59 protein-coding genes and 1 tRNA gene (2 of these 60 cut by a window edge) are annotated in these 57,671 nt (G+C 48.2%); 12 read left to right on the top strand and 48 right to left on the bottom strand.

The genetic code is table 11. From position 1 onward, the window contains the following. The 7 genes from CVV44_19370 to CVV44_19340 all read right to left on the bottom strand — a co-directional run. Window positions 1-767, bottom strand: the 5' portion of a protein-coding gene (locus CVV44_19370; GenBank protein PKL35694.1) for a spermidine synthase. Its footprint begins 760 nt before the window's first position; only the first 767 of its 1,527 coding nucleotides appear in the window; the start codon lies at window positions 765-767; its stop codon lies beyond the left edge, outside the window. Continuing rightward, window positions 767-1,045, bottom strand: coding sequence for a DUF350 domain-containing protein (locus CVV44_19365; protein PKL35693.1), 279 nt, complete (start codon window positions 1,043-1,045; stop codon window positions 767-769). The genes CVV44_19370 and CVV44_19365 overlap by 1 nt, the downstream gene beginning before the upstream one ends. Before the next feature lie 60 nt (window positions 1,046-1,105). Beyond that, window positions 1,106-1,300: a hypothetical protein gene (locus tag CVV44_19360; GenBank protein PKL35692.1), complete on the bottom strand. Its 195-nt coding sequence runs from the start codon at window positions 1,298-1,300 to the stop codon at window positions 1,106-1,108. Window positions 1,301-1,351: 51 nt separating this feature from the next. Beyond that, window positions 1,352-2,749 carry a hypothetical protein gene (locus CVV44_19355; GenBank protein ID PKL35691.1) on the bottom strand — a complete coding sequence of 466 codons (1,398 nt, stop codon included), beginning with the start codon at window positions 2,747-2,749 and terminating at the stop codon, window positions 1,352-1,354. A gap of 69 nt (window positions 2,750-2,818) precedes the next feature. Further along, complete coding sequence (locus CVV44_19350; protein ID PKL35690.1) at window positions 2,819-3,424, bottom strand: hypothetical protein; 606 nt, start codon at window positions 3,422-3,424, stop codon at window positions 2,819-2,821. A 10-nt stretch (window positions 3,425-3,434) separates the two neighbouring features. Beyond that, complete coding sequence (locus tag CVV44_19345) at window positions 3,435-4,562, bottom strand: antifreeze protein type I (protein PKL35689.1); 1,128 nt, start codon at window positions 4,560-4,562, stop codon at window positions 3,435-3,437. Then, window positions 4,563-5,090 (bottom strand): hypothetical protein, encoded by a 528-nt coding sequence (locus tag CVV44_19340; protein PKL35688.1) that lies wholly within the window; start codon window positions 5,088-5,090, stop codon window positions 4,563-4,565. A 243-nt stretch (window positions 5,091-5,333) separates the two neighbouring features. Between CVV44_19340 and CVV44_19335 the strand changes: the two genes are divergently transcribed. Further along, a complete protein-coding gene (locus CVV44_19335) occupies window positions 5,334-6,053 on the top strand; it encodes a hypothetical protein (protein ID PKL35687.1) in 720 nt (239 codons plus the stop codon). A 13-nt stretch (window positions 6,054-6,066) separates the two neighbouring features. Here CVV44_19335 and CVV44_19330 read toward each other — a convergent pair whose 3' ends face one another. Continuing rightward, window positions 6,067-6,402, bottom strand: a complete 336-nt coding sequence (locus CVV44_19330; GenBank protein ID PKL35686.1) for a hypothetical protein — start codon at window positions 6,400-6,402, stop codon at window positions 6,067-6,069. Between the two features lie 187 nt (window positions 6,403-6,589). Here CVV44_19330 and CVV44_19325 point away from each other — a divergent pair, with 187 nt between their 5' ends. Then, window positions 6,590-6,952, top strand: coding sequence for a cell division protein (locus CVV44_19325; GenBank protein PKL35685.1), 363 nt, complete (start codon window positions 6,590-6,592; stop codon window positions 6,950-6,952). 11 nt (window positions 6,953-6,963) lie between these two features. Beyond that, window positions 6,964-7,656, top strand: a complete 693-nt coding sequence (locus tag CVV44_19320) for a hypothetical protein (protein PKL35684.1) — start codon at window positions 6,964-6,966, stop codon at window positions 7,654-7,656. Between the two features lie 76 nt (window positions 7,657-7,732). Here the strand turns inward: CVV44_19320 and CVV44_19315 are convergent, their stop codons facing one another. The 23 genes from CVV44_19315 to CVV44_19205 form a co-directional block, all read right to left on the bottom strand. Continuing rightward, on the bottom strand, window positions 7,733-8,680 hold the full coding sequence (locus CVV44_19315) for an electron transfer flavoprotein subunit alpha (protein PKL35683.1): 948 nt from the start codon (window positions 8,678-8,680) through the stop codon (window positions 7,733-7,735). A gap of 13 nt (window positions 8,681-8,693) precedes the next feature. Next, complete coding sequence (locus CVV44_19310; protein ID PKL35682.1) at window positions 8,694-9,464, bottom strand: electron transfer flavoprotein subunit beta; 771 nt, start codon at window positions 9,462-9,464, stop codon at window positions 8,694-8,696. A gap of 171 nt (window positions 9,465-9,635) precedes the next feature. Further along, window positions 9,636-11,333, bottom strand: a complete 1,698-nt coding sequence (locus CVV44_19305; GenBank protein PKL35681.1) for a proline--tRNA ligase — start codon at window positions 11,331-11,333, stop codon at window positions 9,636-9,638. Window positions 11,334-11,607: 274 nt separating this feature from the next. Further along, the gene (proB, locus tag CVV44_19300; GenBank protein PKL35680.1) at window positions 11,608-12,714 is read right to left on the bottom strand and encodes a glutamate 5-kinase; all 1,107 of its coding nucleotides are present in this window, start codon (window positions 12,712-12,714) and stop codon (window positions 11,608-11,610) included. Beyond that, complete coding sequence (locus CVV44_19295) at window positions 12,692-13,696, bottom strand: GTPase ObgE (protein PKL35679.1); 1,005 nt, start codon at window positions 13,694-13,696, stop codon at window positions 12,692-12,694. Before CVV44_19295 ends, proB begins: the two co-directional genes overlap by 23 nt. A gap of 89 nt (window positions 13,697-13,785) precedes the next feature. Beyond that, window positions 13,786-14,046: a 50S ribosomal protein L27 gene (locus tag CVV44_19290; protein ID PKL35678.1), complete on the bottom strand. Its 261-nt coding sequence runs from the start codon at window positions 14,044-14,046 to the stop codon at window positions 13,786-13,788. A 30-nt stretch (window positions 14,047-14,076) separates the two neighbouring features. Next, complete coding sequence (locus CVV44_19285) at window positions 14,077-14,373, bottom strand: hypothetical protein (protein ID PKL35677.1); 297 nt, start codon at window positions 14,371-14,373, stop codon at window positions 14,077-14,079. Between the two features lie 80 nt (window positions 14,374-14,453). After that, window positions 14,454-14,768, bottom strand: coding sequence for a 50S ribosomal protein L21 (gene rplU / locus CVV44_19280; protein PKL35676.1), 315 nt, complete (start codon window positions 14,766-14,768; stop codon window positions 14,454-14,456). 45 nt (window positions 14,769-14,813) lie between these two features. Next, window positions 14,814-14,887 (bottom strand) — tRNA-Met (locus tag CVV44_19275). A 109-nt stretch (window positions 14,888-14,996) separates the two neighbouring features. Next, window positions 14,997-16,037 (bottom strand): sensor domain-containing diguanylate cyclase, encoded by a 1,041-nt coding sequence (locus tag CVV44_19270; GenBank protein PKL35675.1) that lies wholly within the window; start codon window positions 16,035-16,037, stop codon window positions 14,997-14,999. A 62-nt stretch (window positions 16,038-16,099) separates the two neighbouring features. Then, window positions 16,100-16,819: a 1-(5-phosphoribosyl)-5-[(5-phosphoribosylamino)methylideneamino]imidazole-4-carboxamide isomerase gene (gene hisA, locus CVV44_19265; GenBank protein ID PKL35674.1), complete on the bottom strand. Its 720-nt coding sequence runs from the start codon at window positions 16,817-16,819 to the stop codon at window positions 16,100-16,102. Then, entirely contained in the window at window positions 16,813-17,421 is a 609-nt protein-coding gene (locus CVV44_19260) for an imidazole glycerol phosphate synthase subunit HisH (protein PKL35673.1), read from the bottom strand. The genes hisA and CVV44_19260 overlap by 7 nt, the downstream gene beginning before the upstream one ends. After that, entirely contained in the window at window positions 17,421-18,011 is a 591-nt protein-coding gene (locus CVV44_19255; GenBank protein ID PKL35672.1) for an imidazoleglycerol-phosphate dehydratase HisB, read from the bottom strand. The genes CVV44_19260 and CVV44_19255 overlap by 1 nt, the downstream gene beginning before the upstream one ends. A 272-nt stretch (window positions 18,012-18,283) precedes the next feature. Next, on the bottom strand, window positions 18,284-21,193 hold the full coding sequence (locus CVV44_19250) for a hypothetical protein (protein ID PKL35671.1): 2,910 nt from the start codon (window positions 21,191-21,193) through the stop codon (window positions 18,284-18,286). 253 nt (window positions 21,194-21,446) lie between these two features. Further along, window positions 21,447-22,082, bottom strand: coding sequence for a hypothetical protein (locus CVV44_19245; protein ID PKL35670.1), 636 nt, complete (start codon window positions 22,080-22,082; stop codon window positions 21,447-21,449). After that, a complete protein-coding gene (locus CVV44_19240; GenBank protein PKL35669.1) occupies window positions 22,070-22,648 on the bottom strand; it encodes a hypothetical protein in 579 nt (192 codons plus the stop codon). The genes CVV44_19245 and CVV44_19240 overlap by 13 nt, the downstream gene beginning before the upstream one ends. Next, window positions 22,638-23,072, bottom strand: coding sequence for a hypothetical protein (locus tag CVV44_19235; protein ID PKL35668.1), 435 nt, complete (start codon window positions 23,070-23,072; stop codon window positions 22,638-22,640). The genes CVV44_19240 and CVV44_19235 overlap by 11 nt, the downstream gene beginning before the upstream one ends. After that, window positions 23,065-24,357, bottom strand: coding sequence for a phosphopyruvate hydratase (locus CVV44_19230; GenBank protein PKL35667.1), 1,293 nt, complete (start codon window positions 24,355-24,357; stop codon window positions 23,065-23,067). Before CVV44_19230 ends, CVV44_19235 begins: the two co-directional genes overlap by 8 nt. Before the next feature lie 178 nt (window positions 24,358-24,535). After that, complete coding sequence (locus CVV44_19225) at window positions 24,536-24,796, bottom strand: hypothetical protein (GenBank protein PKL35666.1); 261 nt, start codon at window positions 24,794-24,796, stop codon at window positions 24,536-24,538. Between the two features lie 150 nt (window positions 24,797-24,946). Further along, window positions 24,947-25,309, bottom strand: a complete 363-nt coding sequence (gene rsfS / locus CVV44_19220) for a ribosome silencing factor (protein PKL35665.1) — start codon at window positions 25,307-25,309, stop codon at window positions 24,947-24,949. After that, window positions 25,306-26,409: a hypothetical protein gene (locus tag CVV44_19215; protein PKL35664.1), complete on the bottom strand. Its 1,104-nt coding sequence runs from the start codon at window positions 26,407-26,409 to the stop codon at window positions 25,306-25,308. The genes rsfS and CVV44_19215 overlap by 4 nt, the downstream gene beginning before the upstream one ends. A gap of 42 nt (window positions 26,410-26,451) precedes the next feature. Beyond that, the gene (locus CVV44_19210; protein PKL35663.1) at window positions 26,452-27,702 is read right to left on the bottom strand and encodes a glutamate-5-semialdehyde dehydrogenase; all 1,251 of its coding nucleotides are present in this window, start codon (window positions 27,700-27,702) and stop codon (window positions 26,452-26,454) included. A 93-nt stretch (window positions 27,703-27,795) separates the two neighbouring features. Continuing rightward, the gene (locus tag CVV44_19205; GenBank protein PKL35662.1) at window positions 27,796-28,299 is read right to left on the bottom strand and encodes a hypothetical protein; all 504 of its coding nucleotides are present in this window, start codon (window positions 28,297-28,299) and stop codon (window positions 27,796-27,798) included. Between the two features lie 254 nt (window positions 28,300-28,553). On the opposite strand from CVV44_19205, the gene CVV44_19200 reads away from it, so the two are divergent. From CVV44_19200 to CVV44_19185, 4 genes are all read left to right on the top strand, one after another. Then, complete coding sequence (locus CVV44_19200; protein PKL35661.1) at window positions 28,554-29,990, top strand: Asp-tRNA(Asn)/Glu-tRNA(Gln) amidotransferase GatCAB subunit B; 1,437 nt, start codon at window positions 28,554-28,556, stop codon at window positions 29,988-29,990. A 13-nt stretch (window positions 29,991-30,003) separates the two neighbouring features. Then, window positions 30,004-30,882, top strand: a complete 879-nt coding sequence (locus CVV44_19195) for a phosphoribosylaminoimidazolesuccinocarboxamide synthase (GenBank protein ID PKL35660.1) — start codon at window positions 30,004-30,006, stop codon at window positions 30,880-30,882. Between the two features lie 163 nt (window positions 30,883-31,045). After that, window positions 31,046-31,489 carry a flagellar export chaperone FliS gene (gene fliS, locus CVV44_19190; GenBank protein PKL35659.1) on the top strand — a complete coding sequence of 148 codons (444 nt, stop codon included), beginning with the start codon at window positions 31,046-31,048 and terminating at the stop codon, window positions 31,487-31,489. Next, complete coding sequence (locus tag CVV44_19185; GenBank protein PKL35658.1) at window positions 31,479-31,946, top strand: hypothetical protein; 468 nt, start codon at window positions 31,479-31,481, stop codon at window positions 31,944-31,946. The genes fliS and CVV44_19185 overlap by 11 nt, the downstream gene beginning before the upstream one ends. Here CVV44_19185 and CVV44_19180 read toward each other — a convergent pair. The 3 genes from CVV44_19180 to CVV44_19170 form a co-directional block, all read right to left on the bottom strand. Continuing rightward, window positions 31,941-32,852, bottom strand: coding sequence for a hypothetical protein (locus CVV44_19180; GenBank protein ID PKL35657.1), 912 nt, complete (start codon window positions 32,850-32,852; stop codon window positions 31,941-31,943). The genes CVV44_19185 and CVV44_19180 overlap by 6 nt on opposite strands. 95 nt (window positions 32,853-32,947) lie before the next feature. Then, window positions 32,948-34,063 (bottom strand): peptide chain release factor 2, encoded by a 1,116-nt coding sequence (locus CVV44_19175; GenBank protein PKL35656.1) that lies wholly within the window; start codon window positions 34,061-34,063, stop codon window positions 32,948-32,950. 125 nt (window positions 34,064-34,188) lie between these two features. Continuing rightward, window positions 34,189-35,310, bottom strand: a complete 1,122-nt coding sequence (locus CVV44_19170) for a DNA photolyase (protein ID PKL35655.1) — start codon at window positions 35,308-35,310, stop codon at window positions 34,189-34,191. Window positions 35,311-35,492: 182 nt separating this feature from the next. On the opposite strand from CVV44_19170, the gene CVV44_19165 reads away from it, so the two are divergent. Further along, complete coding sequence (locus CVV44_19165; GenBank protein PKL35654.1) at window positions 35,493-35,840, top strand: histidine triad nucleotide-binding protein; 348 nt, start codon at window positions 35,493-35,495, stop codon at window positions 35,838-35,840. Between the two features lie 10 nt (window positions 35,841-35,850). Here the strand turns inward: CVV44_19165 and CVV44_19160 are convergent, their stop codons facing one another. From CVV44_19160 to CVV44_19095, 14 genes are read right to left on the bottom strand one after another with little or no spacing between them, the layout of a single operon-like run. Further along, window positions 35,851-37,137: a hypothetical protein gene (locus CVV44_19160; protein ID PKL35653.1), complete on the bottom strand. Its 1,287-nt coding sequence runs from the start codon at window positions 37,135-37,137 to the stop codon at window positions 35,851-35,853. Beyond that, window positions 37,109-38,380 carry a hypothetical protein gene (locus tag CVV44_19155; GenBank protein ID PKL35652.1) on the bottom strand — a complete coding sequence of 424 codons (1,272 nt, stop codon included), beginning with the start codon at window positions 38,378-38,380 and terminating at the stop codon, window positions 37,109-37,111. The genes CVV44_19160 and CVV44_19155 overlap by 29 nt, the downstream gene beginning before the upstream one ends. 9 nt (window positions 38,381-38,389) lie before the next feature. Beyond that, window positions 38,390-38,809, bottom strand: coding sequence for a transcriptional regulator (locus CVV44_19150; protein PKL35651.1), 420 nt, complete (start codon window positions 38,807-38,809; stop codon window positions 38,390-38,392). A 25-nt stretch (window positions 38,810-38,834) separates the two neighbouring features. Further along, on the bottom strand, window positions 38,835-39,680 hold the full coding sequence (locus CVV44_19145) for a hypothetical protein (protein ID PKL35650.1): 846 nt from the start codon (window positions 39,678-39,680) through the stop codon (window positions 38,835-38,837). A 23-nt stretch (window positions 39,681-39,703) separates the two neighbouring features. Beyond that, window positions 39,704-41,983, bottom strand: a complete 2,280-nt coding sequence (locus tag CVV44_19140) for a hypothetical protein (protein PKL35649.1) — start codon at window positions 41,981-41,983, stop codon at window positions 39,704-39,706. Between the two features lie 26 nt (window positions 41,984-42,009). Continuing rightward, the gene (gene rlmN, locus CVV44_19135; GenBank protein PKL35648.1) at window positions 42,010-43,101 is read right to left on the bottom strand and encodes a 23S rRNA (adenine(2503)-C(2))-methyltransferase RlmN; all 1,092 of its coding nucleotides are present in this window, start codon (window positions 43,099-43,101) and stop codon (window positions 42,010-42,012) included. Then, the gene (locus CVV44_19130; protein PKL35647.1) at window positions 43,082-45,307 is read right to left on the bottom strand and encodes a hypothetical protein; all 2,226 of its coding nucleotides are present in this window, start codon (window positions 45,305-45,307) and stop codon (window positions 43,082-43,084) included. The genes rlmN and CVV44_19130 overlap by 20 nt, the downstream gene beginning before the upstream one ends. A gap of 43 nt (window positions 45,308-45,350) precedes the next feature. Then, window positions 45,351-46,538: a hypothetical protein gene (locus CVV44_19125; protein ID PKL35646.1), complete on the bottom strand. Its 1,188-nt coding sequence runs from the start codon at window positions 46,536-46,538 to the stop codon at window positions 45,351-45,353. A gap of 16 nt (window positions 46,539-46,554) precedes the next feature. Next, window positions 46,555-47,208, bottom strand: a complete 654-nt coding sequence (locus CVV44_19120; protein ID PKL35645.1) for a serine/threonine protein phosphatase — start codon at window positions 47,206-47,208, stop codon at window positions 46,555-46,557. Between the two features lie 25 nt (window positions 47,209-47,233). After that, window positions 47,234-48,337 carry a hypothetical protein gene (locus CVV44_19115; GenBank protein PKL35644.1) on the bottom strand — a complete coding sequence of 368 codons (1,104 nt, stop codon included), beginning with the start codon at window positions 48,335-48,337 and terminating at the stop codon, window positions 47,234-47,236. A gap of 36 nt (window positions 48,338-48,373) precedes the next feature. After that, a complete protein-coding gene (locus CVV44_19110; GenBank protein ID PKL35643.1) occupies window positions 48,374-49,279 on the bottom strand; it encodes a hypothetical protein in 906 nt (301 codons plus the stop codon). A 46-nt stretch (window positions 49,280-49,325) separates the two neighbouring features. After that, window positions 49,326-50,303, bottom strand: coding sequence for a peptide ABC transporter permease (locus tag CVV44_19105; protein PKL35642.1), 978 nt, complete (start codon window positions 50,301-50,303; stop codon window positions 49,326-49,328). Continuing rightward, a complete protein-coding gene (locus CVV44_19100; GenBank protein ID PKL35641.1) occupies window positions 50,300-51,301 on the bottom strand; it encodes a diguanylate cyclase in 1,002 nt (333 codons plus the stop codon). Before CVV44_19100 ends, CVV44_19105 begins: the two co-directional genes overlap by 4 nt. After that, entirely contained in the window at window positions 51,298-52,917 is a 1,620-nt protein-coding gene (locus CVV44_19095) for a hypothetical protein (protein PKL35640.1), read from the bottom strand. Before CVV44_19095 ends, CVV44_19100 begins: the two co-directional genes overlap by 4 nt. A 379-nt stretch (window positions 52,918-53,296) precedes the next feature. Here CVV44_19095 and CVV44_19090 point away from each other — a divergent pair, with 379 nt between their 5' ends. From CVV44_19090 to CVV44_19075, 4 genes are all read left to right on the top strand, one after another. Then, window positions 53,297-53,734 carry a hypothetical protein gene (locus CVV44_19090; protein PKL35639.1) on the top strand — a complete coding sequence of 146 codons (438 nt, stop codon included), beginning with the start codon at window positions 53,297-53,299 and terminating at the stop codon, window positions 53,732-53,734. A 66-nt stretch (window positions 53,735-53,800) separates the two neighbouring features. After that, a complete protein-coding gene (locus CVV44_19085; protein ID PKL35638.1) occupies window positions 53,801-54,706 on the top strand; it encodes a class I SAM-dependent methyltransferase in 906 nt (301 codons plus the stop codon). 275 nt (window positions 54,707-54,981) lie between these two features. Continuing rightward, on the top strand, window positions 54,982-57,120 hold the full coding sequence (locus CVV44_19080) for a hypothetical protein (protein PKL35637.1): 2,139 nt from the start codon (window positions 54,982-54,984) through the stop codon (window positions 57,118-57,120). Between the two features lie 515 nt (window positions 57,121-57,635). Beyond that, a protein-coding gene (locus CVV44_19075; protein PKL35636.1) for a hypothetical protein crosses the window boundary here: on the top strand, window positions 57,636-57,671 show its 5' portion. 1,311 nt of this gene lie beyond the right edge of the window; 36 of the gene's 1,347 nt are visible here — the first part of the coding sequence; the start codon lies at window positions 57,636-57,638; its stop codon lies beyond the right edge, outside the window.

Here is a 57,671-nt window from a genome sequence, read left to right as displayed (position 1 = left end):
AGGTAAAGCCTGAAATCGTCGCCGTTCCGGGTCAGCACTATCTCCTGGTACGTGGACCTCCGTGAGAATACGATATCATCATAGTAAAGCCTTTTCTCCAGAATATCGGTCACGACACCCGACTGAAGCACCAGCACCGTCAGGATACCAACGACAACGAGAGGATAAATATAATCGATGCGCCGTTTCCCGGAATATTTAATCCGCGTGACAATAATCACGGCCACCGCCGCATTGGCTATACCGATGACCAGGGACGTCATGATCCTCCCCAGGAAGGGAAAGAGAACCAGGGGGAAAAGCAGCGATCCGGCAAGGCCGCCCATATAGTCCAGGGTGAGCACGTTGGAAAGAACATCCTTAAGAGAGCCGTAGCCGCGGAGAATCCTCGTCAGCAGTGGAATCTCCAGGCCCACGAGCATCCCGATGAAAGAAAGCAGAAAGACATGGAGAAGATAAAAGGACGGCGAAAAGCTGAACAGGTAATTGAGTATGATGACCGAGACGCCGCCCACGAGTCCCAGGGTCACCTCTATCCATATGAAGTTCCTCAGGATATTCTTCAGCACGTACCGTGAAAGCCAGGAACCCAGCCCCATGGAACTGAGAAAGACACCGATGGTGATGGAATACTGCTGCACCGGGTTCCCCAGCAGATAAGTCGCCAGTGAACCCAGAACCAGTTCATACGTTATGCCGCAGAGAGAAAGGACAAAGATCGAGAAAAGAAGGATCCTCTGCTGTGAAAGGGAAAAATTGTCTTTCACTACTTATCGGTCTTCATTTCAACCTGCGCCGGCGCCTTTTTCACCGGGTTGGAGCCCGACGGCGTTGCAATAACGGACGCAATGATAATGGAAATCCCAATGATGACGGAACCGATAATAAGCCCCAGGGCGATATTCTGATCATCCTCAATTTCCTTCTTGATTGAAAAGGGAGAGAAAAGTGTTATAAGCAGAAAGCCGATCCCCATTATTATAAGCCCGATAAAAGAATACACCACCGTATCGAGAATGCCGTAAAGATATTGTCCCCATTCCATTAATACTATCCTCCTGATTTAATATGATTGCTCTGCAAAAAATTCTTGCCGGTGGACCAACTACTTCCCGCCGCCGCGAAAACTTCCGGAACCCATGCGCGTTCCGTAGTAGCCGCTCCCCATCCGCAGGGATTTGCGCTGCTCACGGTGTTTGGAAATATAGTATTTTCCTGCCCTGGGATATCCCACATAAAAATGCGACAGGGCAAATCCCCCCGACAAGAGCACCAATGCCAAAGCTACACTTTTTATCATCACCCCTACCCCTTTCCGGACTATATAACCGGTTTAACAAATAATCAAATATCAATCACTTCCCACCTCGAAAGGAAGCGCATTGTAAGTGGCGGCCTTCGACCTGTTCAGCATGAAAAGAATAAAAAATATCACAAAAAGAATTATAAAATACCGAACACTCCCGGCGCTGCTCAGGGCGATCTTTACCGAATCGACATTCCGGGCATTCTTGCTGTAAAGCTCCAGATAGGCAAAATACCTCCCTGCCTCATCGAGAACAAAGCTCGACGATGCGGACAGGTCGTTTTCATGCCAGCGGCCATCGCTGTCGTATCCTTCCTCGTCCCAGAAATCCCCGTTTACGACATAGGATTCCACGGGCTCCTTCTGAGCGTCTATCTCCGTGAGCATCTCCTTCAGTTCATTAAAATCGGTCATATTATCCGTGACCTGGTTGAGCCGGTCTTCCTGTATAAGCATGAGCCTGAAGGATTCCCATTCCTGGCTGAGGGGCTGCACCGCCTCGTCGATGGATACGCTGAATTCATAGAGCCTGTCGGGTTCGGGGATCTCAAAGGGGCCGTACAATACCTGGCTGAAATAATTTGCCCCGCCCTCATCCTGCATGTAGACATTGGTGGAAATCACTTTTGTCATGGCCATTATATTCTCTATGGCGCTGCCAGATGAGCACTTGTAAAGAGCCATCACCAGGGACACCAGCATGACTGCCAGATACACCCGGGATTTCCACGTGAATTCTTTTCTTTTCTTTATGGTGGCGTCATACATTTCTTTATACTGATCGCCGCCAAAGGCATCGATTATCTGTTTATAGGGAATGCGTTCACCCTTGGTAATCGAAACCTCTTCATCGGATTGTTCTATGGTATAATTGCAGCCGTCTTTTTTAAAATCGTAAAGAGTGACGGCCTCGCCGATTTCCGGACTCCAGGGCAGTTCACCCTCGGCGTAAACGATCCTCCCGATATAGGCCTCGCTCTTCGATATTTTTTTTCCTTCAAACTCGATGCTGCTGCCGCTGCTCTCGAGATCGATCGTTTCGGGGATATATTCCTCATAGGAGTGGACGTCGCCGTCTTCTTCAACAAAATAATGGTAGGCCCCCTCGGCAGTGATGGCTAGCCACTCGTCCCAGGTATCCAGTTCATACTCATCCTCATCCTGGTACCTGAGTCGGCCGATTATCTCGTATTCCACGCCGTTCAGTGTCCCCTTGAGGCCCAGTTTAAAAACCGACTTGTCCTTGTCGGTGATGAAGCTATCGGCAAAATATGCGTAATATTCCTGGGTGTGCTGATCGTATTCCCTGCCGCAGGAAAGACACCTGGCGATGGGTATCTGCTCCTCGTCCTCATCATCGCCTTCGACGCGATAGCTTTTAACTATATCTCCGCCGCAATCATGGCATTTCAAGGCTTTCAGTTTTTCCTGTTCATCGCCCATGATCAACCTCTATCCCTATTCATATTCAGCATAACAGCTAAAAACATTCCGATAGCCGCAGCCGGTACATCACGCACCAACAACGATATCCCTTTTCAACAACGGCCTTCCGGTGAAAAGCTCCACTTCATTTTCAGAATATTCTATGGATACCTTTTTCCCTTCTCCCACACCGTCGATAAAGGTAACCTCCGTTCCCGGTTCAACATAGTAATAGAGCTCACCCTCACCGCCTTCTACAAAGGCCTTGCCGATTTCCTTCACCATGATCTTTTTACCGGCCACGTTGATATTCTGCCCGGCACGCAGGGTAGCCACATCGGGGATATCGGCGGCATCGTACATTTCGCTGAAAAGAGTGAAGGCTCCTTCATCCTCGGTGAGCCAGGCCGTTTCGCCGTCGTGTTCTATAAACCATTCGTTATAGCGGCCCCAGTCACCCTTGTACTGCATCCTGCCCAGGGCAGAAAAGGGCTTTCCCAGGATGGTTCCGCTGCATCCTACGGAAAGGATCGAAGGGAAATCAGCCAGTTTCGGGAATTTGCCCGATTCGCTGAGACTCCCTTCTCCTTCTATCTTCAGGTGAGTGCCGCAGTAGTTGCATACCAGGACCTTGCTGAACCTGTTGTTGATTTCCACGGGAGCCCCGCATGACGTGCAATTGAGTGATGCCATGCCTGTACTCCTATTCCTGTTTTGATCCGCATTCGGGACAGAATTTCGCCCCGGGCTTGAGCTTCGCCCCGCACTTCACGCATGCCGCTTCCATCGTATTGGCGCCGCACGAGGGACAGAACTTGGCATCGGCCGGCATCTTCGCCTTGCATGCCGGGCAGGCCTTTTCAACTACCATGGGTTTGCCGCACGATGCACAGAATTTGGCACCGGCTGTATTGGGTGTATTGCAGGCCGGACATGCCACCTGTCCCTGCTGTCCCTGGGTCTGCTGTGCGCCTCCCATGGTCTGGTTCATCATCTGTCCCATCTGGTTTCCCATGCCGAAACCCATTCCCGCTCCCATCATGCCTCCGGCCATTCCCTCATTGGAAGCGGCTTTTTCCATGGTATCGAAGGTACGTTTCGTCTTGTAATCTTCACCCATAATATTGATCTCGGCCTTGTCAGACAAGGCCTTTTTCAGCCGTATTACATTCTCGTCATCGTCGGGGATATTGATGGATTCCAAGGCGAAGCGGACCAGCTCCACGCCGAAGCTGTTAAAATCCTCGACGATCTTCGCTTTTCCCGCTGTTCCGATTTCATCATAATATGCCACGATGTCAAATATCATCACGTTCTGCTTTATCATAAACTCGGCGATGAGGTCCTGCAGCTTGGGCAGGATGATCTGATCCCGCAGGGCCGTGCCGATAGCGTCGGTGTTGAAGGCCTGCCAGGTACCGATAGCCATGATCAGGAACGGCTTGATATCCCTGATCCTTATGGAATAATTGCCGAAGGCCCGGACCGGAATCGGCACATTGAATTTCCGGTCCATGATCTGCATTGCCTGCTTTGTTCCCCACTTCAGGTTAGGAATTTCGGTTTTATTGATGAAGTATATCTCGGCCGGGAAAGGGGTCTTTCCGCCAAAGGGCAGATTTATAAGCTTCTCCAGGATGGGGATATTTCCGGTCTTTAGCGTGTGTCGTCCCGGCCCGAAGGAATCCAGGGCTTGCCCTTCCTTGAAAAGAATTGCCTCCTGGTTCTCCATGACAATGAGCTGGGCGCCCAGGGATATGGCCCCTTCCTGGAAACGGAAAATGACTTCATCCTTTTTATTCTTCCACTCAACAACATCTATCAACGCCATTTATATTACCTCCATTATTACGTCTTTGCGGTCATCAAGGGCCTTGTCAAAATCCCTGATCATATTTTTAATTTCTCCGTATTTCTTTTTCAGTTCATCATCGGCGAGCGATTCCAGGGAACCGGCAATTCCGCCAACTGCGGCCAGGCGGTCCACGAGCCGCCAGTCGTACTCCAGGAGCCTGTTCATGTCATCGGGGCCAAGCTTGATCCTGCTGAGCGACGCCGTGGAGCCATAATCGGCGTGAAGACATTTTTTATAGACTTTCTCAATGAGCAGTGTCAGCGGCTCCAGGTCAGCCAGAATTGCCGTCCTCTTCTCACGAAACATTTCGGCTGAATGACTTTCAAGCTCATCTTTAAGCTTTTTCAACTGGCCTGCGCTGTATTCCCGTACAATCCTGTCGGCATTGTACATTTCAGTTTTTTCTACATAGCCTTCGTATCCCGGCAGCTGACGGGTGATCCTGTCCACCAGGTCCCTGTTGGCCGAAATTCTCTCCTTGAGCTTGTCCAGATCGGGTTTCATGTCTGTTTTCTCCCTTATTTATGATAGTTGTATCAATCGTAAATGCATTTGGTCCTGCATCTCTGTAAAGTTTTAGTGAAGGTACAGCACGTACAATCCGCCGGTCAAACAGACTGTTATTTTATACCTCACGCAAAATAAAAAGTCAAGATAATAACTCAAAATTATCTCCCTCAATGCGTTAATAGTTTTTAAAATGGCATATGATATACCTTCCAGTCATACTTGACATTTCTAATAAAAATGCTATTCTATACGTATGTGAGGATTAACCGAAGCAATTATACTATTAGGTCCATCAGGAGAGTTTTAGTTATGAAAAAAATATCGATTTTTCTTTTGCTCTTATTGGTTTCTTTTTCTTTTGCCTGCACAAAAAGGAGCAGGATTGAGGCGTTGATCAATGCCTATTCCGGCAGGGTCACCGTAAATAAAATTCCAGTCATGGGAAGCGGCATTCCCGTAATATTCGGAGACCGTGTGGAGACGGGAGATAAATCCTTCTGTACTATTCTTGTGGGGGATAAAAATATCTTCCGCCTGGGGGCCAATTCATCGCTGGTTTTCAATATATCACAGGAAAAAAACATATTGCTGCTGGAGAAAGGCTGGTTCAGCGGAGTGACCCGCAAGGCATTTACCCGGCAGGCCCGATATCTTATTCAAAGCCCGACGATTACAGCCAGCATCCGCGGCACATCATACTGCGCAAAAGTTGAGGATACGGCCAATACCTATTTCTGCGTCTGCAACGGATCAATTGATCTCGCCGACTCCCTGACCGGGAACGGGGAAACCGTTTCGGCTTCCCACCATACGGCACGCCGATTCACCAGAGACAGAAAAGGGAAAATCACCGTTGACCGGAATCCCGGCATGCATTACCACGATGATGCGGGAGTGGAATCCCTGGCAGGAGTTATCAACGAAAAGATCGACTGGACTGCACCCGACGGAAAATAATCCCACGGAAATTTCACTCGTTCCCGTCTTCGCCCTGTTCGATAGCCGTATGGATCTGCAGAAGCAGGCCCATATAGGCATCGCGGGTCCCGATGAACTGCATCAGCAATTCGGAATCCCGGACCTCTTTTTTCAATTCGTTCATCCTCTCCTCTTCATATGTTTCTATAATGTCGCCATTCTTCCGGCGCACCTGCAGTTCTTCGGCATATGAAGTGTATGATTCCAGCGTACGCACGGCATCTTCATTTTTATCAAGCTTCAGGAGCATCCTCTGGAAGTTTTTATACACTTCAGTATCCTGAATCATGATTCCCAGTTCATTGGCTGTTTTTAAAATATCATCCACTCTCCCCTCCCGATTGAAAAAGCATCGTGTCGATCAGTTTACCTGCTCCCCGTATCCGAATCAAGAACATATTTAAAAATGTTTATTCCTTCGAGGCAGAATCCCTTTTTGTTTGACATATGGCGACAACAATTCTATTGTATACGGAAACCGGTTATATCCGGGAAAGAATCTGACGGAGAAAGAAATGGCTGATATAAAAGAAAAAGAGATAGTAGAGGACGAAAATAAAATAGATACGGTTATTGCCGATGACATTCATTTCCGGGGCAGCCTGAAATTCAAGAATTCCCTGAAAATCAAGGGAATCTTTGAGGGAAAAATCGAGACGGACGGGCACCTCATCGTGGGAAGAGAAGCAACGGTCAGTGCCGATATAAACGCCAGGATTGTTTCCGTGAGCGGTATCGTCAATGGCAAAATACGGGCCTCCCAGAAAGTGGAACTCTTTAAAAAGAGCAGAAGCGGCTGCGATATGATCGCCCCCGATCTGTCCATTGAGAGCGGATCTGTATTCAATGGAACTATAATTATGGAAGAAAAACAATAACAGGATACACCATGAAACGTACCCTGAAAGGAATCTTTGCATTATTTATCGTCTGCTATTTTTCCACATCTGTTTTTGCCTCAAAAATCCCCATCGGCCCTGACCTGGCCTTTGGCCTGGGCGGTTCCTTCGGTGTATACAACGCTCTTGCCGTAAAAGGCGATGGTATGAAGTATCATCCCGACTTCGGATACCAGGGCGGCCTCATCATGGAGAAAATGTTCTCCAACCGGTACGGCATCCACACCGGTTTTTGGTTTACCTATGGAACCATCTCCTTTGACATGACTGACACCAGCGGAACCATACCCGATGCGGCCTTCGACTTCATGTCCGTATCCGTACCGGCATTGTTTATTTTTTCATTCAATGCAAAAAAGGTGTCACTGAACCTCCTGTCGGGCTTCACCCTCAACCATTTTATCTATTCCCATATGCGGTATACCGATTCCACAAACGTGGATCACTCCTCCGATGTACTGCACTACCTCAACTATGTCAACGTTGCCGTAACAGCCGGTTTTAACATTAAATTTCACGTTTCCCAGTTCAGTGATTTTTTTATCGGTATTCTCGGTGATTTCAACTGCCTCGAAATGCTGCGGGATACACATGGCGATGATATGAGCTATGTCTACAGCGGAAGGGTCATCTCAGGAGTCATGTTCCGCACCGATATCTTCCCCATGATGAAAAGAAAATAAGCCTGCTTACAGAACAATAAAAAAAGCCGCCCCGGATTATTCCAGGACGGCTTTTATATTTTCAGTCTGAATTTTCTTACAGTTTATCCATCATGGCAGGGATAACCTCGAAAAGATCTCCCACGATACCATAGGTGGCCAGGTTGAAAATAGGAGCTTCAGGGTCTTTATTGATAGCAACTATACACTGAGATCCTTTCATACCGGCTACGTGTTGGATGGCGCCCGAGATACCTGCTGCGATGTACAGGTCCGGAGCAACAACTTTACCTGACTGACCGACCTGACGGGCGGCTTCTGTCCAACCCGAGTCAACAACGGGACGTGATGCAGCATATTCGCCGCCCAGTTTCTTTGCCAGGGGAATGATGACGTCCTTGTATTTATCTCCGTCTTTGCAGCCGCGGCCGCCGGCAACTATGATTTTTGCCTGGGAGATATCTACAGAACCGGCCATGGTGGCCACGATTTCTTTAACCGTTGTTCTTACACCGCTGATTGAGGCTGAAACTGCAGTAACAGATCCTGCTCCGCCTGCAGCTTCCATATCATATGCGCCTTTTTCGAAGGTAAAAACAAATTTATCGGTTTTAACTTTCTTAACTTCCTGGATTTTGCCGTTGAATACGTTACGGGTTACAATGACCGCTCCGCCTTCACCCTTGACATTGACACAGTTGGAAATGATGGCACCGTCGATGGCCATGGCAACTTTCGCTGCGAAGTCAACACCGTCATAGCTCTGGGCTATGAGAAATCCTTTCACATCCTGGGCCGCAACGGCCTTTGCTGCCTGAACATATGCGTCAGACGTATATTTTTCCAGAGCCCCATCGGTCACTGAAAGAACTTCAGGAATATATTTTGCCACTTCCTGCGCAATACTGTCATCTTTACCGAAAACCGCAGCCGCGGCCGTGCATCCGAGTTCGGAGGCGAGTTGTTTCGCCGCTTTGCACAATTCCAGCGTGCTGTCGGCTAATTTACCACTTCTATGCTCTGCAATAACTACTATTTTAGCCATATCAAATACCCCCTTATATCACCTTAGCTACGTTTTTCAGTTTGTCAACGAGAGTTGCCGCTGCAGTTGCAGGATCACCCGTGAGGATTTCAGCCTTGTGCTCGGAAACAGGAAAGTACATTTTAACAAACTCTGTTTTTGCCGAGGCACTCACGCCAAGGTCGCCGCCTGATTTAGCATCCAGTCTTTTCTTCTTGGCTTTCATGATTCCAGGAAGGGTCGGATATCGGGGCTCATTGATACCTGATTGAATTGAAAGAACAGCCGGAGCGGAAAGACCGATTACTTCATTCAGTCCACCTTCGAGCTCACGGTTAACTGTCATGTCGGTTCCCTCCATGACCAGTTTAACTACGTTAGTAACACTGGGCTGGTTCAGCATTTCGGAAATCATAACACCGGTAACAGCTGACTGATCATCTTCGGCCTGAACACCGGTAAGAACCAGATCAACACCGCCAATGCTTTCAATTGCTTTTGTCAGAGCTGATGCAATGACAAAATTGTCGCCTTCGAAAACCGCCGGGTCGTTGATATGAATTCCCCAGTCAGCTCCCATAGCAAAGGCCTGTCTGATGTCTTTTGCAGCCCTTTCAGGACCAGCAGTGACGATAATAACTTCTCCACCAGCTTTTTCTCTTAACTGAAGAGCAGCTTCAACAGCATAGTTGTCAAAATCATTGATTTTGAACGCTATTTGTGACTCGTCAACTTTGCTGTCGTCAATGATCTTGAATTTTGATTCCATATCTGGAACCTGTTTCAGACAAACAACAATCTTCATCGTTATACTCCCTTACGTTTAGTTTTTATAAACAATTACAATGAGTCCTTATACAATTCTTATAAGCGATAAATAAATGTCAATATTAATCGACTTCTATCTGTAATTTTTTAGACAAACAAATTTATAGTATAAGAGAGTTCACCGGGTTTTCTTTGCACTATTCTCCTCTTAAATCAGCGTTTTTATCTTCTCCACGAGGGTATTGGATTTGATTTTTTCCAGATCTTTTGAAGTCCTGAGTTTGATTTCTATATCCCCGTCCTGAAAAAAGCTTTTTCCCACGGTAATACGAACAGGAATACCCATGAGATCAGCGTCGGCGAATTTGAAACCCGGACTTGCCTTCCGGTCATCGTAAAGCACATCGATGCCGTTGTCCAGGAGGAGCGAATAAATCTCCTCCACCCGGTTAATCTCATCGTCATTTTTGGCCAGGCCCACGAGGTGAACATCAAAGGGGCTTATGGACTGCGGCCAGACTATCCCCCTCTCATCATAATGCTGTTCAACAACGGCTGCCATGGTCCTGTTTACACCGATACCGTAACAGCCCATGATGGGCATCACAGCTTTTCCCGATTCGTCCAGGACCGATACATCCATGGATTTTGTATACTTGTATCCAAGCTTGAATATGTGACCTACCTCGATGCCCTTTTTTACATACATGGCCGCACTGCATCGCGGACAGGCATCGCCCGCAACGGCCGAGGTTATATCAAAGGCCTCTTTAATCTGCAGATCCCTTCCCGGGTTGACGCCGGCAAAATGTTTATCACGGGCATTGGCGCCGGTTATACCGTTTGAAATATCCTTCACGGCGATATCATAAACCGTGCGGACCTTCGGTCCTTTCACCGGTCCGGCAAATCCCACGGGTGCTCCCGTCACTTCCTCCACGACAGTGTCCGGGGCCAGTTCCAGTTCAGCGGCTCCCAGGACATTTTTCAGTTTATGCTCATTTATTTCCCGGTCGCCGGGAACCACGGCCATGATTGGCTTGCCGTCGGCAAGATAGATAATGCTTTTCATAAATATGCCCGCCGAGGCCTTGAAGAAGTCCACCAGCTCATCGATGGTGCGCACCGCCGGTGTATCAACAATCTTCAGCTCCTGCAATTCCCCTGCGGAACCGGCCGTTTCTTTCCTTTTATACTCAGCCTTTTCCTGGTTCGCACGGTATCCACAGCTGTCACAGAGAAGCAGGTATTCCTCGCCTACCTCCGAAGCCACCATGAACTCCTCGGAGTTGCTTCCCCCCATGGAGCCCGTATCGGCCTCAACGGGGATGGTATCCAGGCCGCAGCGCTCGAATATTTTCCTGTATGCCTGGCGCATGGACTGGTATGATTTCTCCAGCCCCTCGTCGTTCAGGTCAAAGGAATAGGCGTCCTTCATGATGAATTCCTTGCTGCGTATGACGCCGAAGCGGGGACGTATCTCGTCGCGGAACTTGGTATTGATCTGGTACACAGTGACGGGAAGGTCACGGTATGACGATATGATTGAATTTACCACGCTGGTGAAGGCCTCTTCGTGCGTGGGAGCAAGTGCGTATTCCATGCCGTTGCGGTCCTTTATGCGAAACATCTCGGGCCCCATGGTATCCCATCGCCCCGACTGCTTCCAGAGATCGGCACTGGTCATTTCGGGCATAAGGAATTCCAGGGCGCCGGTGCGGTCCATCTCCTCACGGACGATGTTCATGATTTTTCGTAAAACGCGGAACCCCATGGGCAGATAGACATACATGCCGGCCGATTCCTTGCGGATGAGCCCGGCGCGCATCATAAGCCGATGGCTCGTGACCACGGCATCGGAGGGGTCCTCTTTCAGGGTGGGGACCATATATCGTGACAGTTTCATAGTGACTCCTTTTCTGAGATAATCAAATCACTTGTAAAGGGGCACTTTTTTGTGTCAATTCATTTTATCAAGTAATATAGCGAAGAAAAAATCAACCACAGGGGCACAGAGACACGATGGTTCTATGGTCCCCCGGCGGAGAAATCTGCCGCTTTTTATAAATGAAATTCCGCCGCCCCCGAAGGGGGCTTAAAAAAAAGGATCTGATACTTTAACCCCTGCCAGGGGTGGCAAGGGCAGTTAATATATGGCTGGAATTCTTTTGCCGGGGTAATCAAAATATTATCATATCATCGCGGTTGATGACTTCTTCGAAGTAGGTACTTCCCAGGATTTCCCGGATATGCCTTGTATTCTTTCCCTTTATGCGGTCCAGTTCTCCACTGTTATAGTTCACGATACCTTTACCCACAACAGCGCCGTTTTTGTCGGCGAGATCAACGGCCATTCCCATATCAAAGGTTCCGTCCACAGTGAGTATTCCCGAGGCCAGGAGGGACTTTTTCTTGTTCACCAGGGCGTCCACAGCCCCGTCATCCAATACCAGCGTTCCCCGGGCCTTGCGCAGGGCCACCCATTTCTTCCTGCTGGAAAGACGCTTCTCGTTGCCGATGAAAATGGTGCCGATATTTTCACCCTTCATTATTCTCTGTACGGCCTTCTCCTCACAGCCGTTGGCGATGATCATCTTCTCACCAAAATGAATGATCATCTCGGCGGCCCGTATCTTGGTCATCATCCCGCCCGTGCCGTCAGCGGACCCCGACCCACCGGCGCGCTCCAGTATCTCCGGGGTGATCTTCCTGATTTCCTCAACGGGTTTCGCATCCGCCAGGTCCCAGAAGAAACCGTCCACGTCAGACAGGAGAACCAGGAGATCGGCATCGATCAGGCTCGCCACATGGGCCGAGAGCGTATCATTATCGCCGAACTTTATTTCCTTGACCACGACCGTATCATTTTCGTTTACAATGGGGATAACATCGAGTTCCAGCAGGGCCTCCATGGTATGCCGGGCGTTGAGGAAACGCCGTCGGTGTTTCACATCATCCTCGGTGAGGAGTATCTGCCCCACGTTGTATCCCTTTTTTATGAAATGTTTGCGGTATTCGTTTATGAGGATGACCTGCCCCACGGCTGCCATGGCCTGTTTTTCCGGAATGCTGAGGGTTTCGCGCTTTTTATTGATCTGGCCGGCACCGGCCGTTATGGCTCCCGAAGAAACTATGATCACCTGGTAGCCCTGTTTTTTCACTGCGGCGATATCACTGACAAAGCGGGATATCTTATCACCGGAGATTTTCCCCCCTTCGGTGAGAGAGGATGTGCCGATTTTCACTACAATACGGCGGACGTTTTTAATCAGTTCCCTGCGTGGCATTGTATTCTTCCATCAGACCATCAAGAATTTTTAAAAGAGTATCGATATTCTCCCCTTCCAGAGATGAAATGGGGATCACTATTTCCGGCTCCAGCTCGCTGATTTTTTCAGCGAGTTCAGTTTCATCGATAAGATCTATTTTGGTGAGCAGAATATAGGCGGGCCGTTCAAGGAGATTTTCATTGTAAGTCTTCAGTTCGGCCTTCAGCAATTCCAGGTTGTATTTGAGGTTTTCTCCCGTGCAGTCAATGAGATACAGCAGGGCCCGAACCCGGTCAATGTGCTGCAGAAATGACAGTCCCAGTCCGTGCCCCATGTGCGCGCCTTCGATTATACCGGGAATATCGGCAATACTGTACACTATATCTCCCCGTTCCACGATCCCCAGGTTGGGGATCAGGGTGGTGAAGGGGTAATCGCCAATTTTCGGTTTTGCGTTAGTCAACACCGAGAGAAGCGTGGACTTTCCCGCATTGGGCAGACCGATGAGACCGATGTCGGCGATGAGCTTGAGATTGAGGTGAAGCGTCACCTCTTCGCCGGGCATTCCCGGCTGCGACATACGCGGTGTCTGGTGTGTCGATGATTTAAAAAACGCGTTTCCCTTGCCGCCGATGCCTCCCTCAGCCACCATGCAGATATCCCCGTCATTGACCAGGTCTATGATCTCTTCATCGGTTTCTGCATTGATAACCTGTGTTCCCGGCGGTACGGAGATGGTCAGATTTTCTCCGTCGGCACCGTGCCTGTTCTGGCTCGAGCCCTGGTGCCCCCTCTGCGCCTGGTACAATTTGTTTTTAAAAAAATGTGAAAGGTTGTAATACCGGCGGTCCGCCTGGATATACACGCAACCGCCCTTCCCGCCGTCGCCGCCGTCAGGCCCGCCCTTGGGAGCGTACTTCTCCCGCCGGAAGGAAAGCGCTCCCGCTCCGCCGTCGCCGGCTTTCACATGTATTTCAATTGTATCGGTAAACCTGGGCATATATCATTGTCCATAAATAACAAATCGCGTACAGAAGTATCCATACGCGATCCGCGGTATATTATTACGAGTTGTATTCAAAAATAAGACTACTGAGCAACGGGATAGATGGAAACCATTTTCCTTTTTTTATCATATCGCTCAAAAGTCACAACACCGTCAATTTTCGCAAAAAGTGTATCGTCACCGCCGCGGCCCACGTTGTTGCCGGGATGAATTTTCGTCCCGCGCTGCCGTACCAGGATGGTACCGCCGGTGACAACCTGCCCGCCGTATCTTTTAACGCCCAGTCTCTTGGATTGGGAGTCGCGTCCGTTTCTTGTTGATCCGCCGCCTTTCTTGTGTGCCATTTTCTTCTCCTTCCTTATATCAGACTATTATCATATTTCGTTGGATTCAAAAATCACAGTCAGTGCTTCATCGGCCGTTCTCTTGATTTCGAGAATTCCAATGATAAAAAAATTGAGCATGGTAAAAAGTATTTCCAGTTTTTCCGGCAGGGATTCTCCAAGTTCAATCTCTGTCCGGAGAAATCCTTCCCGCTGATCCACTTTCTGGGGAATTCCCGCTATTCTGCTTATACCGATTACCAGGGTCCCTGCCAGGACAGACACCGCCGCGCACACAGGATCATTTCCCTTTACTCCCGCGCCTGCGTGTCCTTCTACCTGGACCATTACCTTTTTCCGACTGTCATCCTCCAGTACTACTCGATCATCATATGCTATATTTGATAACGTAATCCGTATCAAACTATTCAGCTCACCACCAGATCTTTGATCTTCAACTGAGAATAATTTTGTCGATGTCCCAGAGTCCGTGTATAATTTTTTCTCTTCTTGAATTTTACTCCGCGGACTTTTTTACTTTTGATATTCTTGATGAACTGAACCTTCACCTTGACACCCGCGAGATAGGGCTGGCCGACTTGTACATCATCGCCATTGGCAAAAAGAATAACTTTATCAATATCAAAATCCTCATTTTCCTGTCTGTCAAGTTTATCAACTTCAATGGTGATATCCTTCTCAACCTTATACTGTTTTCCGGCAATTTCAACTATGGCGTACATTTTATCACTTCCTCTCTATATAATGTGGGGTTTTTCCCCCATATCTGGGCCCACAGGGATTCGAACCCCGGACCTACTGATTATGAGTCAGCCGCTCTAACCGACTGAGCTATGGGCCCTGAAGCAAACAAGATGTCATATAGTACGCGATGCGGGAATATGTCAACAAAATAAATGATAAATACGGGCCCATTCCGGGGTTTTATGCGACATAATACGTTTTTTTTCTTACATGAACGAAACCGTGTTGCGGCCGCTGTTCTTCGACATGTAGAGCGCCTTGTCAGCCCGGGTGATGACATCTTTTTTGCTTTTATCACTGTCAATATCCATCTGGGTGAGCCCCACGGAAATGGTGACATTGAGGTGCTTGTCCTCGTACCGGATAATTTCGGTGCTGATATTCTGCCGTATCCGTTCCGCCACGATAAGGGCCTCGGTCATATCGGTCTTGGGCAGGATAATGGCAAACTCCTCCCCCCCGTACCGGGCCGCTATGTCCATGGGACGGATATTTTCCTTCAGGAGATTGGCCACGACCTTGAGTACGTGGTCTCCGGCGGAGTGTCCATAGGTATCGTTAAACTGTTTAAAATGATCGATATCGGCCATGATGAGAGACAGAGGCCGGTTGAACCTCACTGTGCGTTCAAATTCCTCCTCCATGGCTGAATGGAAGTAGTGATGTATTTTCAGCTTAGTCATCATGTCCGTGGTGGCCATCTCATAGAGGCTGGCATTATGAATGGCTATGCTGGCCAGGGATGCAATATTAAGCAGATATTCCTTCTCCACTTCACTGAACCCACCCTGGTTGATCCGTTCGCCCAGTATTATGATTCCGTTCATATGTCCCTTCCCTACAAGAGGGACCACCAGGCTGGGATCAAGCCGATGGAGCACTTCAAGGGCCGATGATTGAAAACCATGTATTTTTAATTCCGGCATGGTGTAACAGCGCGAGAATGATTCCATGAGTCCTGTCATTGAATCTTCGTAGGAAAATTCATACTCCTGGGAGTGGTCTATTTCAAAGCCCTTATAGTTGCGGTGCAGGACAAAATTATCAGAACCGATACCGCGTTTGAGAAAAATACCGGCTTTTAAAAGCTGCATCTGCCCCATACAGGTCAACAATATTGACTCGATGAGGGTGTTATAATCAAGGGTGGAATTAAGCCCCTTGCTTATCTCAATGAGCTGCTTCAGATCATAAATCTTGCGCTCGTATTGTTCAATTTCTATTGGCCAGGTTATTTCCATGTCCATCTCTTAAATCCAGCTGCTCATGCATGAAGATTTTTCCCGTATATTCTTTTTCAATACAGAAATCAATGTATCTCCTTCAGAGCCCGGCGAAGATCGATACGTCCGTCGTAAATCGCCTTGCCCACGATGGCTCCCCTGAGCCCCTTTTCTTCAAGACGGGATAGCGCTGCCAGGTCTTCGAGACAGGATACACCGCCTGAGGCGATAAGACGGATACCGGGAAATGTTTCAAGGATATGTTCGTATGCTCCCATGTTAGGCCCGCTGAGCATGCCATCGGTGGAAATATCCGTATAAATTATTTCACCGATTCCCCGGTCCATTACCTTGGTAATTATTTCATCGGCGCTCACGGAAGTGACGTCTTTCCATCCCTTTACGGCCACCATGGAGTTCTTCGCATCGATGCCGGCAACCAGGCTTTCTTTATGGTCGGCCAGGAGATTATCGAACTCGTCTTCCAGAATGACGGAGCCCAGGATTATGCGCCCTATGCCCGCATCGAGATACCGACGCACCGTTTCGCCGCTGCGGATACCGCCGCCTATTTCAATGGGAATTTTCACCGCACGCGCTATGGATGCGACCAGGTCAAAATTGACGGGACGCCCTTCGAAAGCGCCGTCCAGGTCAACCACATGAATGAGCTGCGCGCCCATATCTTCGAAACTCTTTGCCATTTCGCGCGGATTCGTGGAATAAACCGTTTCCTTCTCGGGATCGCCCTGGAGAAGGCGGACACAGTTGCCGTTTTTCAGGTCTATAGCGGGTATGATCAGCATGCAGCCCTCACAAAATTTTCGATTATCCTGAGCCCGCAGGTATGGCTTTTTTCGGGATGGAACTGCGTCGCGATGAGATTGCCCTTCCCTACTATGCAGGGAAAAGTTTTTCCATAACTTACCTCGCCGACAACCCAGCTCCGGTCCCTCACCTCGGGATAGAATGAATGTATGAAATAAAAATAACTTTCGTTTTCCAGGCCCCTGAGAAAGGGCGAATCGGATACGAATGAAACAGAGTTCCAGCCCATATGGGGGACCTTCATGTCCGCATCACTGAACTTCACCACTTCACCGGGAACGATATCCATGCCCTTCGTAAATCCGAATTCCTCGCTGGAGGAAAAGAGCAGCTGATATCCCAGGCAGATGCCAAAAAAAAGTCCGCCACCGGCAATGAACTCCCGCAACGGATCTATCCAGCCCATTTCATGGAGGTGTTTCATGGCCATGGCAAAGGCTCCGTCACCGGGCATGATGAGGGCATCGGATTCTTTTATGACTGCCGGATCGCTGCTCACCCGCACCCTGTCGGTATACAGTTCCACAGCCTTCACGACGGAACGCAGGTTCCCCATGCCGTAATCGATTACGGTGATCATTAAATTGTCCCCTTTGTAGAAAGCACTGATCCCGCCAGAAAAGGATCAAGCGACACGGCCTTATAGAGGGCCACGCCCATGGCCTTGAATATGGATTCATGAATATGGTGCCTGTTCTCTCCATAGAGGACATTGATATGGAGATTGATGCCTGCATTCCCCGCAAAGGAGCGCAGAAATTCCAGGGTCAGTTCCTCGCTAAACCGGTTGATGTAGCCCTTCAGTTCAATTCCCCGGTGAGAAAAATAGGGACGGCCGGAAAGATCAACGGCCACCATGGTAAGGGCATCATCCATGGGTACAACGGCATCACCGAAACGGGTTATGCCGGCCTTGTCTCCCAGGGCTTTCTGGAAAGCGGTTCCCAGGCAAATACCTATATCTTCAACGGTGTGGTGATCGTCGATATCATTATCGCCCCGGCACTGAAGATCAATAAATAATCTGCCATGCCTTGCAAAGGAGGCAAGCATGTGATCAAAAAAAGGCACGCCGCTGTTTATCCGTGCCTCTTTCAGGCTCATGAGCTCCAGGTCTACGGAGATATCTGTCTCTTTTGTCTTTCTTTTAAACTCAGATTTCCTTGTCATTGCTCTCCCTTCATGCTCTATAGATGCAACAGCCTGTCCATATAAACACCGCTATTGTAATAATGACTTCAACATACACTCCCATTATCGTCAGGGCATATCCCTTATGAAGAAATATAGAATAAAAATCCAGCAATAATTCACAATTATATAAAATTGAAGACACTGTTTTTTCATTCAAAACATACAGGAGACATGGTATTAATGTACACAAGAATAACAGGAAGACATAATCATTAATTTTTTTAATAGAAAAATTAAGCAGGCACAGCCTAGTATTCGAATCCGAGGCTGAAAATAATATCCATATTACCGAACCCTGTTTTATAAAAGGGCCAGGCGAAGTCAAGTTTTAAAATTATAATAGGATATAGTGCGAAACGCAGGCCAAATCCCATATCGGTCTTAAAATCAGCGAACTGCCCGGTTTCCTTATCAATAAATTCATAATCACCGTCCCAGACCGAACCAATATCGGTAAAAAGAACACCGCCAATCTGGCCGATGCCCAGGTACAGCGGCCATCCCAGCTTCATCCCTTCCAGTGCCGTAAAACGGAACTCGGCATTGAAAAGGACCATGTTCTTGCCGTTATAGGCCAGGAAGGGATGCCCGCGCAGGGTACTGAAACCGCCCATATAGTACTTAAAGGAATCGCTGTCCGGACCGAATATTTTTCCGTACACGCCCCGCAGGGCGATTATGTGCCTTTTATTAATGAGGAAATATTTTCTCAGGTCCGCGTCAAAACTTGAGAAGGTGAAATCCTGCCCGCTCAGATTAAAGGCCTGCTCAAAGGATATGCTGCCCCGGAATCCATCGGCCGGTACCATGGGCCCCCACAGAACATTGTCATAGCTGAGCGATACTGCCAGCTGATTGAGGTTGGCGTAGACATCGGGCCGTGAATCATATACGGAGTAATCCCGCTCATACCTGGCGACAGTGGCCTTCATATCCATACGCAGAAACCGGTGAAAGGGATAACTGGCAATCGCATATCCCCCGTAATGGCGCATATACAGGGTCCCGAAGTTCACATTGTGAATGAGATCGTTGATGTCGGCAATGGAATAAATAAGGAAGGGATTTGTCTGACTGAAGGCGCCGATGCCCAGGTCGAGCCTGTTCTTCAGGTAAAAATAGGCGGCATCGAAATTGAGGTCATTGTTGCTGTTCTGACGGATGTAGTTTCCCGTGAGGACCATACGATGGTTCCCCAGGTTGTCCGACATGGCCATCTGGATGAATCCGGCAAATCCATAATTGACGGTCCCCGTTACTCCCAGGAAAAGCCAGTCGCTGCTGAACCGGGGCTCGTAGCCCGTAAAGGCGGCATCACCGAGATTAAAATAAGAGGGCCCGAAAGCGACATCCACATATTCCGTATCCTTTTTTATATTATCCGCATATCCGGTACTGTTCTCGATATCTTTCAGCAGTATGTCATACCCCAGGTTCTGGTAGGCCACCATGGCAATTTTTTTGCCGTCGGGAAACCACGTGGGATGGAAGGCCCCGCAGAGCATGTCCGTCAGCTTGACGGTCTTTCCCGCGGCGATATCATGACTGTAGACATTGTAGATGCCGGACCTGTTGGAAACAAAGAGCAGTCTCCCTCCATCGTCGCTTATGGCGGGCTGCATATCATTACCTTCAGCGGCTACAACGGCTTTCGTTTCCCCGGTAATGAGATTGATCACATGTATATCATAATTCCGGTTAAACGGGCTGCCGCCCTCACTCCGGTTCGAGGAATAGTAAACGGACCTGTTGTCGGGACTTATGACGGGATTTATATCGGTAAAGAGATCATCGGTAAGACGCATGAGTTTTTTTGAAGGCCGGTCATATAGGTAAATATCGGAATAGCCGCCGGCAACACCGGTGAAAACCAGTTGTTTGCCATCCCTTGAAAGAGAAGGATGCTTGATGGAACGCATGGGAAGAATAATCTTCTCCAGGACATCTCCTTTCCCGGGATCAATAATATAGAGGACATCCCTTCCCCTGGCCTGAGCGACGAACAGCAGTGTTTTCCCGTCACCGCTCCAGCTCAGGTTGTTGTCGAGAAGATGCATTCCCTCAAAGGAGGAGGTATTGTCGCCCTCGAGAACAACCTTCACGACTTTATCTTCCCTGTCTTTTTTCTTTCCCAGGTATTTGATGACTATCCTTGTATAAATATCCCTGTCGGAAAGATAGGCGACTTTTTTTCCGTCAGGCGAAACCGCCGGGAAAACATTCATGGCAGAATAGGTTTTTTCATGAAAAGTAATCTGCTCGCCCTCTTCATCGTGGAAGTTTTTATCGCTGACAAGATGAAAATATCGTTTTTTGTAAAAACGTATCCATTCTGTATCCAATTCAACCAGGTCCTTTCCGGTATGGGCCTTGAAGACATCCTTAATATCCTTCATGTCACGCAGATCCCTGAACAGCTCCCCGGCCGTTGCCTTTCCGTATTTCACCTCGAGAAAATAAAAAAAGGCCTGGCCCTCCTTGTATAGAAGATAAGGGGACCTGATGCGCATCATGGTGAGATCAATGAGAGACGCGTAATTTTCATTGAAAAGTGCATCCCGCATCACCATGTCTGCGCTTTCATCAAACCCGATGGAGAGATATTCCGACATGCCTTCCACGAACCACAGGGGAATTCTCCCAAAACCGAACCTGCTCATGAGATCGCCCGAGGAATCGGCAAAAAGCATGTTAAACTGAAAGGCGTGGACCAGTTCATGTGTCAGGACATGGCGCAGTTCATCATAGGAGCCGGTAAATGGAACAACTACCCTGTTCTTCAGGGCCTCGGTAAAGCCTCCCGTCCCTTCACCGATGAGATAGGGTATTATATTGTTATTCTGAAAGGCGATATGCGACGGATAGATGATGATGGGAATCACATCGGTAAGTTCATGGTTGAGGTAGTCGGCAATCCGCAGATAACCCTCTTCGGCAATCCTGGCCGATTCGAGGGCCAGCTCATGCATGTCCCCGGGATAGTAAATATCAAAGTGTATCGTCTTGATGATGCTCCAGCGGAATACCTCGTAATCAACCTTGTTTTTCCCGAAAGGAAATACAGCGGCATGGAACAAGATAACAAACAGAGATGTAATCAGTAATTTTTTCATCGGCATGTAAACACGGACAATCCTTCTTTCATCACACGGCAACATTGTGCCCGTAATATACGAGGCGTCTACAGATTTTTAATTCAAAAATAAAAAAAAGAAATTCTCTACGGAATGAATACGCAGGGGCGGAAACAGTGTCTAAAAAAATAAGCCGGGGCTGGATATTAACGCGGCATGGGGATCTCACAACAAACGGGCATGATCATGCTCTCATCACACCGGGAAGTTTTTGCCCATCACCTTCTGAAATAAAGCGGGTCCTTTCAGACAGGACGGTCCTTCTCTTCTGCATCTTTTACAAAAAATAGAGCGACTTGATCTCCTCGGCCGGAATCCTTCCTTCATTCTCAATTACCAGTTCTCCCCGTGCAACATCAATTATGGTAGGTGAAGGATGCTTTTTGCAGAACTCTTCAATGAGGAGGATGATATTGGCCTTCTTGTATTTTTCAAAAATATCTGTGGTCTTGAATATTCTTTTATTCCTGAACCGCAGACAGGCCGTAAAAATGCAGGGCGCATCGACTCTGCTGATTATATCCTGGACAAACTTGTTTTTAGGATAGCGTACTGATATGATAGGATTTGCCTTCACAGGATTTTTCCGCTTCAGCTTGACTACCACCTCACCGGGCCACACCCTGTGGAGAAAATCAAACTCTGTTTTATCTATGTCTGCCAGTTCGTCGAGCATTTTAAAGGAGGATATCATGTAAACGACATTATCACTTTTTTCACAGTACAGTGACGCTATCCTTCTTTCATTTATTTCGCCGAATTTGCCTATTATGCCAAAGACGGAATCAACAGGCATGGCGGCCATCTTTCCGTCCCGCAACTGAGCAGCAATTCTTTCTACAATCTCTCTGTCGAGAGACCCGTCTTTTTTAACCCGCTTAACAGGAATAACTTCTTTAGTTATCGAATACATTTTTTACATTTCACCTCCTTGCAAAATTTATCACCCTCAAGCAAATCAAGGGTAATTTTTCCCACAACATTGTCCTCACACGCGGCAAAATGTGCAACATGGAGATGAAGGCATTTCACTGAACTTTTTTCCCGTATGCCGCCGATTCCTGCGTTGAACACATATCCATATTTTTCCACCAAAGGGCTATACCGTGAAAACTGCTTATAAATGTTCTTTCTCAAAATAGCATAATGAACATGGGCCCTGATCATGAAGGAGCCCATTTCCGAATCATTCTGCATGTATTTTTCGATTTTCTTCACGAAACCCCCCGACTCTAATATATGAATTCTATCATTGAGATGGGGACATGTCAACCAGAGGGGTGTGGAAATTGAGGTAAAATTTAATTCTTTTTGATGGTTTTCGCCGTCTTTTTCGGTTTTTTCAGGATTCAGTATAACAATTGCGGGATAACCGTGGGGACAGCGCTGGAGGATTCCGGCAATATGCACATTCTTACTCCGTAACTGCCTCTGGAGCACATCTACATCGTGAGTGCTGAAATCCCTGTTAATATGCATTGTCCTCCGCCTCTTCCCGTTTTTCCTTCCTGCTGAAATAGAACAACAGAATAAGCATCGAAACAACAACCCATATAATCCGCAAATGGCTCAACCGCACAGCGCTTTCCAATACATCGGCAGGTTCTCTCACTTTATCATCCTGATCCTTCACGCCATGCAGTGAAAGAATCCTCTCATCTCCGGCTGTAAATCCCGAATCAAGGATATCTTTTTCCGAAAGCCTGCCCTCAGAATACCTGTTCAGCAATTCTCTGAGCCTTTTATTTTCCTCCTTCAAATCAGCGATATTTTCAATAAACCCGGCCCTCTTTTTCTCAAGAACCAGCCTCTCCAGCAGCCCGCTTTCTCCGAAGATAAAGACATAGATGCCGGAGAGGAAAAATATCAATATAAAGGCTGTAAGCCGCTTCTTTCTAGGCAAGGTTGTAAAACGCTCCTTTCCCCCGGAAAACAGCCATGGCCCCCAGTTCCTCTTCAATGCGCAACAGCTGATTGTACTTGGCTATGCGATCGGTTCGTGAAGCGGAGCCTGTTTTTATCTGGCCGGCATTGGTGGCCACTACCAGGTCGGCAATGGTTGTGTCCTCGGACTCACCTGACCTGTGGGAAACAACGGCGGTAAATCCGGCCTTTTGGGCCATTTCAATAGCCCGCATGGTTTCAGTGAGAGTCCCGATCTGGTTAAGCTTGATGAGGATAGAATTAGTTACACCCATATCGATCCCCTTTTTCAACCTTTCCGTGTTTGTCACATAGAGATCGTCACCCATAAGCTGAATGCGCTTACCCATTCTCTCGGTAAATATTTTATATCCGTCCCAATCATCCTCGGCAAGACCATCTTCAATGGAAATAATCGGGAAGGCATTGACCAGTTTCTCCCAGTAATCCACCATCTGTGCCGCATCCCGTTCGCTGCCATCACTCTTGGAGAAAATATATTTTTTCTTTCCCTTGTCGTAAAATTCGCTTGAGGCCGGGTCAAGGGCGATCATGATGTCACTGCCGGGCTTGTACCCCGCCTTGGTTATGGCTTCCATGATGAGCTCAAGAGGCTCCTCATTGGATTTGCAACTGGGAGCGAAACCGCCTTCATCACCCACGGCCGTGTTATATCCCTTTCCCTTCAGAACGCTTTTCAGGGCATGAAAGGTTTCCGCACCCATGCGCAGTGCCTCGCGGAAATTAACTGCTCCCACGGGCATTACCATGAATTCCTGCAAATCAACATTTGAATCGGCATGGGATCCGCCGTTAAGGATATTCATCATCGGAACAGGGAGTTCACAGGCGTTCACTCCTCCCAGGTATCGGTACAGAGGCATGCCCAGGGTTTCTGCAGCAGCCTTTGCACAGGCCAGGGACACGGCAAGAATGGCGTTCGCGCCGAGCTTGGCTTTATTTGGTGTACCATCGAGTTCTATAAGGACATTATCGATCTCAATCTGATTCATGGCGTCCATTTCGATTATGGACCCGGCTATCTTCTCATTGACATTTGCCACGGCGTTGAGAACTCCCTTACCGAGATACCTGCTCTTGTCTCCATCACGAAGTTCTACTGCTTCATGCTCGCCCGTGGATGCTCCTGATGGAACAATGGCCCTTCCCCTGAAACCGGAAGAGAGCTCTACATCAACCTCAACCGTGGGATTACCCCTGGAATCAAGCACCTCCCGTGCCCTGACATCGGTTATAATTGTCATGATAATCTCCTTATTATTAATTTACATTGATAAATCATATTGTGTTAAACTTTATTAAAAAAACATCACTTCCTGCCTTGCTGAGGCGAGAAGGATACAGCCCTGTTGAAAGGGGAATCTTCATTTTACCCCAATAAAAATAATTTGCAAGAAAAATTTATCATGTTTCCCCTGCACGTTATGCCCCATGCGATTCCCCATGAATTTTTTCATAACAGTTTTCACCATGCCGGAAAAATTCGGCGTTACCGTACACATGCTCGCCTATAACCGTCCGGACTCTTTCCAGATCGGCATCACTGAATGCGATAGCAACGCCGCACTCATGTGAAATATCCCTGGGCATGCCAATGATGGATATCCGTATACCTGCCTTCAACAGGTCTTTCTGGGCCATCATAATTTCATTTGAAGAGCGCAGTGTCAGCAGTATTTGCACTTCCCCTCCCCAAGCCCCGGGTTAAAATAATTAAAAAAGATGAGCAGGCAATCACCGGGAATGTTGCTCTGAACTATTCACAATAAAGTATATTATTTTTTTTATAAAAATGATTTGAAAGGCATGACAGGGGCGGAAGTCAAGTATTTTTTACAGTTTTACCCGGTCACCGTCGGCCCACAGTTTTTCCAGCTTATAGTAGGCCCGCATCTCTTCGGTAAAGATATGGATAACGATGTCGTTAAAATCCAATACGATCCATCCCGAATTAAGATCGGGCTTGCCTCGTTCCTTGACGCCCTGAGAATAAAGGCACTGCCGAACTTCACGCGCCAGTGCCTTGCAGTGCACAACACTGCTTCCCGTGGTTATGATGAAATAATCAAAGTAGGGATTGACTTTGCTTATATTGACGATGACCGTTTCCTCGGCCTTTTTATCGTCAAGGGCCTGGCCGCATTTTTTTAAAACAGCCGTTATGTCTATATTGTTCCGCTGGTCCTCAATGGTCATTTAGCCATATCCTCGCCGAGTATAATTAAAATATTATGCAGCAGTGAATTGTCAATGATGTAATGAATACTATTGATACCGGTAAGCTCCGACACCTTGCGCACGGCGTCCAGGTCCCCCTTACGGCTGATGATCAGCGAATGATCCATTTTCCTGAACGGGGAAGTGCCGAATTCCACCACGTTCAATCCGTCACGGTTCAGAGTATTCCGCACCTTCCTGGCAAGTCCGGGAATATCAGTGCCGTTCAGTATTTTTATCTTGATAACCGGATCCCCTTCCTCGCCGATTACGAGGGGGGTCAAGAATTCTTTTTCATAAATTTTATAGGTAATGTCATCGACAACATAATACCCCTGTTCGATGCCTCCGGGAACGATCGTGCTGAAGACATTTCCTCCTTTAAATATATATGAACCCAGTGACATGAGCTCCTGGGGAAGCAGGTTCGTCTGCAGGGACCTGAGTATCTCCGTCATGAACTCAACATTAAAAAATTTCTTTTTTCCTTCCCTGTTATAGTAGAGCGTCAGCAGAAGATCCTGTATCCTGTCATATTTTAAATATATGGAATTCTGTTCAACACTGTTTATATACTGCACCACCTTTCTGCCGTCAAAATAATTAATACCGAAGGAAACATTTTTCATATTCAATTGCTGATCAAGAAAGAATAATTCTATTCCTTCAAGCATATCAACGATTCGTATAACATCGGGGGAATATATTTCAAAATAGAAAGGAACATTCATCTTCAGGTCACGCCACAATGACTTCCTCACCTTTTCAAAATAAATGAGGTCCATGTCCTTTATCTTCGCAATCTTTTTTCCCTCGTCATCGAGTTTCACCTTGAAATCAGGAGGAATGAACGTAATGCCTATATTGCCGTTTTCCGGGTTAATGCTCACGATGGCGTAAAAACTGAATGTCCGTTCCCTGTACTCATTACTCCCGGCCAGAAGAATATTAATCATCTTCTTTTCTTCCGCCAGCTGCTCAACGGCATTTCTTGTTTTAATCTGGTAAAAATAAATTCCCGCCAGCACCGCCAGCACAAGCAGCAGTATGGAACCCACGATAAAAATCCTGTTTTTCAATGTATCAACAACTCCTTGGTTCGGAAAATTTTCAATATATACCTAACGAATCTCTCCACTGCCGTAAACAACATATTTCTGGGTCGTCAATCCTTCCACTCCCATGGCACCCCTGGCATGCAGCTTCTGCGTGGATATTCCCACTTCTGCGCCGAGACCGAACTCACCGCCGTCGTGAAACCTGGTTGAAGCATTGACAAAAACGGCCGAGGAATCCACCTCTTTTAAAAACCTCTCGGCATTAAAATAATCATTTGTAACGATTGATTCGGAATGTCCTGAACCGTACCGGGCTATATGATCCATAGCCTCTTCCATGGTGTCAACAATGCGAACTGACAGGATCAGATCAAGATATTCCATGGCCCAGTCGTCTTCGAGAGCGGGCTTTACCGAGGCAGGCATCAGGGCCACGGTTCTTCTGCATCCCCGGAGTTCCACCTTGTTGTCGAGCAGCGATTGAAGAAGCGATTCCTTGCGTGGATAATCGCGGTGAATAAGCAGGGTTTCCATGGAATTGCAAACACCGGGCCGCTGCACCTTTGCGTTTACCGCGATCCGGTTGGCCATTTCCTCTACCGCACCGGCATCTATGAAGGTATGACAAACTCCCTTGTCGTGTTTTATGACAGGGATGGTGGACTCTTCAGTTACACGCCTGATGAGTCCCTCCCCTCCACGGGGGATGACTATATCGATATAGTCATTTTTCTTCAGCAGCAACGATACCAGTTCTCGGTCGGTCCTGGTGATGAGAGTCACGATCTCCTCGGGATATCCAAACCCTGCCAGGGCCGTTTTTACCACGCCATACAGGGCCGTGTTGGAATGAATCGATTCCCTGCCCCCCCTGAGTATGGAGGCGTTACCGGACTTTATACAGAGAGCTGCAATATCAGTGGTGACATTCGGACGCGATTCGTAAATGACCGCGACTACTCCGATGGGGACACGCATCTGTCCTACACGGATACCGGAAGGTCTGACGCGCATATTTTCGATGCGGCCCACGGGATCTTCCAACGCCGCGATTTCCTCGACGGACACGGACATAGACATAATCCGGTCCCTGTTGAGAACGAGACGGTCTATCATCGCACTGCTCAATCCGGCAGCCCGGGCCGTGTTTATATCCTTTTCGTTCTCCGCTATGATATAATCACTTTTCTCGCGCAGCAGCGATGCGATACGCAGCAGGATATTATTTTTTTCACTGGTTGTGCGCCTGGCTATAAAAGTAGAGGCCTTTTTTGCCTTGATACAAAGATCTTCAATATATTGCCTGTCGTCCATGATCCCCTCCCGGTGTGCCTTTATTGAGACTGTCTGTCTCACAACCCTTTATTTGACAAGAAAAATTTACAGAGTATTCTCTCATTCATACCGCTATTCTTTCAGCATTCCCGGGTCTATCCTGTTTTTCTTTATAAACTCCAGGTAAAAGTACTCATCCAGCCTTTCCATGGACCTCAGTATTTCCATCCGGAGTTCATTGCCGCTTGCGGAATATACACCGGCATAAATTTCCAGTATTTTTTTACGGTTACCGGCCTGCCCCAACACCCAGAGAATAGTCCTTTTCGCCGCCAGGGAGGACTCCTTCTGGAAGCGTTCACGAAGAAAATCCTCATCAATGAGATCGTTATCCAGCAGGGCATAATATCCGGCGATCCTCTGCAATTCATCATCGGAATTAACCAGGACCAGCATTTGGAAATACTGCCGGGCCGGTGTAAAAAGGAACATGACATAGCGGCTTCTTTCCAGGATGAATCCCCGTATGAGGCTTCTCCCCGATATTTTCCCCAGGCAATAACCTGTCAACATCAGGATGACTGCCGCAGCAGCCATTATCATGGTAAAACGCTTATGCTTTAAAAAACCTTTCATTACACTGATGAACCCCTCTATTCTCACAATAGGTTGCTGTTTTTAAGTCAACCGGCAGGCCGGTTTCAGGGGAATTGGCAACATAACCGGCAATTTTTCCAAATATGTAAAAATACTGATCCATCTCCCTGCATCAGGACCATTTTCCTTGACAAATATTTCCTCGCGGTAATTGTATTTATATCAGTGTGATGATTCGATTGTTAAATTTCTCTTTTTCCCGGTTAATAAATCAAGCATAAAATGAGGTCCCTATGACATATGAACCCGTAATAGGCCTGGAAGTTCACGTCCAGCTGAATACAGCTACAAAAATTTTCTGCCGGTGCTCCACGAAATTCGGCGCCGGAGCCAACACCCAGACATGCCCGGTATGCCAGGGACAGCCGGGAGTACTGCCCGTCCTTAATGAAGAAGTCCTTAAAAAAGGTATTCTTGCCGGTCTGGCAATCAACAGCACCGTGGCCGGGTACAGCAAATTCGACAGGAAAAACTATTTCTATCCCGACCTTCCCAAGGCATACCAGATATCCCAGTATGACCGTCCCATATGCGAGGGCGGCTACATCGAAATCAATACCCCTCCCGGAGGCAAGAGGATCGGCATAACAAGACTCCATCTCGAGGAGGATGCAGGAAAATCAATTCACTCCGAGGATCCGAAAAAAAACATATCTTACGTGGACCTTAACAGAACCGGCGTGCCCCTGGCGGAAATAGTATCGGAACCCGATATCCGCTCCGCCGATGAGGCCTATGAATATCTGCAGAACCTGAAGACCATCATGAAGTACATCGGTGTTTCCGATGTCAACATGGAGGAAGGAAGCCTCCGCTGTGATGTAAACATATCGCTCCGCGAGGCAGGAACGGAACCCTTTGGCGAAAAGGTGGAAATCAAGAATCTCAATTCATTTAAGGCCGTCAAGGCCGCTATCAATTATGAGATCGAGCGCCAGAAAAAACTCCTTGAGGAAGGGGAAAAAAGCGCCATCGTCCAGGAAACCCGTCTCTGGGACGCCGACAGAATGGTAACCTACAGCATGCGCTCCAAGGAGGATGCCCATGACTACCGGTATTTTCCCGATCCTGACCTGCCTCCCATTATCATCGCTGAAGACTACATTGAAACACTGCGAAAAAGCCTGCCGGAACTCCCGGCGGAGAAGAAAAGACGTTTCATTGACCAGTACGAATTGTCCGATGTCGATGCGGCAATCCTTGTTTCCACCCGCCAGCTGGCCGACTATTTCGAGGCCGTCATCAAAGAAGGAGCCACGGCAAAAAGGACATCCAACTGGATACTGAGTGAACTCCTGGCCAGGATCGATGACCCCGAGTCACTTGACCGGTATATTGTCACGCCTTCACACATGGCCAGGCTGCTTAAGCTCATTGACAACGACACGATCAGCGGAAAAATCGCCAAGAATATCTTCGATGAAATGATTAAAACCGGTGATGATCCTGAAAAAATTGTTGAAGAAAAAGGAATGAAGCAGGTTACTGACCTCTCGGAAATCGAACCCGTTATTGAAAGAATTATACGGGAGAACCCCCAGTCCGTTGAGGACTACAGGAACGGCAAGGAAAAGGCCCTGGGCTTCCTGGTGGGACAGGCCATGAAAGAAACAAAGGGGAAAGCAAATCCCCAGATAGTAAACCAGCTGCTGCGGGAAAAAATGAGTTGAAGGGGGAATGAGAATGAAAGCATTAACAGAGATCAAACTGCCGGGATTAAGAAAACAGTACAGCGGAAAGGTGCGGGATCTTTACAAGGTTGATGATGAACACATGCTTATAGTGGCCACGGACCGCGTTTCAGCCTTTGACCATATATTCCCCAACGGTATCCCGGGAAAAGGAATAATTCTCAACACCATCTCCAATATGTGGTTCAATAAAATAAGGTTCGTAAAAAACCATATCGTGGAAAAGAATTTCAACAATTTCCCTAAACCCTTCTGCGATTTTCCCGAACTGCTCAAAGACCGTTCCGTCATTGTGAAAAAAACAAAAAGGATCGATTTCGAATGTGTATCGCGGGGCTATATCATAGGCACGGGCTGGAAGGATTACCAGAAAACCGGTAAAGTCTGCGGCATCACCCTGCCGGCGGGCCTTCGGTTGGCGGAAAAACTGGAGTCTCCCCTTTTCACGCCGGCAGTTAAGGCTGAAACGGGCCACGATGAAAATGTATCAATCGAAGTGATGAAAAATGAGATGGGAACCGTCGCTGCCGAGACCCTGGCCGATCTGACACTGAGAATATATGAATTCGCCCGTGATGTCATGGATCCCCTGGGCATCATCCTTGCCGACACCAAATTTGAGTTCGGTTACCTGGGAAATGAAATAATCCTCATAGACGAGGTTCTGACCCCCGACAGTTCACGGTTCTGGGATAAAAGCCAGTATGCAGTGGGGAGCTCGCCGGTAAGTTATGACAAGCAGTTCATCAGGGATTACCTGGAAACTACGACATGGGATAAAAATTCACCTCCTCCACCCCTCCCCGACGAGATCGTGGAAAGGACAAAAGAGAAATATGAAGAAATCCTGAAGAAGTTATCGACGGTATAACACTTCTCCCGGCTTCAATAAAAACATCGGAGGACTCATAATTCAGTAAAGTTCGGATATTTTACATACGATAATAGATTAGGTATGAGTTAGTCCTGATTTCTGACAAAATTACTAGTATTGTCTATTATCCAAGTTTATTCAGATCGCACGGGGGAAGTTTATGGCATTGCCAAAAGAAAAAAATCCGTACAATCAGTACAAAGAGACACAGGTAGCCACGGCAAATCAGGGTAAACTCATTGTAATGCTCTACGATGGCGCTATTAAATTTCTCAACATCGCCATTGAAAACATGGATTCACCGAAAACTTTTGATATCGCCAACAATAATATTATTAAAGCGCAGGATATTATTACGGAGCTTCTCATCTCCCTTAACATGAAGGAGGGAGGAGAAATATCCCAGAACCTTTTCAACCTCTATATGTATTTCAAAAAACAGCTTCTTGAAGCCAACATTAAAAAAGACTCCGAAGTACTCAAACCCGTTCTGACCATGATAAAATCCCTGAGAGAGGCCTGGGAACAGATTTCCGCCAACGAAGCAAAAAGCGATAAAATAGGCAATGTCGGATCCAAGGGGAGCTTCAGTGTTGAGGGATGATGTCCGCCAATTATTATCTGAACTGAAAGCCCATTACATTAAAAAAATCGACATTCTTCAATCCCTTCGCCAGAAGGACATTCACAACAGGTATCTCCTGAAAACGGGAAACATGGATGAACTGCTCGACGCGGTCATTGAAGGCCAGTCCATGCTCGATGAAATCGACGGGATTGATTTCGAGATTGCGCAGGTGACCCGACGCATCGGGGATATTGCAGGCATGGATACTTCCGCGCTGGAACACTTTCTCTCCCACAGTGATGAGCCCGAGGTCATGGAATGCCTCACCCTCAGGACGACATATCTGGCCCGCCTGCAGGTGATATTGGCGGACCGGAATGAAATTTTTCTCGACATGGAAAAGGCTGCGGCACTGTTGCTGAAAGACGCCGATGAGCTGAAAAAAATACGCAGGATAAATCTTAAAAAGAACGAGAAACCACCGCTGTCATAAATCCACAATACTCTTATTCTTCAGAATCTGCTCCCGCTTTTTCACCATGGAATCATAATCAAGCCGATACTTCTTCTTTTTGTAATAATTGTTATATATGGACTTGTATTTATTTGAACTGAAATAACGCTTCATCCTGTTGGAAACGGAGAAAATCTGCTCCGATGGGTCATAGACCTGGGGAATATTCTTGTAAATGTCTATGATTGACTGGGTAATCATTCCCCAGGATATATCCACCAGTGAATACTCCTTCAGGTCCCTCATGATGGCATGAAGGATAGCTTCATGGACAGGATCGAAAAACCTGAATTTCTTGGAATACATGATGGCGCCGTGCATATGATCGGGAACGTCCATGAACCCGTCCTTGGTAACCTCCCGGGCGACGGAATACATCATATCGAAACAGTATCTTAAGATACCGAGTCCCGGTTTAGATTGTCCGGGCAACTGGGGTTTCCCCGAATCAAAGGACCGCTTGGGACTGTGGGCCGACAGCCATTCAATGACCACCATGTCATACACCGGCACTGATCTGTCCTCCTCGAAGAAGGAGGCCTCGGGAAGAAATTTTGATTCCGTGACCCGGAGATCCATGAGCAGGTTGCTTGGATTTTTTTTGCCATCGTAGAGTTTAAAATAATGGACACTGGCATCGTCCCTGTTGATGGATATATTTAATTCATTGAATCCCTTCGCATTGAGGTGGTCCGACATTCCAATCGATGAAATAATGTTCATCAGATCACTTTCAGAGAAACGTCCAAGGAAAAGAACATCCTTCTTCGATCCCGGCATATTTCCCAGGGCATCGCTGAAATCAATGGCCCCCAAATCTCCACCGAGGATATTGCCCAGTTCAAGGGGTTGGAAATTCTTAAGTTTGTTCGTTTTGAATTTCATGATCTGCGCTCCTATTCCCGGTAATCATACATAAAAATAATACAAAGCCGATGTATCCCTGCAAATATTCGTAAAAATAATTCATCCCGCTATAGCTATGACTCGGACTTCCTCATTTTTAAGCAAGCGTAAATGAAGCGGTCGATTTCGCCATCGAATACATGGTCCACACTACCGGTTTCCTCTCCTGTGCGGTGATCCTTTACCAGAGTATAGGGTTGAAACACATAGGATCGGATCTGGTTTCCCCAGGAGATATCCTTTTTCTCTCCCATCTTCTCCTGTTTGCGTTCCTCCTGCTGCATTTTCTGCAATTCATAAATCCTTGATTTCAGGACCTTCATGGCAAAGGACTTATTCTTGTGCTGTGACCTCTCATTCTGGCACTGTGCTATTATTCCCGTGGGTATATGTGTTATGCGCACGGCGGAATCGGTCCTGTTGACGTGCTGTCCTCCCGCTCCTGAGGCACGGTATGTATCGATACGCAGGTCACTCTCGTTTATTTCAACTTCAACATCCTCGGTCAATTCAGGCATTACTTCCACGGATGCGAATGACGTATGACGTCTCTTATTGGCATCAAAGGGAGAAATCCTCACCAGACGGTGCACACCCATTTCACCCTTCAGCATGCCGAAGGCGTATTCACCGCGTATCAGCATCGTTGAACTCTTAATTCCGGCTTCATCGCCCGGGGTGTAATCAAAGACATCAACTTCATACTCATTTTTTTCAGCCCAGCGGAAATACATTCTGAAAAGCATGCTCGCCCAGTCCTGCGATTCCGTGCCCCCGGCACCGGGATGTATGGTGATGAAAGCATTATTACCGTCATCTTCACCGGCAAGGAGCTCCCGTGTTTCCAGCTCATTGAAACGTTTGGAGAGATTCCCGATCGTAACAGTGATCTCATTCAGAATTCCCTCGTCACTCTCGAGCATCGCCATCTCCATAAGCTCGCTGGCCTCTTTGGTCTGCCGCATGAGAACGATCCAGGGCTCTGCCTTTCTTTTTAATTTGCTGATATCCTGGTTGACCACGGCAAAGCGTTCCTTGTTTTTCCAGAAATCATCCTTCTGTGTTTCTCTTTCAAGCTCAACAAGTCTCGCTTTAAGTCCATCAATACCTATGGTATTGTACAGCTCATTTATTTTCTCAAGGAGGCTCTCCAGTTCCCGCTGTGCTTCCCTGTAATCTTTCTCATCCAAGTCGAAACAACTCCTTTTTCGATAGTATTGATTATAAAAGCAGGCCAGTCAGACTGCTGTCGCCTGCTCCTTTTCTAATAAAGCATCAACCTTGGATTCCGGTCAATTCTTTTATGTCTTCAGTTTCATTTAAGAAAATTTTCTTTTAAATGCCGGCTGAAATCCCGTTCAAGTTCTTCACTGTTTCCATACCTGACATGGAATACGGACTCCCATATGTCACCGGTCTCCATGCATAGATACACAAAGGGTTTACCGGACCAGGACTCTATGCGCTCCTTCATGTACCGGTACAGGGCAATTCTTTTATGTTTGAGATATCTCATTTTACCATCGGTCCCCGGGAACATCTCACCCGTCGTCAGCTGCTCATGGGGAAATTTGTCCATGATAATCTCTTTAAATCCAGGGCTGTGACGGAAGGTCCCCAGTGATATCCATACCACACCGTCCGGATCAATCCTGCTGAAAAGACGATCCAGAACCTCACCATACTCCTCCATGCATCCGTCATAAAATATGATGGGATCAAAATGAAAAGCGCAGAAATATCCGGCACACCGGGCTTTTTCCGCGGCCGCGATCCGTTCATCCAGGGTTGCCGCTCCTTCCTCGTAGAGACTGATATTCCGTTCAGTATTGAGACTCCAGGCAAGAACAGCGTTTCCCTTTTCCTCCACCGAAAGAAGATGATCGATGTTGGCCGACTTCGTTTTAAACTCCAGCATCACATTGTCATACCGGCTCAGGCGCTTCATGAGCCCCGCCGCGATACCGGTAACTTCATCCATCATCAGCGAATCGGTGAACTCTCCGGTCCCGATGCGGTATACAAGGTCATTACTGCCGTCCAGCTCCGCGATAATTTCATCGGCCAGGTTTTCCAGGTTGGTAAACTGGGTAATCCCATAGGCATTCAGGTATGAATTAAGAAAACAGTATGTACAATTATAAAAACAATCGAAACAGGTGTTGAGAAGCCGGTAATTACAGCAGATCATATTCTTTGACCCGGGACATTTCTGGTACATACGCCCGAGAAATTTTTTTAATATGATCACTTCCTTGGACTTCACCCCCCGTTCCTTCAGGTGAGATATGATCCTGCCCAGTTCATCTTCATCCTCATATGCGAATAATTCCCTGTTCGTCAACCCGAGAAAATTTCGGACGATATTCGTTTCCTTTTCGGTTTTATCATAAATGATTATTTTGATTCCGTCAATAGTGACCATGGTAAATTCCATCCGCGTAATATAAAAACTTCAGCCTGTGCAAAGAAAACTGTAAAGAACTATTTATCAAGAATATTTCTTGACTCCCGTACGGAGTGGCGTACAATTATTCCTGAATCTGTCCCAAGCCGGTATGCATACCGGCTCAGCAGAGAATACGCATCGGCCTCAAAATTTCGGTTAAGGAGCATACCATGGATTGCATATTCTGTAAAATAATTGCCGGAGACATCCCGGCATCGAAAGTATACGAAAACGATACGATCCTCGCCTTCAACGACATCGATCCCAAGGCCCCGGCCCACGTGCTTGTGGTACCCAAAATCCATATTGCCGATATTGAAAACCTGACCGATGACAACAAAAAAATCATGGGCGACCTTTTCATGGCAGTACAGGAAGTGGCACGTTTGAAAGGGATCACGCAAAAGGGATACCGGGTTATTTTAAATAACGGAAGGGCCGGCGGACAAGAGGTTTTTCATATGCACATTCACGTCATGGGCGGGAAGGATTCCATGGGACCCATGCTGGCCCGGTAACACGGAACGGTCATTTCAGTTTTATTTTACCGCTGCTCCTGAGAATAATTTTTTCCACTGACCGGTCCGTGGCCTCTTCCACGATAAAGGTAAACTTGTTATAGACAAATTTCTCACCCTTGACCGGTATCTTCCCCATCCTGGACATGACAAATCCGGCTATCGTTTCAAATCCTCTCTTCTCAAGTTCCAGGGAAAATAGTTTCTGAAAGTGTTCTATGTCCAGATCGCCGCTGATCAGGAACTCGCGTTCGCTGACCTGAACAATCAGGTCCTCGTCGGTGTGATCCATGGACTGGATTTCTCCCACCACTTCCTCGGCTATATCCTCGTGTGAAACCATCCCGATGACAGCCCCGTATTCATTAACAACAAAAACGAGGGGGATTTTCCGGTCCTGCATCTCAATATAGAGCTCAAAAATATTCTTGGTTGAAGGCACATAGGATGCGGGAATCATTATTTCGGCGATATTATTTACTTTTTCACGCTTGAAAATGTCCCTGAAAAAAATATATCCGACAATGTTGTCGACCCGTTTATCAAATACCGGTATGCGGGAAAACCTCGTTGATTCGATGAGACCGACGAGCTGCCGTACACTGCTTTGCAGTTCAATGGAAACTATATCGATTGTTGGAGTCATAATCTCATGGGCCGTCATTTCCTTAAAGGAAAGTATTTCTGAAACGTACATCAGGTGCTCCCCGTCGATAACCCCTTCCTTCTCACCGATCTTGAAAAGGATGTTCAGCTCCTCCCGGGATCTGACCAGGCTGTTCCCTGTTCTTCTTATCCCGAGTATTTTTTTGAGCACCGAAGTAAAGGCAAGCGAAACACGGTTCACGGGCCTGAATACGACTGTGAGGCCTTTAATTGGAAGTGAAAATAAATTGAGGAAGGATTCGGCCCGGGCCCGGGCTATAATCTTCGGAAAAATTTCGCAACAGAGCAGAAAAAACAGGGTCTGCACTGCCGTTACGGCAAAAATGCCGCGGTCATTGAGCATGTAGGATGCCGTTGCTATATAGGTAATGAAGGCCGTGGCTGTAACATTGGCAATATTGTTACCAATGAGAATCATACCTATGGCGTCTTCCATATTATCGAGAATATACAGGGCCCTCCGGGCGCTCTTCTTCCCTTTTTTGGCACTGGTTTCAATAGCTATTCTGCGGGACGAAATTATGGCGGTCTCCGCACCGGAGAAAAATGCCGAGAATAATATGAAAACAAAAATAAGTATTTCATATACCAGGAAAGCATCCCTACCCATGAACGCTCTCCTTATTGTCATGAAGTCCAATCACTTCTACCGATTCAATTATATTTTTACGTACTTTTTTTACCCGCAGTACGTATGAGTCAGTCCGGATTTCTTCCCCCCGCCCGGGGAAATGAGCCAGTCTCTCGGTTATATATCCACCCACCGTATCCGATTCCGTCGTCATAATGGAATCATTAAACGTGTAATTGAAGTCGGCAATCTGCATGTTGCCATTAATTATGGCAACGTTTCCCGATGACTTCCTTGCTGTTCCCTTCCCGTCAATTTCCCATTTTGTGAACTCCTTGCCCATGAGTTCCGACAGAATTCGGTTGAGAGTAACCACACCGGCTGTTCCGCCGTATTCATCGACCAGTACGGCTATCTGCAACCGCTTCGCTATAAAATCATTCAGCAAATCCATCAATTCGCGGGTGGAGGGAAAAAAATCAATGTCCTGGATGAATTTATTTATATTTTTCGCCTTTTTATACCCCAGGTGATAGGGGAGCAATTCCTTGGAATTGACAAATCCCACGACATGGTCCAGGTCGTCTTTGTACACCGGAACACGGATGGCATTGTATTTTATTATGATTTCCATGGCCTCTTTGACTGAAGCGCCGAAGGGGATGAATACGGCCCTGTTCCGGGGGAACATGATATTCGAGGCCTCCTTCCTGGCGAAAAGCATTATATTCCGAATGAAGGCTCCCTCTTCCCGCCCGATGATTCCCTCTTCGGCTCCTCGATGAACGGCATGGTCAAGTTCATCTTCGGTGATGCTGCTGTGCGCCATTTTCAGATTAAAGATCCTGATGATTAAATCCGTGACAAGGAGCATGATCCGCCGTATGGGGTAAAGCACCACATGGAAAAAATTCATGACAGGGAAAATTTTACGTGAAAGGTATTCATAAGCGCTCATGGCGATGACCTTCGGAGATATTTCACAAAAAAGGATCATCACGGGCGTAACAATTGCCGTTGATACCAGATGCCCGTAAGCGGGCCACCGGAGAAGGAGCAGACGGGTGGAAATGGAGGCTATTATGATATTCGCGAAGAGATTCCCCACCAGCACCGTGACCAGAATTTTTTCCGGTTCGGTCATAACGCGGTGAATGGATCGTTCTCTCGCACTCTCTGAATGGGAAAACCGGTGAAGGTCCGCTTTCCTGAGAGAAAAGAAAGTCGTCTCGGCGCCTGAAAAAAAGGCGGAAAGGATGAATGCCGCGATAAGGACAAATAGTTCCAGGTAATGAATTTCCATAGCTGCCTGCTACTTGCCGTCAGGGAAAAGTTCAGTTTCTTTGACTTTCAGTATCCGGGCACATTTTTTTCGAAATTTATTGTTAGGCTGCTGCAGCCCCTTTTCCACCTTGGAAAGGTATGACGGCGAACAGTTCAACACTTTCGCCAGCTCATACTGCTTGATCCCTTTTTCCGTACGCGTGCTCCACAGCCTGTTGGTAAACTTTTCATTTATCTTTTTTAAACTTTCCTTTTTTTTTCTCAGGGGAAACAGTTCCTCCACGGATACATTAAAAAATTCGGCGCACCCGTTGATAAATTTTTCCGTCGGTTCCTGGAGGCCCTTTTCAATTTTACATAGATACGAGGGAGATACGTCCAGCGCCCTGGCAAGATCGACCTGTTTGACTTTTTTCTCCCGCCTGATATGGGGAATCATGTTTTCCAAAAAATATCCTCCTGTGACTCCCGGGCTACTGCATATCAAGAGTTACGGAACAACTAAATTCTTTTTCCGTTGTGTTCCCTGCAAAATCCGAAGTGATAATTTTAAGGGTATTTAAACCGTCCCGGTATGTGATGTTACCGATTTTGTAGTAGCCTTCATCATCAAACAATTCATCAAAGTTTTTCTTTTTCACGGAAAGACCGGAAGATGTGAAATCGATAGAACTGAATTCCACGTCGCAGACAGTCTTTTCATTGAAGACGGCCTTGAGTTTATTGACTCCCAGGTTTTCACGCCCTGTTATGCTGTCCGATATCCTGACAAGAAGAGGATAATGCCGGGTAAGACGTATATCCGATCCGTTCCGGATTTTCATGTAGCGGTCATCGATTTTCAGGTACATATCCTCAATGCGTGGAGCCATGGTATCGACGGTAGCGGGAAGAATGGTAAGAGGATTTACCGATTGACGATCCATATTTAAAATCGAAAGGTGAAGGTGCTTCGAGAAACTGTGTCCGGAGTTCCCCACTATCCCCACTACATCCTTTTCTTCATAAACGGATTGTGGAGGAACAGCTCCCTCAAGATGCATATAGATGGAGCGGAGTTTTTCGCCGTGCTGCAGTATTCTGAAATTGCCTCCCCCCGGTTCATTCTCAAGAGGAAATATCGTCTTATCCCAATAATAAAGAAGTTTTCCCTTTGCCACGGGATATACCTTGTCATCTTTGCATACTACATCAACACCATCATGGAAGTGATCCCCCCGTGACTCGCCGAACGTGGAGGTGATGCGGCCCTCGTCCACGGGCCAGCGGAAGGACAGCATGCTGGCCAGCAGCAGCATTACCGACAGATAAAAACTCATCCTTTGCTTCACAATATCACCTTTTATTTATTCTCAGATTTTACTTCTTCTTCGCCTTCAGCACGACGATGCATGGTGCAGAACTCCCCTGGCTCGGTTCCCGAATAAAATAATTGCTTTGCCGTTTCGGGACAGCTGCCGTCCCTTAAGGCCACCTGCCCGGAGAGATTACAAATCACTTCCTCGGAAACACCCTTTTCCGGTATTTTAAAATCGCCTGGATTTTTGTCCACGTAGGTCCTGGCGATAAATTCAGCCCATACGGGAGCCGATACAACGCCTCCGGCCCTGCCCGGACCGAGTGAGATGGCCCCCTGTTTGTTGCCGATCCACACGGCCGTCACCAGGTCAGCCGTATAACCCACAAACCAGGCGTCATTATAATTAGTGCTGGTGCCGGTTTTTCCGGCAACGGGAAATACTGCATTCAAACCCTTGCCGACATAATATGCCGTGCCACCCTTCTCAAAAACGCCTTTCAGCATGGATACGGTAACAGCCGCCGCGACAGGGTCAATAATTTTCCCCCTGGAGTTTCTTTTTTCCTCTATCTCCCTGAGTACTTCTTCCTCATAGTTCCATACTATATTTCCGTTATAGTCTTTAACATATTTTATTCCATAAGCCTTGATGAAATCGCCGCCGTTTACCAGGGTTGCATGTAGAACGCAGTTTTCCAGGGGTGACAACTCATAGGTACCCAGAGCCAGCGACAGGGTCTTTCCGAAACGTTTATTCAGGTCTCCCCGGGGAACGTCCAGGGCTTTCTGGACAATAGAAAATATCGTACTATACCCCGTTTTGGCAAGCACTTTTACAGCTATTGTATTGATCGACCGCCTCAGGGCCTCGCGAATCGTTACTTTCCCTTCGTATGTCCGGCTATAATTTTCCGGCGAGTATCCCTTGTCATAGACCGTTTTCTCGTCCATCATCACCGTGGAGGGAGTTATATCCCCGTTCATCAGAGCTGCGGCATAGATGATCGGTTTGAACGAAGAACCGGGCTGCCGGACTATCTGGTTTACATTATCGTTCTGGTTCTTTACAGAGAACTCATATCCGCCCACATAACTCAGTATTTCCCCCGTCACGGGATTTACGGCCACCAGGGCCCCCTCGATATTTTCAGCTTTTTCAGTTTCCGCCTCACGGATCTTTTGCCTTCCCGTCCGGCGTGCAATGTTCATATGGTACTCGCGCTGCTTTTTTATTCCGCTCCTGAGGCTTTCCAGTGCCACGTCCTGCCTTACGGCATCAATAGTGGTGTATACGCTCAGACCGCCCTTTTTCACCACATCGTCGCCAAACTTTTCCACCAGGAGGCGCCGTATCTGTTCGTTAAAAAAGGGACACCTGTTTACCCGGTACGAACTGTAAATAAAATTGCCGATGAGCGAGGATATGGCCCTGTCGTTCTCGAACACCACATCCCATTTTTTCAGAAACTGGCCGTACTGATAATCAGCTCGTTCCTTTCGTGAATAACCGGCATCCACCAGGGATTTGAGGATACGCCTGGTTTTTTTAATGGAGTTATCGAGGTTGGATATGGGTGAATAGGTACGCGGACTGGAAATGGTGGCCACGATCATGGCGCACTCCACTTCATTGATATCCTTCACGCTTTTCCCGAAAAACATCTTCGATGTGGATTCCACGCCATAGGCGCCGTTGCCGAAATAGATGAGATTGAGATACATGGATATGATATCCTGCTTGTCATACTGTTTCTCGATTTCCAGGGCGCAGAAAGCCTCGTATATCTTGCGTTTGAAACTTCTCTCCATGTCGGTAAAGAGCACCTTCGCGAGCTGCTGGGTTATGGTGCTGCCGCCCTGGACAACACTGAAGTTGACCATGTTTATGATAAAAGCCCTGAATATCCCCAGGTAATTGAGCCCGTGATGGGAATAAAAGTCGCGGTCCTCGCTGGCAATGACCCCCTTCACTATCCACTCGGGAATTGAGCCATAGGGAACAATCTCCCTTTTCTGTTCGAAAAACTCACCGATGATTTCATTATTCCGGTCATAGATCCGAGTTGGAATGTCCACTACCTTGGCCGACAGGTCAATATCACTGTAGCTGTAGGTATACCCCTGATGCATTTCCTCGGTGCGGTCAATGAGCTGCTTGTACCGGGCCAGCTTATCCAGGGCTTCCTGGCGGTTACCGAGCCAGCTGACATAGATGACGGCCGAATAGGATATCACCACGAAGATAATGATAAATGGAATATAGATGAATACCAGTTTTTTGTGAGATAAAATCCATCCCACGAGAGCTTTCAGTATTTTCATGAAATTTCCGTCACCCCGTTAAATTTTCAGGCACTGCATTTTTCGTTCCCCGTGGAACCACCGCCCGGTACTCCTCCCTTTGTTCCGTACCGCTTCCCCGAGAGCTGCCCGCATGCCCCGGATATATCGCTGCCGGCGCTTTTCCGCACCGATACGGGTACATTCATGATCTCCAGCTCCCCGATGAAGGCGTTGATTTCATCCTGACCGGGAACATCGATACCGTGTTCACCGCTGTTCAGCGGAATGAGATTCAGTTTGACCCTTGAAGACCGGAACATCTTCTTCAGTCTTCGGGCGTCATCCTTTGAAATGTTGTCGCGGCGCATCACGTATTCAATGGTCAGCCTGTTGCGCGAAACGGGAAATTTCCTCTCCAGCATGTCGGCAATGTCCTGAAATGGATATTTCTTTTCAATGGGCATGTTCTCCCGCCGCTTTTCCGGCAGCGTATCGTTGAGGGAAAGAGCCAGGTTGTATGGCCGTTCCTCATCGATAAAACGTTCGATGCCGTCCCTTATGCCGCATGTGGAAATGGTGATTTTCCGCACCGAGATGTGAAAGCCGAAGGAATAATTCATGATATCGGCGGCCTTCAGCACATTATCGTAATTAAGAAAGGGCTCGCCCATTCCCATGAAAACGATATTATTGTTTTTAAGGCCCGATATCCTACGTACCTGGTTCAGCTGGTCCAGTATCTCTCCCGTCTCCAGGTTCCGCGTGAAGCCCAGCATGCCGGTATGGCAGAACGAGCAGTTCATGGCGCAGCCCACCTGGCTGGAAATGCATACCGTCAGCCTGCCATCGTCGGATCCCTCGCTTTTTATGAGAACCGATTCAATGTAATGGTCATCCATGGTTTTAAAGAGATATTTTTCCGTTCCGTCAACCTTCGATATTTCCCGGTCAACGCAGGCCAGGGGCGAGACAGTATAGGCCTCGTCAAGTTTCCGGCGCAGCTCCTTGGAAAAATTCGTCATCTCGTGGAAGGATTCCACGTTTCTTTCGTAGAGCCAGTTAAAGAGCTGCTTTGCCCGGTATTCCTTTTCTCCCAGGGAGGCAAAATATTCTTCCATTTCAGCAAGAGAATAATTTTTAACTATGTACTTTCCCATGTTCTTCTTTAATCAGTTTCAGCTCAAAAAGGGCCATTTTATTGTCAGAATCGATGTCTATTACATTATTGAATGTCTTTTCAGCTTTTTCCATATCTCCCTGTTTTTTAAAACTCATACCCAGGGCGAAAAGAGCATTCATGAAGTGCGAATCAATCTCAACGGCCCGCTCAAGATAGCGGATCGAAGACTGGTAATCAAGCATCTGGTAATAGGCCGCCCCGCAGATATAAAAGGCGTACTTGTTGCGCTTGTCATGCTCGAGGTATTTTTCAGCTATCTCGATGCATTTACTGTAATTATTAACCCTGAAATAATTTTTGGCCAGATTGTAAAGGATTTTCTGGTTATCGGAAAATTTTTCCAGCCCTTTTTCCAGGAGTTCAATGGCCTCATAGTACTCATGGGAATTTATGAGCTTCTTGGAATTCTTGATGATATCAACGGCCTCATCACGGGCAAGTTCGATGACCAGCAGGGTAATATCATCCTCAAGCGCGGCATTGCCGATATAATGCTGCACGTCTTCAAGGATGAAATCGGCGAATTCCTCCAGCGGCATAACACGATTTCGCACAATGACTTCTTCGAGACGCCTGTTGGAATACTCCTTCCTTTCCTCGTTGAGAGCCTCGGGGATACCGTCGGTATAGAGAATGATGCGGTCTCCGTATTCAAGTTTCGTTGTTTTTTCATCGTACGTATCGCGGGCATCCTCAAGGGCGCCGATGAAAAGTCCGTTGGTATCGAGAAGTTCAATCTCGCCCCGGTTTGTTCTCAGCAATATGGCCTTCTGATGGCTGGCATTGGAGTATACAACGTTGTAATTATCGTCGATGGATACCATGAAGCAGGTCATGTAATCCTGGGTCTTCACGTGGTCCAGGATGTTCTGGTTGACCTCCTGGAAAATATTCTTCGGGGAATCGGACCTGCTGCCGGCATTACCGAAAGAAATCTTCGCCATGGTGGTGACAAGGGCTGCCGGAATACCGTGCCCCGAAACGTCGGCTATCATGATTCCCAGCTTGTCATCCTTGAGCTGATGAATGTCGTAAAAGTCACCGCCTATCTTCTCCATGGCCACATACCGGACAACAAATTTAAGTTCATTCCAGTCGTCGATTTTCCCCGGCAGGATACTGCGCTGGATAACGCTGGCCATGTCGAGCTGTTTCTGAATCTGCGTATCCCGCCCCTTCAGGTCCGTGAGAGCCTCCTGGAGCTCCTGCGTTCTCTGTTCCACCATGCCTTCAAGGTTTTTCCGGTGATCGTCGATCTCCCAGGCCATCTCCATGAGGGAATACTGGATCGTCGAAATCTCGTGTTCCAGGGACAGGATATCAAAACCGGCCCGGCCTCCCGAGGCAATCTCCCTGGTCACGCGCTGCATGTCCACGAGCACCCTGGTGATGGAGGAAATATTTACCTGCATGAGGTAGAAACCGGCGAAAAGAGAAATAACGAAATAGGAGATAATCACCCAGGGCTCATAGGTATTTTCATAGCGGCTCTTTTCCATGAGGGACGCAAAGGTTAACAGGGTTATGATCATGAGAACGATAAAAAATACAAACTTTATGCGTATGCCGATGAGGGCCCCGGGACGTTTTTTCTCCCCGGTTTTAATTATCTGGTTGTAGAGCAGAGCCCGCTCATTGGACGTCAGTGATTCCGTAAGGAGGTACGTTGACATGCCATAGAGTATCATGGTTATTACAACTGAGAGGGCGATGATCTTGTTTATCAGTTTGACTTCGTTAAGCGTCATCATCCCCGTGACCTTGTACTCGTACAGGGCGCTCCCGATGATGATGATTCCCACTATGGCCGCGTACAATACCGATGTCATGGTATTCTGCACGGGCAGCTCGGTAAAATATCTGTACAGCCTGTGCACTTCCTCGTCGGCCACTTCAAAATTCGCTTTAAAGGCTTTGTTGATGCGGCGGTGGGACTGGAGGACAGCCGGTATTTTCAGCGGGGTAAGAAATCCGAACTGTACGTAATGCATTATGGTTACAATTATAACGGCCACGGGAAGCAGCCTGATAAAATATACATAGAGTTTATCAAAAGAATAAGTGACAAAGGATATGCCCAGAAAGAATCCGAAAGTCGCGACAATCCAGGCTATTAGAACGGTGAAAAAGGATACCGCAAAGGTATAACTGATGTTTCTGGCTAAAAAATAGAAGAATCTCATGGCTTTTCCTTTTTTTACATTTTTTTCAGCATTGTATATTTAGTCACTCAATTTTTTCCACCTGGTCCAGAGGAGCAGGATTTTTCACACAACGAAACCCGGCGATATTATCCCTGTACAGGTTGGGAATTCCTCCGATCTGACGGCGGGTCACCCGAAGAGCGTCCTTTTTGCTGAACCAGGCGCCTCCCCGTATTACCTTGTACTGCTTTCCGTATTTCCTGTTCTTGTAATGGTTATTTTTATAGGGCATATACCAGCTGCTGGTCCATTCCATGGCGTTTCCGCTCATGTTGACCGCGCCATAGGGTGATGCCCCTGTCCGGCTGAAAATTGTTATTGGCAGAGGTGACGGCTCCAGGTCCTTCAGAGCCTTTTTTATTTCTTCACCGACAGCCGCGTCAGCCCAGAACTCCAGGGAATTTACCCTGTCGGGATGGAACTCCATTCCCCAGGGATATTCTATGGAAGAAAGATTTTCGCCGTCTATAGTCCCTGCTCCGCGTGCCGCTTTTTCCCACTCCTCTTCCGTGGGAAGGCGCTTCCCTGCCCAGCGGGCGTAGTTTTCCGCCTCATGATAGGTCACCAATACGGGGAGATCGGCCCTGTCAGGACCATAAGACGGGCTTTCCCATGACAGGGGGGGACCGACGCTGGTGTCATCCATATATGCACCGTAGTCACGGTTCGACACCTCATATTTGTCTATGTAAAAATCGCCGATGTATAGCCACTGCTGGGGATACTCGTCCCTGTCTCCCGTATTGGAACCGAAAACGAATTTGCCGCCGGGGACCAGGATCATCTCACGCCGGTCGGTTTTACCGACTATACCCGGCTTATACAGTATCGTTTCAGTGTGATATGCTTCGGGAAAGTCCCTCCGGTAGGGTTCCCGCATCTTCGCCAGGGCGATGCGGTTGCCCGCGACAAGCAGCGGTCTGAAGCTTTCTTTTTCCAGGGTATAATAGGCAACTACCCGGTACATGTTTCGGGAATTATGGACGGGAACACAGGACTTGATTTCAGCCGTGCCGATAACCTTCCCGTCGTCGAGGATGAAATAGTTTTTATATTCCGGCCGATGAGGGAATGACAGGGTCACGAGGGAGCCCTTCCGTATTGATTCAATTTCGGCAAAAACCTCGTATTCCACGGGAAAGAGGTCATGCCCCTTCACAACGGCAAGGAGAAGAACATATGTCAGTATTAAATGATATTTCCTTTTCATGATGACCGTTAACTCTTCAATCGCTATAATATATCTTTTTATCGGGCCAGCGCAGGCCGGCCAGTGGATTGCCGAAAATAATACCGTTATCAAGGGCTATGATGTTCCGTTCCTCGTCGATCATGATGCCCTCCTTTCTGCTGAAAAGCGTTGTGGGCGTATGACCGAAAATGACGGTCTTATCCCATTTTTTCCCGGACCGGAAAAACTTTTCCCTGATCCATAAAAGATCACGCTCCCGCTGCAGATATATATCCTCCTCCTCGGGATTCAGCCCGGCATGAACGGCAATAAAATCATCACCTTCATAGTACATGCCGAGATCACGGAAAAAATCAGCATGGGAAGGAGGCAGTTTAAAAGATCCATAATTTTTAGTATAACTCCGGATAGTTGCCTCGCCCCCGTTATACAGCCAGGCTTCTCCGCCTTCATCGCCCTTCAGATATTTTTCCAGCATATCCTCATGGTTCCCCTTGAGAAACACGACATTAAGTTTCTTCGCCAGGGCGATGAGATATTCCACCACCTCGAAGGAAAAATTCCCGCGATCAATATAATCTCCCAGAAAAATAACTGTGTCCCCTTCCTGGTAATCCAGTTTAACCTTGTGCACAAGACTCATCAATTCTTCCAGGTTGCCATGTATATCACCGATTAAATAATACATTTCAGCCGCGCATTAACCGTTCAGGTCAGTCCATTTCAATATGCCGTATAATTCTGTCTATTTCAATGGGTTTTTTCAGAAGAAGAAGGTTTCTCTTTCTGAATGTGCGAATCTGTTCCGGACAGATGTCGTTGTATATAAATACGGTCTTTGCAAACCTGCCCATGATTTCGCCGAAATCTTCCATGGGCTCGAATTCCTTTTGTACAAAAGCGCAGTCGATGATAAGTCCCTCATATTCCTGCTGCTGCGAAAGGGATTTCATCTTGTTTACATCGCAGAAGATGACGCCATAGCCCCGGTCCTTGAAGAGCTCCCCCAGGACCATCTCGGTTATCAAGTCTTCCACAACAACAATAATATCGCCGGGATTTTCCTTTTTATCAAAGGCCGGCTGGGTCTTTCTTATCTCGTCGATAGTCCTGAGAAAAGCCATGGAGGGAAAGGAAATAGTAATACAGTAATGATTCCCTCCCTTCATTTGCTTCACCTTTGTCAGGGCACCCATATCCCTGAGCGAGCTTATGGCCGCGTCGATTCCCATACCGATTTTGTTGCTCTCCCCGGACTGGTAGGTATAGAAGGACTTCTGGATCTTGTCCATACCGGGAAAGTTGGTGTCAAGGCCGGAAAATTCCAGGGAGACAACGATATTGGATACATCCTCGGCAACGGATATGCGGCACCGTGAATCCTCGGTCATATAGGGATGATGGGCCAGGATGATACTGTAAATGGCCCTGGTAACTTCTTTCCTGGGTGCCAGTACCTGGAAATTTTTATCGGCCTCGAGGGATATGCGTGAATCGGCAAAACCGAAAAGTACGTTTATTTCATTGGCGATAGCATTGAGAATGGCGGCCACATCGACTATTTCAGGCGTATTTTCAAAGATTCTGTCCTCCATGTCCCATTCTTCTTCCAGGAAGGAGGTGGTGAGCGTCATGAGGGAATTGATGACCTTCCGGTAATCCTCGGGAATATCGTCCTTGAACCATAGAAAGGCGTTCTGCAAAAGCAGGTCGATATTCAGGTGCAGAATATTCAACAGCGTGGCCCGTCTGAAGGAATTTTCTTCCGAAATCTTTTTCAGGGCATTTAAAACCAGTTGTTCAATGTCAATGCTCATGGAATATCAGACACACTCCGTAATACCGCCCGTTCCCTAACGGACCGGGGTCGTAGGGGACAGCTTTTTTCTCAAATCATTAATTACAGTATTCCCTCTATGTATATCATCGGCATCCAGGATGCCAAAAATCCACTGTTTATGGAGTGATACTATAATAAATTGCCCATCATCACGCTTTTTAACGGCCGCCGTTTCATTGTCACCGCCGACAAGGATGAATCCCCCCACTCTACCGGACAGGATGGTATTAAAAAGCGACGTGGCATCACTGATGGTTTTGTGCCTGGAATAAAATATATGTTTATCCCCCTCCTGCAGCTTCATCTTCCTGACATAGCAGGGGCGTACCTGGGGCAGATCGGGATGTCCCTGCATATAAAAAACCGCGGGAAGGGCATTGACAACGTCATCAAAGAGATGCACATCCTCGGGCAGGGGATCACGGCTGTAATGACCTTTCAATTTCTGCCGCACCACATCGAGAAATACCGCCAGATCCTTTGTCTGAACATCTGCAGGAGACGATGTTTCAATACGGATATACCACTGACCCCGGCGGGCGAATATCCCCCTTTCGCAGGACCAGGCTTCGGGTCCCAGGGGTCTCGTCTCCCCGGCGCTGTCCCTCTCCTGGGAATAGAGTCCGTAGGCCTCCAGCACCGAAACGCACTGAAGAAGGTCCACCGTAACGAGGCGGTCCTGGCCGGAATAGGCGCGGAACCGGGCCCAGGCCCCTGCCCTGATCAAACCCCTGTTCCGGTTCATAATCTCTCCCGTAAAAAGTTCAGGCCGCGGAATAGCCATGGTTTCGGCCAGCTCCCATCCGGGAACCTCGATTTCACGGGGCAGAAAATCCGCCGTGGAAGCGTTGTTCTTCCGGGAGAGCATGCAGCCCGTGCCGAGGAGAAAACATATGGTTATGATTATTTCACGTTTCATGGATACAATATAGTTAATTCCGGTACCGGTATCTATGCTAATGGCATTATTTGCTGATTGCCTTGGGGTCCAGGGCGTCCTGAAGTCCCTCACCCACGAGGTTATAGGCCGTGATGGTGATAAAAATGGCAAAACCCGGGATCAGTGTCAGCCACCAGGCAAAATCCATGAAATCCCGGGACTGCGAAAGAATATCGCCCCAGCTCGGCGTGGGCGGCTGTACACCGAAACCGAGAAAGCTCAAGGACGATTCCACCAGTATGGTCGACGCGATGCCGAAGGTGGCCGAAACAAGCACCGGGGCCATGGCATTGGGAAGGATATGCCTGATGATTATCCAGCTGTCCCGCGCGCCGGCGGCCCGTGATGCCGTAACATAATCCAGTTCCCGGAGCTTCATGAATTCCCCGCGCACGATCCGGGCGATGCCGGTCCATCCCGTAATGCCGATGACCACCATGACGCTGGCCAGGCTGGGCCCCCACAGGGCCAGGATGGTGAGTATGAGAAAAAAAGTGGGGAAACACATGACGATCTCAATGACGCGCGAGATGATCATATCCACCTTTCCGCCATAGTAGCCCGCAATGGCGCCGACAATGATGCCTATGGCAACATACATGAAAACAGCGATGAAACCGATAAAAATGGACACCCTGGTGCCGTGTATCATGCGCGATGCCAGGTCCCTGCCCTGCTCATCGGTGCCCAGGAAGTGTTTCGCCGAAGGGGCGACAACGATTGAATCAAGATCATATTCCGACGGGCTGTAGGGCACAGGGGGAAACACTTTAAAGCCCGCGTATATATCCTTGCGCAGGTCCATGTTGCGCAGTTCGGGATAGTCAAAAAACAGGGGGAAGTAGACCTTGCCCCGGTCCGCGTACACATAGGGCCTGTCGCCGGCCAGGAGCGGGGCCATGAGGGCCATGGCAAAAAGGCATAACACAATGATGAGTCCCGCCAGGGCCAGCCGGTTCTTTTTGAATTCGCGCCACACGCTGTTCCAGTATCCCTTTCTCATAGCCGGCCCTCCAGTCTGATGCGGGGATCAACCACGGCATACAGGAGGTCCGCCACGAGTATTCCCATCATGGTGAGAAAGGCCGATATGGCGGCAATGGCCATGATAACGGGGATGTCCCTGGCCAGGATGGCCTCGAAGGCCAGGAGACCCATGCCGGGAATGGTGAATATCTGTTCCACGATTACGCTGCCGCCCAGGAGCCCGGGAAGCAGAGTGGCCATGAGCGTAATGAGCGGAATAAGGGAATTACGGAAGGCGTGAACAAAGATCACGCGCCGCTCCGATAACCCCTTGGCGCGCGCCGTGGTGATATACTGCTGGTTTATCACCTCCAGCATGTTGGCCCGGGTATACCGCGATAGAAAGGCGAAGCTGCCATAGGTCAGGGTTACCACGGGCAGGACCAGATGCCACATAAAATCACCGGCCCTGGTGAAAAAACCCGCCGCTTCCAGGCCCTCGGTACTAATCCCTCCCAGGGGAAAGAGATTCATGTATTCCCCGCCGCTGAGAAACATGAGCAGCAAAAGCCCGATCCAGAACGTGGGGAGCGAGTATAATATAAACAGGGCCAGGCTCGTGACCCGGTCAAAAAGAGAGTCTTTCTTTACCGATGATATGATGCCCAGGGGAATGGAAATAATATACACGATGAGCATGGTGATGATGTTCAGGGTCAGCGTTATGGGCAGGGCGTCGGCTATGCGGTCCGCCACGGGCCTCCCGTCCTTGCGTGACGTGCCCATATCGAGAACGACGAATTTTTTCAGCCAGATAGCGTATCCCACGACAACGGGCCTGTCCAGGCCGTACAGCTTTCGTTCCTGTTCCAGTATTTCCTTTGACGCGGCCGAAGTCTTCAATGCCCCCTGCATATCCAGGCGCAGGCTGGTATAATCGCCGGGCGTAAACCGCACGATCATGTACGTCACCAGGGTTATGCCGATGAATGTGGGTATGAGGAGAAGCAGTCGTTTCACTATATATTTTGTCATTTGTCATTCCCCCGGCCCGAATCGTCGGCGACGGTCCATTCCTCCATGTTCAGCCCGGCCTGATGGACCTTCACATTGCCGAAACGACGACTCGCTATCACCAGGTCAGGGGAGCAGAACATGAAGGTGTAGGGCTGTTCCTCGTAGAGAATCTCGCCCAGCCTCCGGAAAAGTACCGTTCTCCGCTCCGCATTGAACTCCTTGCGCCCCTCTTCCATGATCCTGTCGGCCTCGGCATTGTGGAATCCCGTAAAATTAAAGCCTTCCTTCATCTGCGACGAGTGCCAGAGATCGTAGGGATCTTCATTATATCCCAGGCTCCAGCTCAGGGTCACGGCCTCGAAATCGCGCTTCGTGAGCTTGGTGACGAAAACGGCCCATTCATAGCGGTTGATATTCATTTCTATGCCGGCCTTGGAAAAGTCTTCCTTAAGGATGCTGGCCAGGCGTTCGGCGAACTTGCTCCCGGAGGAAATGGTGAAGGTGAAAGAGAACTTTTCGCCCTTCCGGTCCAGGATGCCGTCATTGTCGCTGTCGGTCCAGCCCGCCGCCTTGAGCAGATCCCTGCCCTTTGCCGGATTATATTCCCGGGGGACCAGGTTCTTATTATAATACCTGCCGTTCTTATAAAAGGTACCGGTGACGCGCTCCCCCAGACCGAAGAGCAGCTTTTCCAGGATGGCGTCCCGGTTGATGAGATAGCCGAAGGCCTGGCGGACGCGCCGGTCGCTGAAGGGCCCGAAACGCGTGTTCCAGGCTATATAGCTGTAGTTGGGCGTGTAATATTTCAGTTTATAGAATTCCTTATTGAACTTTTCCGAATCGGTCTGGCGCACCCACTGTATGGGCCGCACGGCCATGAGGTCCAGTTCCCCTTTCTTCGCCATCTGCAGGGCCACGTTCACCTCGGGAATAACACGGTACACGATACGTTTTATCTCGGGCTTTTTATCCCGGAACCGTTCATTGACTGCCAGCACTATCCTGCTCCCCGTGACCCAGTTGCTGAACACGTAGGGACCCGTACCCACGGGATGGCGGTTATTTTTGTGAGTGTTGATATCGGTGCCGTCATCGAAGATATGTTTCGGGATAATGGTCATGCCGCCGCAGATGCGCAGGGCCAGGAAATACTGCTTTTTATAGATGAAATCCACGGTATGGGAGTTGACTTTGTTCACCGCTTCGATTTCAATGTAATTGACCTTGCGGTGCGCATTGGCTGTTTTGGGGTCCATGATCACCTTAAAGGAATAGACCACATCGTCGGCCGTGAAAGGCACGCCGTCGCTCCAGACCACGTTCTTTTTAAGGTAAAAGCGGAAACGCCTTTTATCGGGTGAAATATCCCAGCGCTCGGCCAGGTCGGGCTCCATCTCCAGGGTGTCGCGGTTCATGTCCAGGAGCGTTTCATAGATATGGCCGTTAATGGCGGCCTCATAGGCGTCGCTGGCGATAACAGGATTGAGCGTTCCCGGTTCTGCACCCAGAAGCGTGTAGAGCGTGCCGGGGTCCCTGCCTGACGCGCCGTCGGTGCAGGTCGTGAGGGACATGACCAGCATAAGCGGGAAGATGACGGCAAAGGATTTACGGTACATTGTCATTCTCATGGTCATTCAGACATGCCTTTTGGGAAATTGGGTCGAAAACCCGTCGATTTTTGATATGACATAATACAGATTCAAAGAGGTGCTGTCAACTATTTATGGACGGATATGGGACTGAGTCATGGGCTTATCAAATCGATGTTCTCATGGAGAATTGAGTTTACAGGTAGCCAAAAGAATATCCATGAAATGAATCAGCACATCGACCGAGGTACATAATCCTCTTTCCCCTTTGCTCTTATGAGCCCCTTTTGAGAAAACTACTTTTCCCGGCGTAATGACCAAAACTATTGACATAACAACAATGCGCTTTTCTAGTGTTATTTACTTGACAAATACAGTAATAAATATATATCTTCTACAATTTTACTAATTTCAGGAGGAACAAATGAAAAAGTATTTTCTTATAGCATTCTTTATTATTCTCAGTACATCTGTCTTTCTTTTTACCGGTTGTTTCACCTCTGAAAATGATGATTCCATGTCATACACGGATATAACATTAGGAGTACAATATAATGAAACCATCCCGTCCTATGGCACAAAGATCTACCGGGTGCTCACAACTACAGCAGGAAACTATGAGATTTCATTAACGAACCTGGGAAGTGACCTTGGCTGGACGCTGTGCAGTTATGACGCTGGTGATAATTCTCTGGATGATCTCGTTAATAACATAATTGATTATGATAACGGCGACCAATATTTTGATAACACCGATGAAGTATATACGGAAGCTCTCGCTGCAACCACATACTATTATATTGTCGTTGACGAGTATGACTCCGTGTCTAGCTCCTACACACTGGAAGTTGATCATAACTGATAAATCCATGGCAGAACTTATGTATATGTCTTGACACCACTTCCGATCGGCCGTAAATCATGAGCCATGAATGATTACGGTAATACAACAATCTACGCCCATCCCCGGGAAGCCTGCCCCCTGTGCGGCTCCCGGGAAATCGGCTTTCTCCATGAAATAACCCGGTTCCGGCATCCCTTCCGTGTTGACCGGTGCGATACCTGCCGTTTCATATTCATGAATCCCCGGTTCAGCGACGCAAGTATCGAGGAATTCTATTCCGAGGATTATTTCAAAGGCAATGCCGATTATACCTACCATGACGAGCGCGATATCAAAAAATACGCCATGTATGTCTGGAACAGGCGCATCGAGATGCTGCACCGATATGTGTCTTCGGGTAATTTTCTCGATGTAGGAGCCTCCTTCGGCGGCCTCATGGAGGCGGCGCAACAGTACTATACATCCTTTGGCATCGAGCTCTCGGCATACGCGGCAGACCATGCGGCCTCGATCCCCGGCACCACGGTTCACCGGGGAACCCTCGATGATCATCCCTTTGATGAAAGCTCCTTTGCCGCCATTACCATGATCGAACTTATAGAACACCTGAAGGACCCGGTGAAGGCCATAGGGGAGTGCTTCCGGCTTCTGCAGCCGGGAGGAATCCTGGTCATACAAACGGCCAACATGGCGGGCCTCCAGGCCAAATACCATGGCCAGGACTACAATTATTATCTTCCCGGGCATCTTTCCTATTTTACAAAGAAAAACCTCACCGAGGCGCTCCTGGCAGCGGGTTTCTCGCGAGTGAAGGTCTTTCATCCCGTGGAGTTCGGCCTGCTGCCGAAGCTGCGGAAGTCCCGGGGAAGCTTTCATTCCCTGAAGGACTACCGGGCCTGGATACGGATATCGTGGTATCATTTCCTCAGCAAGTTCCATGTGGGCGATATCTGCGCCACCAGTTCCATGGTGGTGTATGCCTTCAAATGAGTGCCCCCGGCGGATTAATCTCAATGCTGATTCATTAGGCACGTTCGCCGCCCCCTCAAGGGGGCTCTAAATCTATAGATCGCGGCATAAAAACAAGCCGCTTGTTCATCAACCCCTCTCAGGGGTGGCGACAGAACATGCATGAATAAAAATAATTTCTTCGCCGGGGTTAGCAGAGGAAAACCTTCCCGCTCGTCAGGTGAAAAATAAACAGTTACCGAAATACCCCGTATTTTGCTTGACTGAAATACACTGTCGTTCCGTAAATACCGGACATGAAGACAATATTTTTATCGATTTATGAGTATCTGGCCTCGCGCTACCGTGAGTGGTCCCCGGCCCTTTCCCTGTACCTGCTCATTTCCATCATCATGCAGGTCCTGTACCGCGTCCGTATCCTCACCATGATACGGGAATCCTATGCCGATTTCCGTTCCCTGGGTTTCATGGACTATATGTCTCTCTTCGGACGCACCGATGCCGTGACAACGCTGCTCATCCTGGCCATACTGCTGCTCATATTCATGGCTGCTGGTCCCTTCAGGAAAACGGGACTTGTGCTTGCCTCGGCCTTTACCCTGGTCCAGTGCGTGGCGCTGGTTCTGGGCATGGATTTTTTCCGGGTCTATGAAACAACATACCAGAAAAGCTTCTGGACCGATGAGAACAATTCGGCCCTGGGCGAGATGTTCATTTCTATCCTTTCCGAAACGTCCCTGCGTTTCTGGGTTTTCCTCTTTATCCTCACGGTCCTTCTCATCATGTTCTACCGCCTCTTTGTCCGCACCTATGATGAACGGGGCATGGCCCATATCATGAATACAACGCCGTCAACGGTTCCTGCCCGGACCGCAATGATGTTCCCCGGAGCCGCAGCCCTTGTCCTCGCGGCCCTGGCCCTTTTTACCGGCGGCGACAAGGGCCTGAAAAGCATGGCGGACCGTTTTCCCGGCATGGACGCAAAAAAAAGCACCGTGGCCCTGCGCGAATTCGCCATGAGTCCTCTGTATAACCTCGCCCTGGAGAGACAGGCCCCGGAGACCGGTCCTGCCGCGGATAAAACCGCCGGTAGTACAGGACCATTCACCTACCGGTTCAATACCGATTCCCTTGAGAACAGCGACCGGTACGATGAAATAGACCTGATCCCCCGGGGGCGCCGGTACAATATCATACTCTTTTTCTTTGAATCGACTGCGGCGCGATATATCGACCTGGACATAAACGGCAGGGCCGTGACCCCCGTGTGGCGAAGGCTGCGGGAAAACAGCCTGTCGGCAAAAAACCATTACGCCAATTTCCCCCTGTCGGCCAATGCCATGCTCTCCATCATGACGTCGGCCTATGACCATCCCTCAAAGGATCTCATCATACAGAAGCATTCCAATATCGGTCTCACGAGCCTTTCCCAGGTCCTGAAGGACAGGGGGTACCGGACCTGCGTCATCCATCCCGGCGACCTGCGCTACGCCGGCCAGAAGCGCTTCCTGAAGTACCGCAAATTCGACAGGATCATCGATTACAATGACCTGAAGGACATTCCTCCCTACAACTACAAGGTGGGATGGGGCCTCGATGAACGCTCCATGATCGAGCCCTCCGTGGCGTTCATGAAGGAAAAAAGAGAAGCGCCCTTCTTCATGGTGTACATACCCGTGAATCCCCATCATCCCTACGCTATTCCGGGAAAGGAATTCAATATAACAGGAGATATACCGGTTAACGCCGATTACAAGACGAAGAACTGGCTCAATTACGTCAATTCACTGCACTACGCCGACGCTGCCCTGGGCGCCCTGGTGGACCGGCTCGAAAAGGAGGGTCTCATGGAAAACACCCTCCTCTTTCTCTTCGCCGACCACGGTGAGGCCTTTTATGAACACGCGAAGAACTACAACCATCCCTTTTTCCTGTACGAAGACAATGTCCATGTCCCCTTCCTGGTGTACAACCGGAAGCTCATTAAAAAGGCCCATCAGTACCGGGGCATTTCGCGGCATATCGATATCATGCCTTCAATACTGGACATCCTGGACATACGGGGCCCGGCGGAACAGGAGGGGATATCCTTCTTCGGCCCCCACCGCGGGCAGATGGCCCTGCTGCACACCTACTGGAAGGACGACTACATGGCTATTCGCGACGGGAAATGGAAATACATCCGGCGCATGAAGGAAGGCTTTGAGGAATTGTATGATATTGAAAAGGATCCCGGTGAGAAAATAAACCTGGCCGCAGGCAACGCGGACCTTGTCAGTACGTATCGTTCCCATGTGCTGAAGGCCCGTGAGCATAAACTGGCATATTATAATATCATGCTCAAAAAGGAAAGCTCCCCCGCCCTGAAAAAGAGAAGCGCCGCTAAAAATGCATTGAATAAAAACCGGAAAGCAGCGGAGAGGAAAGAATTATAGAGACGCGAGGGTTCGCGTCTCCGTAAATTCAATCAGCAGGTGCTGCCGCCTTCGACAATAAAACCCTTGCCGTAGGGGGTCTCGCGATAATCCACGATTATGCCCGATCCGGTCTCGACAAAATTCTTTATCTTGTCATCGAGAACGACGGTGATATCATTCGTTGTAAAACTGTGATCTTTTGAGTCTTCCAGCTCATCCAGAGCCAGCCCCAGTCGGGGTCCGCCTCAACCAAAGCCCGAGAAAAGTATTCGCAGGGCCGGGTTCTTGAGATCGGCATCCTTCATAACCAGGTTAAGATTTTCTTTTGCCTTATCAGTAATGGTGACCGACATTGATAACTCCATAGTAAATATATTATTTTAGTTATTTACAATATACTTATATTCTGCATATTTGTCAATACAATTTAAAGAATAACCGGCCGCTTTCCCCTTACCGGAACCGGTAAAACTTTTGACACGGCGGGAATACTGTTATAGGATACCCCTATCACGGTTAAGGAGACAGACATCATGAAACACTTCGATCTTCTCGTCATCGGCGGCGAC

It is taken from the genome of Spirochaetae bacterium HGW-Spirochaetae-1, assembly GCA_002839375.1.
Lineage (GTDB): Bacteria > Spirochaetota > UBA4802 > UBA4802 > UBA5550 > PGXY01.
This window is presented reverse-complemented; position numbering and strand designations above follow the sequence as displayed.

Coding starts and splice junctions, on each gene's coding strand:
- CVV44_19365 (PKL35693.1), bottom strand. CDS start 1,045: ATGGAATGGGGACAATATCTTTACGGCATTCTCGATACGGTGGTGTAT.
- CVV44_19360 (PKL35692.1), bottom strand. CDS start 1,300: ATGATAAAAAGTGTAGCTTTGGCATTGGTGCTCTTGTCGGGGGGATTT.
- CVV44_19355 (PKL35691.1), bottom strand. CDS start 2,749: ATGGGCGATGAACAGGAAAAACTGAAAGCCTTGAAATGCCATGATTGC.
- CVV44_19350 (PKL35690.1), bottom strand. CDS start 3,424: ATGGCATCACTCAATTGCACGTCATGCGGGGCTCCCGTGGAAATCAAC.
- CVV44_19345 (PKL35689.1), bottom strand. CDS start 4,562: ATGGCGTTGATAGATGTTGTTGAGTGGAAGAATAAAAAGGATGAAGTC.
- CVV44_19340 (PKL35688.1), bottom strand. CDS start 5,090: ATGAAACCCGATCTGGACAAGCTCAAGGAGAGAATTTCGGCCAACAGG.
- CVV44_19335 (PKL35687.1), top strand. CDS start 5,334: ATGCTATTCTATACGTATGTGAGGATTAACCGAAGCAATTATACTATT.
- CVV44_19325 (PKL35685.1), top strand. CDS start 6,590: ATGGCTGATATAAAAGAAAAAGAGATAGTAGAGGACGAAAATAAAATA.
- CVV44_19320 (PKL35684.1), top strand. CDS start 6,964: ATGAAACGTACCCTGAAAGGAATCTTTGCATTATTTATCGTCTGCTAT.
- CVV44_19315 (PKL35683.1), bottom strand. CDS start 8,680: ATGGCTAAAATAGTAGTTATTGCAGAGCATAGAAGTGGTAAATTAGCC.
- CVV44_19310 (PKL35682.1), bottom strand. CDS start 9,464: ATGAAGATTGTTGTTTGTCTGAAACAGGTTCCAGATATGGAATCAAAA.
- CVV44_19305 (PKL35681.1), bottom strand. CDS start 11,333: ATGAAACTGTCACGATATATGGTCCCCACCCTGAAAGAGGACCCCTCC.
- proB (PKL35680.1), bottom strand. CDS start 12,714: ATGCCACGCAGGGAACTGATTAAAAACGTCCGCCGTATTGTAGTGAAA.
- CVV44_19295 (PKL35679.1), bottom strand. CDS start 13,696: ATGCCCAGGTTTACCGATACAATTGAAATACATGTGAAAGCCGGCGAC.
- CVV44_19290 (PKL35678.1), bottom strand. CDS start 14,046: ATGGCACACAAGAAAGGCGGCGGATCAACAAGAAACGGACGCGACTCC.
- CVV44_19285 (PKL35677.1), bottom strand. CDS start 14,373: ATGGTCCAGGTAGAAGGACACGCAGGCGCGGGAGTAAAGGGAAATGAT.
- rplU (PKL35676.1), bottom strand. CDS start 14,768: ATGTACGCCATAGTTGAAATTGCCGGAAAACAGTATAAGGTTGAGAAG.
- CVV44_19270 (PKL35675.1), bottom strand. CDS start 16,037: ATGGACATGGAAATAACCTGGCCAATAGAAATTGAACAATACGAGCGC.
- hisA (PKL35674.1), bottom strand. CDS start 16,819: ATGCTGATCATACCCGCTATAGACCTGAAAAACGGCAACTGTGTCCGC.
- CVV44_19260 (PKL35673.1), bottom strand. CDS start 17,421: ATGATCACCGTAATCGATTACGGCATGGGGAACCTGCGTTCCGTCGTG.
- CVV44_19255 (PKL35672.1), bottom strand. CDS start 18,011: ATGACAAGGAAATCTGAGTTTAAAAGAAAGACAAAAGAGACAGATATC.
- CVV44_19250 (PKL35671.1), bottom strand. CDS start 21,193: ATGTTGCCGTGTGATGAAAGAAGGATTGTCCGTGTTTACATGCCGATG.
- CVV44_19245 (PKL35670.1), bottom strand. CDS start 22,082: ATGTATTCGATAACTAAAGAAGTTATTCCTGTTAAGCGGGTTAAAAAA.
- CVV44_19240 (PKL35669.1), bottom strand. CDS start 22,648: ATGCATATTAACAGGGATTTCAGCACTCACGATGTAGATGTGCTCCAG.
- CVV44_19230 (PKL35667.1), bottom strand. CDS start 24,357: ATGACAATTATAACCGATGTCAGGGCACGGGAGGTGCTTGATTCCAGG.
- rsfS (PKL35665.1), bottom strand. CDS start 25,309: ATGACCATTGAGGACCAGCGGAACAATATAGACATAACGGCTGTTTTA.
- CVV44_19210 (PKL35663.1), bottom strand. CDS start 27,702: ATGGACGACAGGCAATATATTGAAGATCTTTGTATCAAGGCAAAAAAG.
- CVV44_19205 (PKL35662.1), bottom strand. CDS start 28,299: ATGAAAGGTTTTTTAAAGCATAAGCGTTTTACCATGATAATGGCTGCT.
- CVV44_19200 (PKL35661.1), top strand. CDS start 28,554: ATGACATATGAACCCGTAATAGGCCTGGAAGTTCACGTCCAGCTGAAT.
- CVV44_19195 (PKL35660.1), top strand. CDS start 30,004: ATGAAAGCATTAACAGAGATCAAACTGCCGGGATTAAGAAAACAGTAC.
- fliS (PKL35659.1), top strand. CDS start 31,046: ATGGCATTGCCAAAAGAAAAAAATCCGTACAATCAGTACAAAGAGACA.
- CVV44_19180 (PKL35657.1), bottom strand. CDS start 32,852: ATGAAATTCAAAACGAACAAACTTAAGAATTTCCAACCCCTTGAACTG.
- CVV44_19170 (PKL35655.1), bottom strand. CDS start 35,310: ATGGAATTTACCATGGTCACTATTGACGGAATCAAAATAATCATTTAT.
- CVV44_19165 (PKL35654.1), top strand. CDS start 35,493: ATGGATTGCATATTCTGTAAAATAATTGCCGGAGACATCCCGGCATCG.
- CVV44_19160 (PKL35653.1), bottom strand. CDS start 37,137: ATGACAATAAGGAGAGCGTTCATGGGTAGGGATGCTTTCCTGGTATAT.
- CVV44_19155 (PKL35652.1), bottom strand. CDS start 38,380: ATGGAAATTCATTACCTGGAACTATTTGTCCTTATCGCGGCATTCATC.
- CVV44_19145 (PKL35650.1), bottom strand. CDS start 39,680: ATGAGTTTTTATCTGTCGGTAATGCTGCTGCTGGCCAGCATGCTGTCC.
- CVV44_19140 (PKL35649.1), bottom strand. CDS start 41,983: ATGAAAATACTGAAAGCTCTCGTGGGATGGATTTTATCTCACAAAAAA.
- rlmN (PKL35648.1), bottom strand. CDS start 43,101: ATGGGAAAGTACATAGTTAAAAATTATTCTCTTGCTGAAATGGAAGAA.
- CVV44_19130 (PKL35647.1), bottom strand. CDS start 45,307: ATGAGATTCTTCTATTTTTTAGCCAGAAACATCAGTTATACCTTTGCG.
- CVV44_19125 (PKL35646.1), bottom strand. CDS start 46,538: ATGAAAAGGAAATATCATTTAATACTGACATATGTTCTTCTCCTTGCC.
- CVV44_19120 (PKL35645.1), bottom strand. CDS start 47,208: ATGTATTATTTAATCGGTGATATACATGGCAACCTGGAAGAATTGATG.
- CVV44_19115 (PKL35644.1), bottom strand. CDS start 48,337: ATGAGCATTGACATTGAACAACTGGTTTTAAATGCCCTGAAAAAGATT.
- CVV44_19110 (PKL35643.1), bottom strand. CDS start 49,279: ATGAAACGTGAAATAATCATAACCATATGTTTTCTCCTCGGCACGGGC.
- CVV44_19105 (PKL35642.1), bottom strand. CDS start 50,303: ATGAGAAAGGGATACTGGAACAGCGTGTGGCGCGAATTCAAAAAGAAC.
- CVV44_19100 (PKL35641.1), bottom strand. CDS start 51,301: ATGACAAAATATATAGTGAAACGACTGCTTCTCCTCATACCCACATTC.
- CVV44_19095 (PKL35640.1), bottom strand. CDS start 52,917: ATGACCATGAGAATGACAATGTACCGTAAATCCTTTGCCGTCATCTTC.
- CVV44_19090 (PKL35639.1), top strand. CDS start 53,297: ATGAAAAAGTATTTTCTTATAGCATTCTTTATTATTCTCAGTACATCT.
- CVV44_19085 (PKL35638.1), top strand. CDS start 53,801: ATGAATGATTACGGTAATACAACAATCTACGCCCATCCCCGGGAAGCC.
- CVV44_19080 (PKL35637.1), top strand. CDS start 54,982: ATGAAGACAATATTTTTATCGATTTATGAGTATCTGGCCTCGCGCTAC.